Raw genomic sequence first — 57,671 nt, forward strand, 5'->3', positions numbered from 1 at the left:
CCGGAGCACCTGACCCGTCCCGAGGTCGAGGCCGTAGAGCGTGCCGTCCGGGCCGCTCGCGATCGAGACCAGCTGCTCCGTGTCGGCGAGGGGGACGGGCTCGGCCAGGCCCTCTGGCGTGACCCGGTAGAGCACCTTCCGCGCCGCGGCACCGCCGTGGGGTTCCAGGTGGACCAGGACGTAGACGGAGCCGTCCGGCCCCGCCGCCAGGTCGTGCACGCCGGTGCCGAGGTCGAGGCTGAGCGCAGGGACCGCCTCCCGGGGCTCCCGCAGCGGCCCGCCGCCGGCCACCAGCACGTCACGACCGTCCGGCAGGACCCGGCTCACCGTGCGTCCGTCGGAGACGTACATCGCGTCGCCGGAGGTGAGGCGGCTCCCGGCGAACGAGCCGAACCGGCTGACCGACTCACCGACCGCCCACGTCCCCGCCGGACCGGTGACCAGCGGTGTCCCGTCCGGCCCGAGGGCCAGGTCCTGCAACCCCAGCAGCGCCGCGTCCGTGGCCGGACCCTGTCCGCCAGGGACGTCGTCCGGGGCGGTCTCGACGACCAGCTCCAGTGCCCCCTCTCCGGTCAGCCGGTAGACCCGCTCCGGCACCGTCGTGGCGATGACCAGCTGACCGTCCGGGTCGAGCGCCAGCGAGAGCGGCTCGCCGATCGGCGTCTCCACCGCAGGGCCGCCGGTGGCCTGCTCGTCGGGGAGCCGGCCGTTGCCGGCGACCGTCGTGACGGTGCCGTCCGGAGCGAGCCGCCGGACCCGCGCGTTGTAGGTGTCGGCGACGTAGAGCTCGTCGTCGGGGCCCACGAGCAACCCGACCGGCGTGTTCAGCTCGGCCTCGGCACCGGGGCCGCCGTCCCCGCCGAACCCGCCCTCGTCCAGCCCGTGATAGCTGTCACCCAGCACGGTCGTCAGGGTGCCGTCCGGAGCGATCCGCCGCACGTGCGGCATACCGCTCTCGGTCAGATAGACGTTGCCCCTGCTGTCCACCGCCACGTCCGCCGGCTCCGACAGGCTCGCCTCGGTCGCCGGGTGCCCGTCGGCCTCGTCGGCCCAGCGCTCGCCGCCCCCGGCGATCGTCTCCAGGGAGCCGTCCGGCGCGACGCGGTGCACCAGGACCCCGTCGGCGACATAGACCGTCCCCTCCCGGTCGGTGGCGATCCCACGGATCAGCTCGAACGACTCGGCCGGTGTCTGGCCCCCGCCGGCGACCCGGGTCATCGTCCCGTCGTCGTGCAGCTCCCAGAGGCGGTCCGGCTCGGCGATCAGCAGCGTCCCGTCCGGGGTGGTCGCAAGATCCTGTATGCCGTCCAGCACGTACTCGTCGGCGCTCACCGTGTCGGGGGTCGGGGTGTCCTCTGCCGCGCCGTCCGGCCTCGGCCAGACCCCGGCGAGGACCGACGTGGTGCCGTCGGCCTCCACCCGGCGCACGGTCGCCGTGGCCGGGTCCCCGAACACGACGGCACCGTCGCCCTGCACCGCCACACCGGACTGGACCGGGTAGAAGTACTGCTGCGCGAGCGGGCGCTCGGCGGGCTCGGTGTCGGCGCCGGCCAGGTGCCGGACCTCCCCGGCCGCTGCCGCCGCGAACGGGTCGGCCGTGGTCGGGGCCTCCCCGGAGACCTCGGTCGCCGGGCGGCCGGTCAGCGAGAGCCGCAGCACCAGCTCGCCGCGGGTGAACACGGCGTCGCCACCGGGCAGGACGTCGAGGCTGCTCACCTGACCGACGAAGCCCCGCACGGTGGAGATGCGCCCGTCCCCGTCGACGCGGCGGATCGCCGCGTTCGTGGCGTCACCGACGAGGACGTCACCGCCGGGGGTGACCGCCAGTCCCTGGAGCCGGTCGCCCAGCAGGGCGCCTCCTGCCGCACCACCGTCCCCGCTGTAGCCCACCTCGCCCGTGCCGGCGAGCACGTCGAGCGTCCCGTCTGGCAGGACGGCCATGACCCGGGCGTGCTGCTCCGCGGTGAAGAACAGCGTCCCGGCATAGGGCCCGCTGTCGGCCACGGCGAGCGTGCCGGGCCAGCCGATCGCGTAGTCGGTCGCGGGCCGGGTGCCGTCGGCGTCGTTGCGCTGCAGGTCGCCGCCACCGGCGACCACCCGCACGCGGCCGTCCGGGTCGACCGCGATGATCCGGGCGTCCCCACGCAGGTAGGCGTACACGGTGCCGTCCGCGGCGACCGCCACGTCGACGGCCTTGCTGACGGCGACGGACTCCCCGGGCACGCTCTCGCCGGGCGCGGGCAGCTCGCCGTCCCCGCCCCCGGCCAGGACCGTCGTCCCGCCGTCCGGGCTCACGCGCGTGATGTCCTCGTTCGCCCCGACGACGAGCGTGCCGTCGTCGGCGACGTCCGCGGAGAGCGGGGTGTTGCTGGGGCTGTAGGACCACCCCTCGACGTCCAGGTCGATGTCGTTCTCGGGCGAGCGCATCGCCCGCGCGACGGTGGTGATCGTGCCGTCGGGGTCCACGGCCCGGAGCCGCCGGTTGCCCCGGTCGGCGATGTAGACGGTGCCGTCCGGGGCCGCCGCGACCTGGAGCCGGTCGTTCAGCAGGGCGTCGGTCGCCGGGCCGCCGTCGCCGGAGTAGCCCGGGCCGCTGGGGCCGACCCGGCCCGCGAGCCGGGTCACCTCCCCGACGACCGGCTCGGTCGCCGCGGTGGTGTCCTCCGCAGTGGCAGTGGCACCGGGGGCGGTCTCCTCCGCCGTGGTGCCCTCCGAGGTGGCCTCCGCCGTGGTGTCCGCCGTCACCGGAGCGGTGGTCAGTCCGGCGAGGGACACCACCACTGCCGCTGCGGCGGACAGGAGCAGGGCGTGGCGCGGGCGCGGTCGGTCGGTGTCAGTTGTCAGCACGCTGCGAGGTTAGGAAGCCCCGCTTTCATTCCACTGTCAGAGCGCCCGACCGCCCGGGCGCGGGTTCACGGTGCCAGGGGAGGGTGCGAGTTGAGGCGGACCAGGTCGGGTGTCAGGTCGCCCACGGTGGAGCAGCCGAGCAGCGACATCGTGCGCCGGAGCTCGTCCCGGAAGATCTGGATGGTCTTCTCGACCCCGGCCTGCCCGCCGGCCATGAGGCCGTAGAGGTAGGGCCGGCCGACGAGGCACGCCCGGGCCCCGAGCGCGACGGCGGCGGCCACGTCGGCGCCGCTGCGGACGCCGGAGTCCAAGAGGATGTCGAGCCGGTCCCCGACCGCCTCGGTCACCTGCGGCAGCAGCTCGAGCGGGACGGGGGAGCGGTCCAGCTGGCGGCCGCCGTGGGCCGACAGCACGATGCCGTCGGCACCGGCGTCGGCGGCCCGGACCGCGTCGTCGACCCGCTGCACGCCCTTGATGATCAACGGGCCGTCCCACATCTCCCGCAGCGTCTCCAGGTCGCGGTAGGAGATCGTCGGGTCGAAGGCGTTGTCGATGAAGGCCCCGTGCGCCTCGGGCTGGCCGGCCGGGATGGTGGCGAAGCCGAGCGGAGCAGTCGTCAGCAGGTTGGCCCACCAGGCCGGCCGGGCCGCGATGTCCACCAGGGCCCTCGGCGTGAGCCGCGGCGGGATCGAGAAGCCGTTGCGCACGTCCCGCAGCCGCTGACCGATGACCGCGGTGTCGACCGTGACGACGAGGGCACCGTAGCCGGCTGCCTTCGCACGCTGCACGAGCTCGCGGGTCAGTCCGCGGTCGCGCAGCACGTACAGCTGGAACCAGTGGTTGCCGCCCGCGCCACCGGCCGCGGCGACGTCCTCGATCGACACGGTGCCCATGGTGGTCAGCGCGAACGGGATGCCGGCGGCCCCCGCAGCCCGGGCCACGGCGGTCTCGCCCTCGTGCTGCACCAGCCGGCAGAAGCCGGTGGGGCCGAGCACCAGGGGCAGGGAGAGCTGCTGACCGAACAGCGAGGTGGAGGTGTCCACCCCGTCGACCCCGCCGAGCATCCGCGGGCGGAACTCCAGCCCCTCGAACGCGGCCCTGGCCCGGCGCTGGGTGATCTCGGCCTCCGCCCCGCCGTCCACGAACTCGAAGACGGGCCGGGGCACCCGGCGTGCGGCCGCCTCCCGCAGGTCCGTCACCGTGGCGGCGCGCTGCAGCCGGCGCCGTCCGGGGCGCACGTCGACCGGCTCGAGCTGCACCAGCGGCTTCAGCTCCGACCAGCGCGGCAGTCGTCGCCGCGGGCGGGCCGGGGCGCTGGCCGGGTGCTCTGCCGTCGGGTCGGCGTCGGGTCGGTCGAGGGACCGGGAGGCCGTCGTGGTCCTGAGGGCGCACATGGTGGTGGGGACTCCTCTGCGTGATCGAAGGGTCTGGGCATCCTCGCCCCTGCAGGTGGGGTCCCACAAGGCCGGTGTCCCACTCAGTGGACACCCGCCGGGTTACGGCTGGCGCAGGCGCCACGCGGTCAGCGCGATGACGACCGCGCCGCCCAGGATGGCGGCGCCGAGCCCCATCAACAGACCGGCGGCGGTGGTCGCGAGCGCCAGGGTGACGGCCAGGGTGATCGAGATCAGCAGGGCGTCGGCCTGCCACGCGAGGACCATCAGACCCGACAGGTCGCCGGCCGGCGAGGGCGCGGGCGTCAGCAGGATCAGGGGCAGCATCCCCTTGGCACTGTCATAGGCACGGACGACCACCAGGAGTATGCCGAGCAGCCCGGCCTCGAGGAGACCGGCGGCCTCCCAGCCGGCTCGCTGGGCGACGACGGCGCCGGCAACGGTCCCCGCCACCGCGAGGAGGACGGGGGTCAGCGCGTGCAGCCCGAACAGCTCCGCCGTGCCGTAACCGTAGAGCGCCGGCGCGGACCGGGTGTCGGCGGCGTGTCGGAAACCGTCCGTGACCGTGCCCAGCCCCGCGTAGGTCGCGACCGCGCCGACACCGGCCAGCAGCCACGCAGGCAGGGCCGTGCCGGCCACGGCCAGACCGGTCAGGAACCCGCCGACGCCGAGGAAGAACAGGCCGGTCAGCCCGCGCACGGGGGTCCGGAGGGCGCCGACCAGGTCGCGTACGGCATACCGGATCGGGGCCGGTGCCGTGGGGACGGCCCACCAGGCCCGGCCCAGACGGGGCCGGGCGCGGAACATCGCCAGGGCGGCGGCGAAGTCCCCGGTGTAGGCGGCCGTGCCGACGATCTCCCACCGGCCCGCCTGGTCCAGCAGGAGCGGGCCGCGGAGCCGGTTGAGCAGCCGGGGCACGGCGTCGAGGCAGACCAGGGTCACCAGGGCCAGGGGGAGCAGCGCCCACGGGGAGCCCTGCGCCGTCGGCGGCCACAGGTCGGCCACCCACCCCCAGGGGGTGACCACGGCCAGGGCCGGCGCCACGGCGGTCAGCGCCGTCGCGGCGAGCAGCGCGACGGGCAGCACCCAGCCGTGGCGCGGACCGATCCGCTGCCCGGCCAGCCAGGCGGTCGCGGTGACGGCCCCCAGGCAGGCGGAGCCCGCGACGAAGGCGACCGCACCGGCGACACCTGTCCCGCCCGCGCGCAGGAGCACGACGGCGGGCAGGGCCGCCGCGGCGGTGACGACGAGGGTCAGGCCGGCCGCGGAGGTGACGAAGGGGCGCGCCAGGGTGCGGGCGCGCGGCAGGTCGTTGCCCGCGAGGACGGTCACGAGGAACGGGGGCAGGTGCGCCGGTCCGCGGTGGGCGCCGAGCACGGCCGCGGCGGCGAGCAGGCAGCCGGCCGCGGCGGCCACCACGGAGTCGGAGCGGTCCGACCGCAGCGCCGCCAGGACCTCCGGCTCGGCCAGGACGGAGGCGATCCCGAGGACCAGCGGGACGACCACCATGGCCAGCAGGAGGACGACGACATAGGCCCAGAAGGCGGTGTCGGCCTGGGTGCGCCCCTCGGTGCGGTCGCGGTGGAGGCGGCGGACCGTGCCGATCCGGTCACTCGCGCTCAGCGGGACCGACACCGCCCACCTCCAGCACCTGGTTGGCGAGGCGCGTGACCAGCTCACCGCTGTGGCTGGCGAAGACGAGGGTGGTGCCGGCGCGGACGTGCTCCTCCAGCGCGCGGCCGACCAGCTCGAGGCGGTGCGGGTCCAGCCGCTGCTCGGGCTCGTCGACGAGCAGCAGGTTGAACGGACGGGCCAGGGTGAGGGCGAGGCAGAACAGCTGCACCTGCCCGGAGGACAGCTCGTGCGGGAACCGGCGCGCCAGCCGGGTCAGGTCGAAGCTGTCCAGCAGCGCCTCGGCCTGCTGCGCCGCGTGGTCCGAGGGGGTGCCCCAGGACGTCGCCACCAGGACCAGGTGCTCCCGGACGGTCAGGTCCCGGGCGAGTGGCGGCATACCGATCAGGGCCGCGACGCGGCGGCGGAACACCGGGTTGCGCTCCTCGATGCTCGCCCCGGCCACCGTCACCAGGCCGGCCGTCGGCCGGACGAGGCCGGCCAGGACCCGCAGGAGGGTGGTCTTGCCGGCGCCGTTGGGGCCGACGACGGCGAGGGCGGAGCCGGTCTCGAGCTGGAAGCTCACGGGGGGCAGGAGGATCTCGCCGCGCGCGATGGCGACGGTGACATCCTCGGCGACGATCACCGGACCCATGGTGCCAGAGGCCTCCAGGGCCGGGGTGCGGGGGAAATCACGGGACTACTGAAACACACGTCACACTGGTCACGGCTCAGGGGACCCGGTCCGGGTGTGGCACGGCGTGGCAGGTCGTCGGTCGTCACCGCCCGCGCAGCACGCGAAAGGCGCTCTCCCGGTCCGTGACCCGCAGTTTGCGCAGCACCGCGGACACGTGCACCCGCACCGTGGTGGTCGACAGGAACAGCTCGGTGGCCACCTCGTTGGTGGACCGTCCCGACGCGAGCAGCTCCATCACCTGGAGCTCGCGGTTGGTCAGCAGCGAGGCCGCCGCGCTGCGCCGGGGACGCGACGTGCGGAACTCCTGGACCACGCGGCTCACCAGCGCCGGCGCCAGGGCCGCCTCGCCGCGCAGCACGCCCTCCAGTGCCCCCGGCAGGTCGGCGGGGTCGGTGTCCTTGAGTAGGTAGCCGCTCGCCCCCGCCCGCAGCGAGTCGAACAGGTCCTCGTCCTCCTCGGACTGGGTGAGCATAACCACTGCCGTGTCCGGGTGGTCCGTGCTGATCCGGCGGGCGGCGGCGAGGCCATCACCGGGCATGTTGATGTCGAGCAGCGCCACCCGGGGGCCGTGCTGGGCGACCAGCTGCACCGCCTGCTCGGCGGTTGCCGCCTCGCCGAGCACCGTGCAGCCCCCTGCCTCCAGGGCCTCCCTCACCCGGGCGCGCAGGCGGGCGTGGTCGTCGGCGATGACCACCGTCAGCGGCTCTGCCGTCACCACGTCACCGTCACCACGTCACCCGTCACCACGTCACCCGTCACCACGTCACCCGTCACCACGTCACCGTCACCACACTGCCCTGTCCCGGCTGGGAGTCGACCTCCAGCGTGCCCGGGAGCGACTCGGCGCGCTCCCGCATCGTGAGCAGACCGTAGCCCCCGCCCCGGGTCTCCGGCCGCGCACTCGCGAAACCGCCCCCGTCGTCGCGCACCGACAGCACCCGTGCGTCCCCGTCCCGCCGCAGCGTGAGGTGCACGGTGCTCGCCGCGCCGTGGCGGGCCGCGTTGGTCAGCGCCTCCCGCGCGATGCGGGTCAGCGCGTGCACGTGGTCCGGCTCGGTCTCCACGGCCGGGTCCAGGTCGGCCTCGAGGGTCAGCCCGTGCCGGTCGGCCACCTCCCGGGCGGCGTGCTGGAGCACCTGTGCCAGCGGCTCGCTCTCCAGCCGGCGCAGGGCGTGCACGGCCGCCCGCGCCTCGTCCATGGCGCGGGTCGCGGCCTCCCTGATCTGGTCCGCAGCGGCGTGGTGTCCGCGGAGGTCGTGGGCGACCGAGCGGATATAGCTCAGCTCCTGCATCACGCCGTCGTGGATCTCCCTGGCCAGGCGGCGCCGGTCCTGCAGCACGGCCTCCGTGGCCAGGCCCGACCAGTACTGGCGCACCTCGCGCAGCGCCCCGATGAGCAGCACCCCGTGGAAGGCGGTGCGCAGCACGTCCCCGGCATAGAGCCAGTCGGTGTAGAGCGTCGGGTTCAGCGCGTAGTTGACCCGGGCGAAGGCCCCCAGGGCGCAGGCGGGCCCGAGCCAGCGCATCAGCTCGTCCCGGTCCCGTGCCGCCCGGGCGGTGAACCCCACGGACGCCAGCAGCAGGAGCACGGCCGTGACCAGGTGCAGCGCCGCCAGCAGCGGGTGCCCGGGGACCGGCTCGGTCTGTGAGCCCACCAGGGGAGGCAGGGTGTCGACGGCGGGCGGCAGTATGTCGCGGGCCAGCCAGAGCGTCGCGCTCACCAGGGCGGCGGTCACCCACGGCGCGACGGTCCAGGCGCGGGCGACGGGGTGTGTCGGGACGCGGGTCGCGCGGGGGAGGGCGGCCAGCGCCAGCAGGCAGGTGCCCATCACCCGCAGGGCAAGCGGCACCCAGGCGTCCAGCGTGCCGCGGGGGGCGTCCAGCAGGAGGGCGGTCACGGTGGACAGACCCAGGCCGGCGACCGCGAGCAGGACCAGCCCCTGCACCAGCAGCAGGTCCGAGAGCCGTCCGGCCCGCAGGTAGCGGCCCCAGAGCAGGTAGGCCGCCAGCAGCGCGATGCATGCGTCCGCGGTGTGCAGCACCAGGTGGGCCGTCCGGCTGGGCACGGCGACCACCACCCAGGGGACCGCGACGACCAGCAGGGTGAGGAGGAGCCCGAGCGCCCAACCGGCGGCGGTCAGGGCCACGTCGGTGCGAGCGTCGTGGGCCGCTCCGCCGGCCGCGCGCTGTCTGACGCTGCTGCCCATGGTCGGCGACCCTAGTCCAGCCGGACCGGAGGGACGCGGCCAGCCGGTGGCCCCTGATCTGAACGGTGCGTTCAGAAAGTTGAACGGTCCAGATCCTTACCTTTTCTTTACTTTGTCTTTACGTTAGGCAGGACTCGGATCACCGTGGACCCGAGCACCGACGGAAGGTCACGAGCAAGCGATGAATACTCCCTCCACGGGTCGCCGGGCGGCCCTTGTCTCCCTGATGGTGGTCGGCCTGCTGGGATCGGCCGGCCAGGTCGCCAGCGCTTCCGACAACGGACGCACTCCCGGCATCTGCAACGGCGTCGTGAACCAGCTCGCCCACCGCGGCAACGCCCAGACCAACCTGCTCAAGGCAGCGACCAAGCGCAACGCGGAGGTGATCGCCGACCTGCAGGCACAGCGGGCGGCCCTGGAGGCTCAGGCCGACACCCTGACCGGCGAGATCGCCGCGGCGGACGCCGCGATCGCGGACCTCGACGCGGAGTTCGCGGCGCTGCAGGAGCAGGAGGCCCAGCTCCTGGAGCAGCAGGCCCAGCTGGAGGCCGACCTCACCGCGGCCCAGGGAGAGGCAGCCGCCGCCGAGGAGACGCTCGCGGGTCTCGGGGCGGAGCGCGCGCTCGTGGCCGCGGACCTCGAGATCGCCCAGGGTGACCTGGCCACGGCACAGGGTGCCCGGGACGTCCTCGTGGGCGAGCGCGACGAGGCCCGGGCTGCCCTGCAGGCCACGGAGGCCGAGCTGCAGCAGGCCGGCGCCCTGCTGGTGCAGCTGCAGGACGAGGCCCAGCGGGCGGCCGACGCCCTCGCCGAGGGGGAGCGTGCGCTCGCCACCGCGCGGACCGAGCTCGTGGGTCTGCAGGACGCCGAGGTCGCTGCCCAGGACGCGGTGACCGGCGCCGAGGCGGCCGTCGCCGAGGCCGAGACCCATCTGGCTGCGCTCGTGGCCGACCAGGGCGCGGCGCAGGAGAAGGTCGATGCCGCACAGGCAGTCCTCGAGGGTGCGGTCGCGGAGCTGACCGCCGCACAGGAGGCCGCCACGGCGGCTGCCGACGCGGTGGTCGCGGCCCAGGCCGCGGTCGGTGACGCCCAGGCAGCGCTGGAGAGCCTGCAGGGGGAGGCGGCGCGGGCCGAGCAGGCCGTCCGGGACCAGGCCGCAGCGATCGCGGTCGCCGAGGGCGAGCTGGCCGGGCTGCAGTCCGACGCGGCCGACGCGCAGGCCCTGGTCGACGCGAACGCGCAGGCGGTCGCCGACCTGGAGTCGGAGATCGCGGACCTCGTCACAGCTCAGGACGAGGTGGACGCCCAGATCGACACGACGGCGGCCGACCTCGCCGCGGCCGAGCGGAGCCTGGCCGGGCTCCAGCAGCAGAAGGCGACGCTGGAGAGCCAGATCGCCGCCCTGACCACCCGCATCAACACCGAGTTCCCGCCGAACAGCAACAGCGCAGCGAAGCGTGCGCTGCAGGCCGAGCGCGACGCGAAGCAGGCGGAGCTCAACGCCGTGAACGGCTCGATCGCGGACAAGGACGCCGAGATCAGCGGGCTCCAGGGCGACCTCGCCGCGCTGCAGGGACAGGCGGACGCGCTCAGCGGGCAGCTGGCCGCGAAGCAGGCCGAGAGCAGCGGGCTGCAGCGTGCTGGCGTGGTGCTGCAGGACGAGCTCGTTGCTGCCCAGACGGCGGCGCAGGCCAAGGCCGCCGAGGTCGCCGGCCTGCGGGATCAGGTGCCGGTCCTCGAGGCCGCCCGGGACGCAGCAACGTCGGCCGTGACCGACCAGCAGCAGGTCCTGGGCGGGCTCGAGGGTGACCTGGCGACCGCCGAGACCGCCGCCGCGGAGGCGAGCGCCCGCGTCACCGCCCAGGAGGGCGTGGTCGCAGGAGCCGAGGCCGACCTGCAGAGCGCCACCGGTGACCTGACCGCTGCCACCGAGGCGGTGCGGGACCAGCAGCTCGTGCTCGACGGGCTGCGCGCCGACCTCGTCACCGCGGAGGCCGCCCTGGAGTCAGCCCAGCAGGCTGTGACGGACAAGCAGGCCGAGGTCACCGACCTGCAGGACCAGCTCCCCGGGCTGCAGCTGGCCGTGGCCACCGCGCAGGCAGCCGTGAACACGCAGCAGGCCGAGGTCATCACGCTGGAGGGTGAGGTGACCCGGCTCAGCGACGGGCTCTCGGTGCTGAACGACCAGATCGCGGCCAAGGAGGCCGAGATCCTGGCCCTGCAGCAGCGGGTGACCCCGTTGCTGGAGCGTCTCGCCCAGCTCGACGCCGAGGCCGCGGCCGAGCAGGCACGGCTCACCGAGCTGCAGCTGACCATCCAGTCCCTGGACGGCCAGCTGACCCAGGCGCAGAACACGCTGCGCGACCTAGAGGCGCAGAAGAAGCGCAACCAGGCGGCCATCAGGGCGCAGCAGGCGGTCGTGCTGGACCTGCAGACCCGGCTCGGTGACGTGCAGGCCCAGATCGCCACGATCGACGGCACGATCGCCCTCGGCGGTTGCGCCGTCAGCTGACCCCAGGCCACTCCCTCCAGGAGTGGCAGCCCCCTGAGGGTTCCGCGCACGGCACCCCCCACCGCCTTCCCCGGCGGCCGTGCGCGGAACCCTCCTCCCAGCACACGACAAGCCCGATTCCGGTCTTATCCACCCGAGGAGCACCTGACATGAAGCGTGAGATCGTGAGCGGCATCCTGAGCCTGTCGCTGGTCGCCGGCGGGGCGCTGGCCGGCGTGGCCGTGGCCGGCTCCACCGGCGCCGCGAAGGACGGCGGCAGTGAGCGAGAGAGCACCCGGTCGGCCCTCAAGACCGCGGGCTCCTCGCCCCACGAGGTCGTCTCCGAGGACGGCGTCAACCGGGTCTTCGGAGGCAACCGCTATGAGACCGCTGCTGCGGTCGCGCAGGCCTACGGCTGGGACGGCACCAACACGATTGCCGTGTACATCGCGAGCGGCGAGACCTACCCGGATGCCCTCGGGATCGGCCTGAGCCACTGGGGCGACGGGCCGTTGCTGTTCGTGACGAGGTCTACGATCCCCTCTGCGACGCAGAAGGAGCTGGCGAGGCTCCAACCGTGCTTCATCGACGTGCAGGGTGGCGTCGGCGCGATCAGTGACACCGTCTTCGACCAGCTGAAGGAGTTCGCCGACCCCTCGCTCTGCGAGGCGCTCCCCGAACAGCCCTGACGGCACACCACCAGCGCCCAGCTCGAGACGGCGGTCACGAGCAGCCGGGACGGGACAGACCGTCCTGACGACGACCTCCTGTGCCCGGAACCCTCGTCCGGGCGGAGACGTTGGAACCGCATGGGATTCCTCGACAGACTTCTCGGACGTGACAAGGGCGGGCAGCAGCCCACCGGCCAGTGGGGGCAGCAGCCGCCTGCACAGCCGGAGCCGTATCCGCAGGAACCGAGCCAGCCGACCGCCTACCCGGGGTCGCCGACTCCCCAGGAGCGGGCCCGGCCTGCCAGCGAGGACGAGCGGGCCATCGCGCGCTACCGCTACCTGCTGCGCACCGCGCCGCCGGAGCAGGTCGAGCAGATGCATGCGGAGGCCTTCGCGCGGTTGACCCCGGAGCAGCGCCAGCAGGTCCTGCAGACCCTCAGCACCGACCTCCCGCCCGAGGAGCGTCCGCAGGGTGACGACCCACAGGCGATGGCACGCGCGGCGACCCGGGCGGAGATGCGGCAGCCGGGGACGCTCCAGCGCTCCTTCGCCGGGCCAGGGTTCGGATCGGTGCTCGGTGGCTCGCTGCTGGGCACGATCGCCGGCGTCGTGGTCGGCTCCGTCATCGCCCAGAGCCTGCTCGGCGGCTACGAGCAGTCGCCCGAGGCGGCCGAGGCGGGTGAGGCCGGCGCCGAGGACGCCGGGGCCGAGAGTGGTGACGCGGCAGGCGGCGAGGCCGGAACCGGTGAGGCCGCAGCCGGTGACCCTGGAGCCGCAGACGCCGGTGCCGGCGGCGCCGACCAGGGAGGTGACCCGGGCGCGGACTTCGGCGGTGACCTGGGCGGCGACTTCGGTGGCGACTTCGGCGGGTTCGGCGACTTCTGATCCTGTCCGGTGCCTGGCTCGGCTCAGGACAGCCGCAGCCAGCGCCGCACGATCGAGCGGATGTAGTGGACACCACTGCGCGGGAAGAGCTTTGCGCTGAGGCGGATGTTCCACGGCAGCTTCGCCGACACCGCGTCGAGCACCCGCATGATGTCGGTGTGCATCGTGGAGTCGTCGGTGTCCGCGGTGCGCACGGTCGGCGCGTAGCGGGCGCGCTCCAGCGTCGCGGTGGCCCGGCCGAGGGCCTCGCCGGCCGGACGGTCCAGGCGCGCCTGCGTCTCGTAGTGGCTGCCCATCTCGCGCGGGCTCTTGTCCGGCGGCGGGTTGATGCCGTAGTCCTCCAGGGAGCGTTTGAGCAGCTCCCACTGTCCCTCGATCCGCTCCTGCGGCGTGGCGGCATGGCGCAGCACCGCCTCCCGGTGGCGGCGCCCGGCAACGGCGACGGCTGCCATGATGAGGGCGATCCCGATGACCACCAGCAGCGCGCGCACCAGGATCGGCCCGGCGTCGCGGAGCGCGTCGACGGTGGTGTCCCACCAGCCGTCCTCCTCGGCGGAGCCGGTCGGCTCCTGCGTCGGCACGCCCGTCGGGGTCGCCGACTCACCCAGGGTGGGGTCCGCCTCCGCGGTCGACGTGTCCAGCTGGGTGTAGGACGGCGGGGGACCGGTGCGCACACCGGGGGTCGGCTCGAAGCGGACCCAGCCCATCCCGTCGATCCACAGCTCCGGCCACGTGTGGGCCAGGGAGGCAATGATGGTATACGACCCGTTGGGCTGGCGCTCCCCGGGAAGGAAACCGAGCGCCATACGGGCCGGGATGCCCTGGTGACGGGCCATCATCACCATCGCCGTGGCGAACTGCACGCAGTAGCCCTGCTGCGTCACGAGGAAGTGCTCGATCGGCTGGCTGTCGCTGGGGCCGGGGGCCAGCTCCAGGGAGTAGGTGTAGAGCCCGCTGCGGAAGTGCTGCTGCAGCAGGGAGGCGACCTCCAGGTCGTTCGTCGCCTCGCCCACGATCTGGTCGCTGAGCTGGCCGTAGGTCTCCCGCCCGTTCGGTGAGGGCTGGAGGTACTGCTCGAACTGCTGCGGGTCGGCCTCGACGTCGCCGATGCCCTCGGGGAGGTCGGCGGCACCGTCCGGCGCGACGCGCACATAGGTCACGTCGTAGGTGTCCACGGGGTCGTTCACCCGCACGGCGGCGGTGGCCGGGTCCCAGCGCATCTCCGTGTCGGCGGTGACCTCGGCGACGGGACTCGGCACGGCCAGGCTGGGTGCACGCACGTTGTTGCTCAGCACCGACAGCTCGGCGCGCTCCCGGACCACGGCCTCGTCGACACCGGGCAGGGCGGTGCCCGGGTTGGGCGCCAGGCGCCCCTGCACGGCCTCGGTCGGGTCGTACTCGGGGGAGAGCCAGCGCTCGCCGTCGAAGACGTGGGACGCGGTGACCCGCAACGGCTCCTGCGGCATGGTCTGGGTGCGGTAGCGCAGCACCGGCTCGGTGGACTGGTTGTTGAGGTCGGCCGTGACATCCATCGTCTCGGTGAAGCTCACCTGCCCACCGGTGTCACCGACGGAGCGGCCGTCGGCGTTGCGCGCGAGCCCCTCGGCGAAGAAGGTCGGCGGCAGGTGCGGCAGCACGGAGGCGGCCACGAGCGCGCCCAGCACGGTGACGACGGCCAGGACCCGGGCCGTGCGCCGGTGCCCGGTCGGCCCGAACGATACGTCGTGCGAGCCCAGTGACTCCCGCCGGTCCGCCGAGCTCCAGCCGCTGACCAGGCGGTTGCCCTGCTGGGCGACCATGAGCAGCCAGGCCAGCCCGGCGGCGGCGAAGAACCACGGCTGCATCGCTTCGCCGCTGTTGGACACCGAGACCAGGAAGGCGGCGGCCAGCGGTATGCCGGCAGTCGCCGGAGCGCGGCCGGTCACCGCGATCGAGTCGACCGAGATCGCGGTGAGGGTCAGGACCGCGACGATGAGGAACTCGACGCCCTCGTTGGTCGGTGCCGGAGCGGCATACGTCTGCAGGGTGCGCCCGGCCAGCCGCAGCAGCTCGGTCATCCGGTCCAGCGTGTCGGACCAGGGCAGGATGCCGTAGGCGAGCGTGTCCCCGAGGTAGCGCCAGAGCAGCACGGCGCCGGCCAGGAAGGCCTGCCCGAGCACGACCACCGTCGGGTCGAGGTCCAGGCTGCGCAGCACCGACCCGACCCCCGCGACGAGCAGCACCATCAGGATGGCTGGGCCGATCCAGCCGCCGCCCTCGAGCAGCTTGCTCAGCGGCCACGCCACCGCCAGGGTGGCCACGGCCGCCAGTGCCGCCTCGGGCCACATGCCGCGATCCAGGTTGAAGCTCATGCGAGCACCCCCGTGCGGCGGGTGGCGCGCAGCTGCTCCCAGGCGCCGGGGACCGAGTGCTCGGGGCCGACCAGCACGGTCTGCCAGCCGGCCTGGGTGAGCAGCGCGGTGTGGGCGCCGGCGGTGGCGCGGTCCCGGTCATTGGAGCCCCCGCCGGTGAAGGCCGCCGGGTCGAGCACCATCGCCATCGCGGCCGACCCCGGCTCGCGCACGGCGGCCAGGTTGCGCAGCTCGGCCTCGTCGTGGGCGACGACGACCGAGATGAGCAGCACGCCGCCGGAGGTGAAGCTGTGGGCGGCGGCCGCGAGCGGCTCCATGCTCGAGTCCTGGTCGGGGTGGGCCCGGGCCAGGACGGCCAGTGCCTCGTCGAGGCCGATCTGCACGCTCGCGGACCCGTCCTCGACGGTGCGGTGGGTCAGCAGGTGGATGACGAACCCGTCCTTGATCAGGTGGCGGGCGAGCGAGGCGACGGCGCTGACCGCCCACTCGAAGGAGGCCTGGTAGCCGGAGCCGGGATAGGCCCGGGACCGGCAGTCCAGCAGCAGCACCGCCCGGCGCCGGGCGGGCCGGTCCTCCTGGCGGACCATGATCTCGCCGCGGTGCGCGGTGGCCGGCCAGTGCACGCGGCGCAGCTCGTCACCGTCGCGGTACTGGCGGATCGACACGTCGTCCTCGCCGTGCAGGGAGACCATCTGCGGCAGCTCGCCCTCGGTGCCACGGCCCTGCCCGGCCACGCGGCGCTGGCCCAGGTCCCAGACGTGCGGCAGGACCAGCAGTTCCACGGTCGCGGGCAGCTGCAGCGCGACGTGGGTCAGGCCGAACGGGTCGCGCCGGCGCAGCGTGATCGGCCCCACCGGGAACGCGCCGCGGTGGCGGCTGCGCACCGTGTAGTGCAGCCGCCGCCCCTCGCCCGACACCATCCGGGGGAGGAGGAAGCGTGGGCGGTCCCCGAGCGCGTAGTCGAACTGCTCCTCGGCGAGGAACAGCGGGGTGGGGCGCCGGCCGACGTTGGTGAACTCGACCTCCACCGTGCCCTGCTGGTCGGGGCTGAGCCGGGCGGGGGTGACCGTGCGGGTGACCCGCAGGGCCGGCAGGTTGGGCCGCACCAGCAGCAGAGCGAGCAGCGGCAGTATCACCAGCAGCAGCCCGATGCGGGTCACGTCGCGGTAGCCCAGCACGATCCCGGCCACGGCCACGACGGCCCCCAGACCCAGGAACATCTGTCCCCGACTCGTCAGCACCCCCGGGGCACGCACGGCACGCTCCTCAGCGGCGCCCGGACGGCACGGGGGTGCGCTGCAGGATGTCGTCGACCACGTCGCCCGTCGTCCGTCCCGTCAGCTGGGCCTCACCGGTGAGCATGAGGCGGTGGGTGAACACGGCCGGCGCGAGCGCCTGGACGTCCTCGGGCAGCACGTGGTCGCGGCCCGCCAGGGCCGCGTTGGCCCGGGCCGCCCCCAGCAGGTGCAGGCCCGCGCGGGGCGAGGCACCCAGCCGGAGCGACCCGTGACGCCGGGACGCCGTGACCAGAGCCACGACATACTCCCGGAGTGCCGGAGCCGTGTGCAGCCGGCGGACCGCCTGGATCTGTCGCTGCACGGTCTCGCCGTCGGTGACGGCCTGCAGGGCGCCGAGCGGGTCGTGGTCCCCGTGGCTCTCCAGCATGGCCAGCTCGGCGGCACCGGAGGGGTAGCCCATCGAGATGCGCGCCATGAACCGGTCGCGCTGTGCCTCGGGGAGGGGATAGGTGCCCTCCATCTCGATCGGGTTCTGGGTGGCCATCACCAGGAACGGGCCGGGCAGCGGATAGGTGGTGCCGTCGACGGTCACCTGCCGCTCGGCCATGCACTCCAGGAGCGCGGACTGCGTCTTGGGGGAGGCCCGGTTGATCTCGTCGCCCACGACGATGTTGGCGAAGATCGCGCCCTTGCGGAACTCGAAGGAGTGCGAGTTCTGGTTGAAGACGTTGACCCCGGTGATGTCGCTGGGCAGCAGGTCCGGGGTGAACTGGACGCGGCTCACGTCGCAGTCGATCGACTTGGCCAGCGCCTTGGCGAGCATCGTCTTGCCGACGCCCGGCACGTCCTCGACCAGCAGGTGCCCCTCGGCTAGCAGCACCGTGACCGCGGTGCGCACCACCTCGTCCTTGCCCTCGATCACCGTGCTGATCGCCCGGTGGATCTCGCTGGCGACCGACTGCACGGTGGCAAGGTCGGGTGCTGCGTCTGCGTTGACGGTCATATCCGGATCCTGCCTGAGTATCGAGGTGCGTTCACGGGTCTTCGGCAAGAGTACGTGGTCGGGGCCCCAGAAGGTTGCGCTGCCGACGCCGCCCCTCCCGACCGAGCGCATGGTGACGTGGCCTTTTCCCCGACCGAGCGCATGGAGACATGGCTCCTTGCTCGACCGAGCGCATGGTGACGTGGCCCTTTCCCCGACCGAGCGCATGGTGACGTGGCCCTTTCCCCGACCGAGCGCATGGAGACATGGCTCCTTGCTCGACCGAGCGCATGGTCCGGTGAGGCATGGGTTCTGGTCGGTGTGCCAGGCTCCTGTGGCCGATGAGTTCGGGACACCCGAGTGGTCTGCCCGGCGACAGTGATCACCAGGTCCGCGATGTGGGCGGGGGAGGAGACCGACGTGAACGACCGAGCTGCCACCTGGGAGGCCGTGCACCTGGAGCGTCGCCGGCTCGTCGAGGACCTGGAGGAAATCACCGAGGAGCAGTGGCGCACACCGTCGTTGTGCCCCGGCTGGTCGGTGCACGACGTCCTCGCCCACCTCATCGACTCGGCCACGACCTCGCGGTTGGGTTTCGTGCGCCAGATGGTGACGGCGCGCTTCGACTTCGATCGTGCGAACGCGCACGGAGTGGCTCGTCACCGGGCCGTCGACCCACGGACAACGCTGGCCGCCTTCTGCGCCGTCACCGACAGCACCCACACGCCGCCGGGTCCCCTGGAGACGCGCCTCGTCGAGGCCTACGTCCACGGCGAGGACATCCGCCGACCGCTGGGCATCCCGGCCGCCTACCCTCCCGAGCACGTGGCGGCCGCGCTGGCCTACACGGCGCGCACCGGCGCGGGTCTGGGAGGCGGCAGGGAGCGGGTCGCCGGTCTCCGGCTGAGCCCCTCGGACCTCGAGCAGGACCTCGGCGAAGGGCCGGTCGTCCGGGGCAGCGCGATCGCCCTGCTCCTGGCGGCCTCCGGGCGCCCCCTCGAGCCGGTGGAGCTCGCCGGCCCCGGCGCGAGCATCCTCGCTGCGCGGGGCTGACTGCCCGGTGCCCACGCCGCGCCACTCGTCGCCGAGCTGAGAGAGGGCGACCTCCACGGGGACGGGTGACTGAGTCGTGGGGTGACTCATTCACCCGTCTTTCACCCTCGACCGCCTGCGGGGCGTTCGTGGCTCCACCGGCGCCATTTCCCCACTTTCCCCCCACGGCGCTGACCTGCAAAGACGTGTGCGCGAAGTCACAAATCGCCCTTGTTTGGCGTTGACAGTGGAGCAAAGTGGAGTAGTGTGGGGCGCACAGGAGCGTCAGGGAGCCACAGCGGCACGGAAGGGGTGGTCACGGTGTTGCTACTCGGCACCTACTCGCCCCGGCTGGACGACAAGGGTCGGATGTTCCTGCCGGCCAAGTTCCGCGACAAGCTCGCTGGTGGCCTGGTGATGACCCGGGGGCAGGAGCGCTGCCTCTACGTCTACCCGATGGCCGAGTTCGAGAAGGTCGCCGAGCAGTGGCAGAACGGCCCCACCACCAACGCCGGAGTGCGCGCCTACCAGCGACTTCTCCTGTCCGGGGCCTCTGACGAGATCCCCGACAAGCAGGGGCGGGTGACCGTGCCGGCGATCCTGCGGGAGTACGCCGGGCTCACCCACGAGTGCACCGTCATCGGCTCCGGCAACCGGATCGAGATCTGGGACGCGCAGGCCTGGGAGGCCTACGTCGCCGAGCACGAGGACGGCTTCGCCAACCAGAGCGAGGAGGTGGTCCCGGGCCTGTGACGGCCCCTCCACTTCGCTCCACTCCACCTCACCCCACCCAGCCGCTCCACTCCGCACCACCGCACCGACCAACAGACCACCACCGACCGACAGACCACCGGGCCCACGCCCTGACACCTGGTCTCCAGCCGCACCGCCTGCACCCGACTCGACTTCCCCCGAGCCGGGCGCACCACGAGAAGGATCCCGACTCCACTTCCCCGGAGCCGGGCAGACCACTCGGGCGGCGCGGAGGGGGACCAGGTCCCAGGGCCAGCAGGAAACGGCGCCGAACCGGCGCTGGGACCACCACCCCACCACTTCACATCGCACCACCGACCACCGACCACCGACAGACCGCACCGCCACGACAGACCGGCACCACGGCATACGACAGGAAAGGAGCAAACGATGCAGCAGCGGCCCACCGCCGAGCGGCACACCCCCGTGCTGCGCGACCGCATCGTCGAGCTCCTCACCCCCGCGCTGCAGCGCGAGGGCTCGGTCTATGTCGACGGCACCCTCGGCATGGGCGGTCACACGGAGGCGATCCTCACCGCCTGCCCGCAGGCCACGGCGATCGGCATCGACCGGGACACCGAGGCGCTGACCCTGGCGGGCGAGCGCCTCGCCGGTTTCGGGGAGCGGTTCGTGCCGGTGCACGCGGTCTACGACGAGATCCCGGAGGCGCTGGCCGCCCGCGGGATCCGCGAGGCGCACGCGATCCTGTTCGACCTGGGCGTCTCCTCGCTGCAGCTCGACGAACCCGAGCGCGGCTTCGCCTACCGGATGGACGCGCCGCTGGACATGCGGATGGACCAGTCGACCGGACAGACGGCCGCGGACGTCCTCAACACCTACGACGTCCGCGAGCTCGAGGTCATCCTGCGCGACTTCGGCGAGGAGCGGTTCGCCCGCAAGATCGCCCGCGCCGTCGTCGCCGAGCGCGACAAGGAGCCGTTCACCACCTCCGGTCGCCTGGTCCAGCTGCTCCACGATGTCGTGCCGGCCGCCTCGCAGCGCTCGGGCGGGCACCCGGCCAAGCGGACCTTCCAGGCGCTGCGGATCGAGGTCAACGCCGAGCTGTCCGTCTGGGCCGACGCGCTGCCGGCCGCGCTCGACCTGCTGCCGGTCGGCGGCCGGATCGCGGTCCTGTCCTACCACTCCCTCGAGGACCGGATCACCAAGCGCGGCCTGGCGCTGGGCGCGACCAGCTCCGCCCCGCCGGACCTGCCCGTCGAGCTCCCCGAGCACCAGCCCTGGCTCAAGCTGCTCACCCGCGGCGCCGAGGTCGCGGGGGAGCAGGAGCGAGCCGACAACCCGCGGGCCGCCTCCGTGCGGCTGCGGGCAGCCGAACGCACGCGTTCCAATCCTCCCCAAAAACGCGGGAAACCCGATCCAAACCTCCCCAAAAAATGGGGGAAGACGACCCAGACCGCTCCGAAGAAGGGGGAAACCCGATGAGCCAGATGACCATCGCCCGCGCAACGCGGCCGGCACGGGCGCGCACCGCGCCGCAGCGGCCCACGCTGCGGGTCGTCGACGCCTCGCCCAAGGTGCAGAGCCACACAGGGTTCGTCGTCCTGTGTCTCGCCCTGGTCGTCGGCGGGCTGCTCAGCGCGCTGCTGCTCAACACGGCGCGGGCGGAGAGCTCCTTCACCCTCTCGGACCTGCGCGCCGAGCAGACGCGCCTGCACGACACCCGGATCACCCTGGAGGCCGAGCTGTCCCAGGCGCGCTCCCCGGAGACCCTCGCCACGGCCGCGACGGACCTGGGCCTGGTGCCCTCGCCGTCCACGGCCGTCCTGCGCCTGTCCGACAACCAGGTCCTCGGCGTGGCGGCCCAGGTGGACCCCACCGACAGCTTTACCGTGGTCACGCCGTTCGTGTCGCAGCTCGAGAGTGACGCCGAGCGCGTCGAGTCCGCCATCGCAGGAGCCGTCCAGGGAGGTTGAGGAGCGTGGCATCAGCCCGACGTCCCAGCACACCGGGTGTGGTGCACCCCCAGCGCCGGATGCGCTTCATGCTGTTCGGCATCCTGATCGTCTTCAGCCTGTTCGCCGCCCAGCTGGTCAAGCTGCAGGGCCTGGACGCTGCCAGCGTCTCGGCGGCCGCGATCGACCGGCGCCTGCACGAGGTCACGATCCCGGCCTCGCGCGGCGTGATCTATGACGCCAAGGGCGTGGCCCTGGCCGAGTCCGTGGAGCGCCGCAACATCACCGCCGACCCCACGGCCGTGGCGACCTACACCAAGCGGATCGACGGCGAGCGGGTCGAGGTGGGCTACGCCGGCGCGGCCGAGGACATCGCCGCCGTCACCGGCGCCGACCCCTCCCAGCTGGAGCAGACCCTGCAGGCCAGCCACGGCAAGCGCTGGACCTGGCTGCAGAAGGACGTCTCCCCACAGACCTGGCAGCAGGTCAAGGCCCTGGCCATCCCCGGGATCTACTCCGAGCCGTTCGTCAAGCGCGCCTACCCCCTCGGCGCCTCGATGGCCCCGCTCGTCGGCTGGGTCGGCTCCAGCGGCATGGCCGCCAACGGCGTGGAGCTCATGTTCGAGGAGATGCTGACCGGCGAGCCGGGGTCCACGACCTACGAGCTGGGCGGCCGCGGCGAGATCATCACCACCGGCACCAGCAGCAGCGTCCCGGCCGTGCCCGGCGAGGACGTGCACCTGACCATCGACAGCGACCTGCAGTGGTTCACCTACGACCGGGTCGCCGCCATGGTCCAGCAGGCCGGTGCGCTCTCCGGCTACGCCGTGGTGATGGACCCCAGGACCGGCGACATCCTTGCCGCCGCCAGCTACCCCTCGTTCGACCCCGCGGACGACCAGCAGACCTCCAAGTCCCTGCGCAACCCGCTCTTCGAGGACGTCTACGAGCCCGGCTCGACCTCTAAGGTGATCACGGCCGCGGCCGCGCTGGAGGAGGACATCGTCGACCTGGAGACGCCGTTCGTGCTGCCCAACCGGCTGCCGCGCGGCGGCACCCGGTTCAAGGACGCCCACGACCCGGACAACCCCTACGTCACCTTCGCGGGCGTGCTGGCCACCTCCTCCAACATGGGCACGATCATGTACGGCGAGAAGCTCCCCGACGAGGTGCTCTACGACTACATCAAGGACTTCGGGATGGGCCGCGAGGCGACCCTGGGCTTCCCCGGCCAGTCGGCCGGCCTCGTGCCGCACCCGGACACCTGGAGCGCGACGAGCAAGTACACGATGACCTTCGGTCAGGGCCTGTCCAGCACGATGCTGCAGCAGCTCGGCGTCTTCCAGACCGTCGCCAACGACGGCGTCTACGTCGAGCCGCGGCTGGTCAAGGGCACCGACGACGAGGACGGCACGTTCGTCGAGGAGCCCGAGGACACGGGGGAGCGGGTGATCTCCTCCGAGACGGCCCGGGAGCTCACCTCGATCCTGGAGTACGTCCCCAGCGCCGAGGGCACCGCGCCGCTGGCCGCCGTGGAGGGCTACCGCGTCGCCGGCAAGACCTCGACGGCCGACCGCTACGACCCGCAGCTGAAGAAGTACTCCGGCGTCACGGCCGGGTTCATCGGCTACGCGCCGGCCGACGACCCCGAGCTGGTCATCGCCGTGGCGATCCAGAAGCCGACCCGAGGCAAGTGGGGCGGCTCGCTGGCCGGCCCGGTCTTCTCCGAGGTGATGCGCTACGCCCTCACCACGCGCGGGGTGCAGCCGAGCACGACCACGCCGCCCGAGGTCCCCCTGGAGTACGACCCCGACGCACCGGCACCGGGCGAAGGTCCCGGTGTCACACTGGGCGACATCGCTGTCAAGGACGAAGGGACCCCCGAAAAGTGATCGAGCTGTCCCTCGGCGAGATCGCCGAGGCAACCGGCGGGCAGGTGCACCCGGCCGGGGCCGCGGACACGCGGGTGACCGCGACCGTCGTCACCGACTCCCGTGAGGTCGACCCCGGCAGCCTGTATGTCGCACGGCTGGGGGAGCACGCCGACGGTCACGCCTACGTCGGCGCGGCTGCGGAGCGGGGTGCCGTGGGCGCCCTGACCGACCGGGTCGTCACCGAGCTGCCCTGCGTCGTCGTGCCCGACACCACCAACGGCTTCGCCCGGCTCGGGCGCGAGGTCGTCGACCGCTGCACCGCCGCCGGCGGCCTGCAGATCGTGGGCATCACCGGCTCCTCGGGCAAGACCTCCACCAAGGACCTGGCCGCCCAGGTGATCAGCCGGCTCGGCCCGACGATCGCGCCGATCGCGTCCTACAACTCCGAGGTCGGCGTGCCGCTGACCGTGTGCCGGCTCACCGAGGAGACCGAGTTCCTGGTGGCCGAGATGGGCGCCTCCGGCGTCGGGCACATCGACTTCCTCACCGCCGTCGCCCCGCCGCGGATCGGCGTGGTGCTCAACGTCGGCACCGCGCACCTGGGCGAGTTCGGCAGCCGCGAGGCAATCGCGCACACCAAGGCCGAGCTGGTCCGGGCCCTGCCCGAGGACGGGCTGGCGGTCCTCAACGCCGACGACCCGGTCGTGCTGGCGATGGCCGAGCAGACCAGCGCCCGCGTGCTCTCGGTCGGGCTGTCCCCGGACGCCGACGTGCGGGCCGAGGACGTCGAGATCAACGTGCGCGGCCAGGCCTCCTTCCAGCTGTGCCTGCCCGGCGAGGCGCCGGTGCCGGTGGCCCTGCGCCTGCACGGCCCGCACCACGTCGGCAACGCCCTGGCCGTGGCCGCCGTCGCCCGGGAGCTGGGGATGCCGGCCGACCAGGTCGCCGAGGCCCTCGGTCAGGCCGGTGCGGTCAGCCGCTGGCGCATGGAGGTCCACGAGCGCCCCGACGGCGTGACGATCGTCAACGACGCCTACAACGCCAACCCCGACTCGATGCGCGCCGCCCTGCGCTCCCTGGCCGTCATGCGCGACGCCGGTGCGGCCGTCGCGGTGGTGGGGGAGATGCGCGAGCTGGGCGAGGACTCGGTGGCCGAGCACCGCGCGATCGGTGAGCTCGCCGCGGGCCTGGGCATCGACACCGTGGTCGCCGTCGGGGAGGGGGCCCGCCCCGTGGCCGACGGTTTCCGCGAGGCCGGCGGTCGGCATACCCATGAGTGTGCGGACACCGACGCCGCCCGGGAGCTGCTCGAGCAGATCCTGGCCCCCGGCGACGTCGCGCTGCTGAAGTCCAGCCGCGACTCCGGGCTGCGCTTCCTCGGCGACGCCCTCGTCGACCAGCCCGGCGAGGACCAGCGCCCGTGGTGACCATCGTCCTGGCGGCGGGCTACGCCATGGTGGTGGCCCTGCTCGGGACCCCGCTCTACATCAAGTTCCTGGTGCGCCGCGGCTACGGCCAGTTCATCCGCGACGACGGCCCGACCAGCCACCACACCAAGCGCGGCACCCCCACCATGGGCGGCGCGGTGATCCTGCTGGCGACGCTCATCGGCTACCTCGGCGCGCACGCCACCATGTGGTTGATCGACGCCACGGGACTGCGCGACTTCGGCGGCAGCTCGATGAGCATCAGCGGGCTGCTCGTGCTCTTCCTGATGGCCGGGCTGGGCCTGGTCGGGTTCGCCGACGACTACCTCAAGATCTCCAAGCAGCGCAGCCTGGGCCTGCGCTCCCACGAGAAGCTCATCGGGCAGACGCTCGTCGCGGTGGTCTTCGCCGTGCTGGCGCTGCAGTTCCCCGGCGACGCGTTCCGCACCCCGGCCAGCACCGCCATCAGCTTCGTGCGCGACCTGGACCTGGACTTCGCGGTGTTCGGCACCGTCGGCGGGCTGATCGCCTTCGTGCTCTGGGCCAACCTGATGATCGCCGGTGCCTCCAACGGGGTGAACCTCACCGACGGGCTGGACGGCCTGGCCACGGGTGCCTCGGTGATGGTGTTCGGCGGCTACGTGCTGATCGGCATCTGGCAGTTCAACCAGAACTGCCAGATCACCCCCGGCCCCAACTGCTACGACGTGCGTGACGCCCACGACCTGGCCGTCGTCGCCGCCTGCGTGGCCGGCTCCTGCTTCGGGTTCCTGTGGTGGAACGCCTCACCGGCCAAGATCTTCATGGGTGACACCGGCTCCCTGGCGCTGGGTGGGGCGCTGGCCGGGCTGGCGATCACCACGCACACCCAGCTGCTCATGGTCATCCTCGGCGGCCTGTTCGTCATCATCACGATGTCGGTGATCATCCAGGTCACCTCGTTCAAGCTGACCCGCAAACGGGTGTTCCGGATGGCGCCGCTGCAGCACCACTTCGAGCTGCTCGGGTGGCACGAGGTCACCATCGTGATCCGCTTCTGGATCGTGCAGGGCCTGTGCGTGGCGGCCGGCCTGGGCATCTTCTACGCCGAGTGGGTGGTGTCGCTGTGAGTGAGCGGGTGGCGGGGCTGACCTCCCGGGAGTCCGACTGGGCCGGGCTGCGCACGGTGGTGACCGGCCTGGGCGTCAGCGGCTTCGCCGCGGCCGACGCGCTGCTCGAGCGCGGGGCGCAGGTGATCGTGGTCGACGCGGGCAACGGCTCCCAGGACCAGGCCGAGCGGGCCCGCATCCTGGAGATCCTGGACGCGGACGTGCGCCTGGGTCCCGAGCACACCACCGCACTGCCGGAGTATGCCGAGGGGCCGGTCGACCTGGTCGTCACCTCGCCCGGCTGGCGCCCCGACCAACCGGTGCTGGCCGCGGCGGCGAGTGCCGGCATACCGGTCTGGGGGGAGGTCGAGCTGGCCTGGCGGATGCGGCCGGCGGCCGGGGCGGCGCCCTGGCTGACCGTCACCGGCACCAACGGCAAGACGACCACGGTGCAGATGCTCGCCTCGATCCTGCGGGCCGCGGGGCTGCGGACGATCGCCGCCGGCAACGTGGGCACGCCGATCCTCGAGGCGATCATGGACCCCGAGCCCTACGACGTGATCGCGGTCGAGCTGTCCAGCTTCCAGCTGCACTGGTCGGAGTCGGTCTCGGCGCTGGCCTCCTGCGTGCTCAATGTCGCGCCCGACCACCTGGACTGGCACGGCGGGCAGGACGCCTACGCCGCGGCCAAGGCCAGGATCTACGAGCACACCCAGGTGGCCTGCGTCTACAACCACGACGACCCGGCGACCGAGGCGATGGTGGCCGAGGCCGACGTCATCGAGGGCTGCCGGGCGATCGGCTTCACGCTGGGCACGCCGGGCCTGTCGATGCTCGGCGTCGTCGAGGACGTGCTGGCCGACCGGGCCTTCGTGGAGGAGCGCAAGACCTCCGCGGCCGAGCTGGCCACGCTGCGCGACCTGGCCGGTGGGGACCCGGCACACGCACCCGCGCCGCACCTGGTGGCCGACGCTCTCGCGGCGGCGGCACTGGCCAGGGCCTACGGCGTGCCGCCGGCGGCGGTGCACCAGGGGCTGCGCGCGTTCCGGCCCGACGTGCACCGGATCACCGACGTCGGCGAGATCGGCGGCGTCCGCTTCGTCAACGACTCCAAGGCGACCAACCCGCACGCCGCGCAGGCCTCGCTGCGGGCCTACGAGCACATCGTGTGGGTCGCCGGGGGACAGCTGAAGGGCGCCGACGTCGACGAGCTGGTCGCCGGGGCCGCCGGCCGGCTGCGCGGCGCGGTGCTGCTCGGGCAGGACCGGGCGCAGATCGCGGCGGCACTGACCCGACACGCGCCGGAGATCCCCGTCGTGGAGGTCCCCACCGCCGACACTGGTGATGTGACTGCTGTGATGGATGAGGCGATCGAGGCCGCCCTGAGCCTGGCGGAGCCGGGCGACGTGGTCCTGCTCGCCCCCGCCGCGGCGTCCCTGGACATGTTCGACAACTACGGGGCCCGGGGCGACGCCTTCACGCAGGCGGTGCGGCGGAGGGCCGGCGGGGAGGACCGATGACCACCTGGCCGGTCCGCCGCGAGGAGGGCGGCCGGGAGTCGGTGGTCGCCGGCATCGGCGAGCGGCTGAAGTCGCCCGTGGCGCCCTACTACCTGCTGCTCGGCGCGACCACGCTGCTGGTCTCGATCGGCCTGGTCATGGTGCTCTCGGCCAGCAGCGTCAGCTCCTACCAGAAGGACGGCAGCTCCTACACCGTCTTCCTCAACCAGCTGATGTTCGCCAGCATGGGCATCGTGCTGTGCTACGTCGCCAGCCGGGTGCCGATCAAGGCGTGGAAGTGGCTGGCGCCCTGGGGGATGCTGCTGGCCATCGGCCTGCAGGCGCTGGTGTTCAGCCCGCTGGGCACCGACTTCCAGGGCAACCGCAACTGGATCCGCGTCCTCGGCTTCTCGATCCAGCCCTCGGAGTTCGGCAAGGTCGCCCTCGTCGTCTTCGGCGCCGCCGTGCTCACCAGGAAGCGCCGGGTGCTGGGCCGGATCAGCCACGTGCTGGTGCCGTTCGTGATCCCCGGGGCCGCCGTGCTCATCGGCCTGGTGCTGGCCGGGCACGACCTGGGCACCGTGCTGATCCTGGTGGCGATCACCGGCGGCATGATGTTCGGCGCGGGGGTGCAGGCCCGCTACTTCGTGGTGGTCGCCGCGCTGGCCGCCGCCGGGGCGGGCTACATGGCCGTCGGCAGCGCCAACCGGATGGAGCGCATCCAGGCCTGGATCGGCGACATCTGCGTCAACCCCGACGTGCAGGGCTGCTTCCAGAAGGTCCACGCCGAGTATGCGCTGGCCGACGGCGGCTGGTGGGGTCTGGGCCTGGGCGGCTCCCGCGAGAAGTGGGGCCTGCTGCCCGAGCCGCACAACGACTTCATCCTGGCGATCATCGGCGAGGAGCTCGGGCTGCCGGGCACGCTCACCGTGATGCTGCTGTTCGTGGTGATCGCCTACGCCTGCTACCGCATCGTGGTGACCAGCAAGGACTTCTTCGTGCGGATCGCCGCCTGCGGCATCATGGTCTGGCTCGTCGCCCAGGCGATGCTCAACATCGGCTCGGTCATCGGGATGCTCCCGATCATCGGCGTGCCGCTGCCCCTGGTCTCCTCCGGCGGCTCGGCCCTGGTGGCGGCGCTGATCGGCATGGGGATCCTGCTCGCCCTGGCCCGCTCGCTGCCCGGCGCGAGCGCCGCGCTGCGGGGCCGGCCCTCCCTGCTGCGGCGTACCCTGGCAGTGGTGCCGGCCCCCCGGCTCCGGCGACGCTGATCGGAGCTGCCCATGAACACCCCATCCAGCTCGGGCACTCCGCCCGAGCCTGCTGAGACCCCGCTGTCGGTCGTCCTCGCCGGCGGCGGTTCCGCGGGGCACGTCAACCCGCTGCTGGCGACCGCTGACGCGCTGCGCGAGCTGGTGCCGGGCGTGCGGATCGTGGCGATCGGCACCGCCGAGGGCCTGGAGTCCCGGCTGGTCCCCGAACGCGGCTACGACCTGCAGACGGTGCCCCGGACGCCCTTCCCGCGGCGCCCGGACGCGGCCGCGCTGCGCTTCCCGCTGTCGATGCGGCGCGCGACCACCCGCGCCGCGAAGATCATCCGCGACGCGGGCGCCGACGTGGTCGTCGGCTTCGGTGGTTACGTCGCCACCCCGGCCTACCTGGCCGCCCGCCGCACCCACACGCCGATCGTCATCCACGAGCAGAACGCCCGTCCCGGGCTCGCCAACCGGCTCGGGGCCCGGTTCACCGAGCACGTCACTACGACGTTCGCCAGCACCCCGCTGCGCGGCGCGGAGGTGATCGGGATGCCGATGCGGGCCGAGATCGCCGACCTGGACCGAGCGGCATACCGGGCCGAGGGGCTGGCCCACTTCGGGCTGCGCGAGGACCGCACCACCCTGCTGGTCTTCGGGGGGTCCCTGGGCGCCCAGCGGCTCAACCAGGCGTTCGGCGAGGCGGCGGGCGACCTGCACGCGGCCGGGGTGCAGGTGCTGCACCTGACCGGCGGCGGCAAGTCCGTGGACCTGGAGCGGGCGGGCGACCCGGAGTGCCCCTACGTCGCGGTCGAGTACACCGACCGGATGGACCTGGCCTACTCGGTCGCCGACCTGGCCGTATGCCGTGCTGGCGCCGGCACGGTCTGTGAGCTCACCGCGGTGGGTCTGCCGGCGATCTATGTCCCGCTGCCGATCGGCAACGGGGAGCAGCGGCTCAACGCCCAGGACGTGGTGGCCGCCGGGGGCGGGCTGCTGGTCGACGACGCAAGCGTCAGTGCCCCGTGGGTGCGCGAGACCGTGCTGCCGCTGCTGGCCGACCGGGACCGGCTGGCCCTGATGGCCGACGAGGCCGCCGTCGTGGGCAACCGGGACGCGGCCGAGGTGCTGGCCCGGATGGTCGTCGCGGCGGCCTGGAGAGCACCGGCATGACGGCGGGGGTCAACGACCGCTTCGACTTCACCGCCCCGGTGCCCCCGGTGGCCGACCTCGGACCGGTCCACTTCATCGCGATCGGCGGCTCGGGCATGTCCGGGGTCGCGCGGATGTTCCTGGCGGCCGGCGTGCCCGTGTCGGGCTCGGACGCCCGCGACAGCGCGACGCTGCGGGCCCTTGAGGCCGAGGGCGCCAGGGTGTTCGTCGGGCAGGACGCCGCCAACGTGGGGCCCGAGGTGGAGACCGTGGTGATCTCCTCGGCTATCCGGGAGAGCAACCCGGAGCTGGCCGCCGCCCGGGAGCGGGGCCTGAGGGTGCTGCACCGCGCCCAGGGCATCGCCGCGCTGCTGCCCGGCCGCTCCGCGGTGGCCGTGGCCGGGGCGAACGGCAAGACGACGACCAGCGGCATGCTGACCGTCGCGCTGCAGCACTCCGGCGCCGACCCGTCCTACGTCCTCGGCTCGCCGCTGACGACGCCGGACGGCCACGGCACGAACGCCGCGCCGGGCACCGGGCCGTTCGTCATCGAGGCCGACGAGAGCGACGGCTCGTTCCTGACCTACCACCCCGACGTGGCGGTCGTGACCAACATCAAGCCCGACCACCTGGACTTCTACGGCGACCTGGCGACCATCGAGGCGACGTTCACCCGGTTCGCCGCCACCATCGCCGAGGGCGGCCTCCTGGTGGCCGCGGCGGACGACCGCGGTGCGGCGACCCTGGCCGCGGCCCACCACGAGGCCGGGGGAGCGGTCGCGACCTTCGGCACCGACGAGAGCGCCGACGTGTGGCTGACCGAGCTGCGGCCCGACGCGATGACCGCGACCGCCCACCTCACCTGGCAGCGCGACCTCGCCGAGATCCCTGCCGGCACGACGCGGACGCTGTCGGTGCCGTTGCCGGGGGCGCACAACCTGGCCAACGCGGCGGCGGCGCTGGTGGCCGCGACGGCCGGGCTGGGGCAGGATCTGGACGCCGTCCTGGCGGGCCTGGCGGCCTACCCGGGCACCCACCGCCGGTTCGAGCGGGTGGGGGAGGCGGCCGGCGTGCTGGTCGTCGACGACTACGCCCACAACCCCGACAAGGTGGCCGCCGTGGTGCGGGCCGGGCGGGGTCTGGTGGACAGCGACGGTGGCCGTCTGGTCGTGGTCTTCCAGCCGCACCTGTACTCCCGCACCCGGGACTTCGCGAGCGACTTCGCCGCCGGGCTGTCCGCGGCCGACGTCGTGGTGCTGCTGGACGTCTACGCGGCCCGGGAGGACCCGCTCGAGGGGGTCTCCGGCGCGACGATCGCCGACCTGGTGAACGGCCCGCAGGTGCACTACGTGTCCGACCGGGACGCCGTGGTCCCGACCGTCGCGGACCTGGTGGAGCAGGGTGACCTGGTGCTGACCGTGGGCGCCGGTGACGTCACCGAGCTGGGAGGCCCGCTGCTGGAGCAGCTGGCGGAGAGGGAGCGCGCGTGAGGCTGGGCAGGAAGCAGAACCTCAACCAGACATCGAGGTCTGCGAACAGCTGGACGAGCACGCAGCAGCAGGAGGAGAGCAGGTCGCGGCGCCAGTCCGGCACCTATCGCTGGGGGCGCCGCAAGGGGCAGCCCAAGCCGCACCCGAGGCTGCGCCAGCGGGCGGCTGAGATCCGGCGCCGTCCGTGGCGCGTCGTGGGCGTGCTGGCTCTCGTGCTCGCTCTGGTCGCGGGCGTGGTCTATCTGTTCGGCTTCTCCAGCGCGTTCGAGGTCGAGAAGGTCACGGTCGCCGGTGCCAAGGGGCACATCGCCGAGGTGGCGCAGGAGACGGCGGAGGTGAACCTGGGACGACCGCTGGCGCGGGTGAACGCTTCCACGTTGGAGCAGCGGATCCTGGAGGACCTGCGGGTGGCGAGCGTCGAGATCCACCGTGACTGGCCGTCCGGTCTCACCCTCGACCTGACGTTGCGCAAGACGGCCCTGGCGGTGAAGCAGAGCGGCACCTCCGGGGTCCTGCTGGTCGATGACCAGGGCGTGGTCTTCAACAACATCGCCAAGGCACCCAAGGGCGCCCCGACCGCGCAGGTGATGATCCGCGGCGACGAGCTGGACCCCGCCGACCTCGTGGCCCTGCAGACCCTGCCCGACTCACTGCCGAAGGCTGTGGCCAAGCAGGCCGGTGACCTCACGCTCACCCGGCAGGGGGACATCAAGTTCACCATCGGCAACATCGAGGTCGTCTGGGGTGACGGGAGCAACGCCGCGCTCAAGGGCAGGGTGCTGGAGGCGCTGCTCGCGCAGGAGGGGCTGGACCCGAAGGCCGACGTGCCGGCCACCGGGCCGATGATGATCGACGTGGCGACACCGACCACCCCCGTGGTGACCGGCCTCGTCACCGAGGAGCCCACGAGCTGAGTCGACTCGCCACTTCCCGGGCCTCCCCAGAGGGTGTTCAGCGGGGTCAACCTCAACTTCAGGTGCAGCGGGCTGCGCGTGCTCGGGGCGACAACGTATGCTCGCTCGGAAGCACCGCGTGTATGTACACCATCACTACATGGCGTGCTCGCTCGGAACGCCGTCCGCCTGTGTGCGGTGGCCGTCCCGGGCTAGGCCGTAGCAGGACTCCTTAAGGAAGGTTCCACCCGTGTCCTCAGCGCAGAACTACCTGGCCGTCATCAAGGTCGTCGGCATCGGCGGCGGTGGTGTCAACGCCATCAACCGGATGATCGAGGTCGGCCTCAAGGGGGTCGAGTTCATCGCCATCAACACCGACGCCCAGGCGCTGCTGATGAGTGATGCCGACGTCAAGCTCGACGTGGGCCGCGAGCTCACCCGCGGCCTCGGCGCCGGGGCTGATCCGGAGGTGGGCCGCAAGGCCGCCGAGGACCACGCGGAGGAGATCGAGGAGGCCCTACGCGGCGCCGACATGGTGTTCGTGACCGCCGGCGAGGGTGGTGGCACCGGCACCGGTGGCGCCCCGGTCGTGGCCAAGATCGCCAAGTCCCTCGGCGCGCTGACCATTGGTGTGGTCACCCGCCCGTTCACCTTCGAGGGCCGCCGTCGCGCCAACCAGGCCGAGACCGGCATCGGCAGCCTCCGCGAGGAGGTCGACACCCTGATCGTCATCCCCAACGACCGGCTGCTGTCCATCTCCGACCGCCAGGTCTCCATGCTGGACGCGTTCCGCAGCGCCGACCAGGTGCTGCTCTCCGGTGTCCAGGGCATCACCGACCTGATCACCACCCCGGGTCTGATCAACCTCGACTTCGCCGACGTGAAGTCGGTCATGCAGGGCGCCGGCTCCGCGCTCATGGGCATCGGCTCGGCGCGTGGTGAGGACCGCGCGGTCCAGGCCGCCGAGCTGGCGATCTCGAGCCCGCTGCTGGAGGCGTCCATCGAGGGCGCTCACGGTGTGCTGCTGTCGGTGCAGGGTGGCTCCGACCTCGGTCTGTTCGAGATCAACGAGGCGGCCCGCCTGGTGCAGGAGGCCGCGCACCCGGAGGCCAACATCATCTTCGGTGCTGTCATCGACGACTCCCTGGGTGACGAGGTCCGCGTGACCGTCATCGCGGCCGGCTTCGATGGGGGAGCGCCCATCCAGCGCAGCGACGACCGTGCCCTCGGGCAGGTGCAGGCCGGTGGCACGAATCGTCCTCCTGCGCAGCAGGTCCAGCACCAGCAGGCCCAGCCGCAGCAGCGTCAGCCGATGTCCCCGCAGCAGGGTCAGCCGGCCCGCGCACCGCAGCAGGCGCCGGTCCAGGGCCAGCCGCAGCAGCGCCCCGCGCAGGCGCCTCAGGGGCAGCCCCAGCAGGCTCCGGCCCCGCAGGGCCAGCCGCGTCCGCAGGGCCAGCCCGTGCCGCACGCGCAGCAGCCTCCGCGCCAGCCCCAGCCGGTCACCTTCGACGACTCCGACGACCTGGACGTGCCCGACTTCCTGAAGTGACTTCAGCCACCTCTAGGACTCGGAAAGTACGGGTATAGTCGAGGTAAAGCGCCAGCAACAAGCCTGAGCCCCAGCCAGATTGGCTGGGGCTCTTGCTTTGTGAGGTTTCTGGTGTCAGGATCCTCCCAGGCCCCACACCCCTAGGAGTCAGCATGGCCACTCAGTCGAGCCCAGATCACCCCTGCTTTGAGTCTGACCGCGGAGCCGTCGCTTCGGAGTATGCCCTGCTCGCAGGCCTGATCGCGGTCGTCATCGCCGGCGCCGTCGGGGTGTTCGGCCTGCAGGTTCTTGACCTCTTCCAGGTGGCTGTCGACCGCTGGCCGTGACCTCGCAGTGTCCGCGCGGTGAAGTAAAGGCAAAGTAAAGGACCGTTATCCAAATGTTATAGAAGCCACTTGCGCATCGGCCCAAAGCCTGTCACAGTCTTCTCAGGTTCCAGTGAGTCACCCGGGACCAACACCCCGGTCGGGAACCTCCCGACTACCCCACTCAGGCGTCACTCACGACGCACATCCTTCTGAAAGAGGAGTAATCCCATGGCTGCTCTGGCCTACTTCGTCACCACCCTCCGCGCCAAGTTCGAGGACAGCGAGAAGGGTGCCACCGCCGTCGAGTACGGCCTGATGGTCGCCCTCATCGCCGTTGCCATCATCGGCACCGTTACGGCGCTGGGTGGCCAGCTCAACGCGCTCTTCACGGAGATCACGGCGGCACTCTGACCGCACGTTTGTCGAGGTGGCGTGGTGGTCGTTTGGCCGCCACGCCACCTCAGCGGTGGTCGACGAAGTGTTCGCGATCGCGTGAATGGCTCAACTACGAATTTGAGGCGGTGTGATGGGCATCCAGGGTCAGAGTGACCGAGGTGCAGCTGCAGTGGAATTTGCACTGGTGGCCATGCTGCTCCTCACGATTCTCTTCGGCATCTTCGAGGGTGGCCGGCTCTGGATGATCCAGGGGGCACTCTCCCAGGCGGCCCGCGAGGGGGCCCGCGAGATGGCCATCCACGACGATCAAGCGGCGGCGAACGGCGTGATCACGTCCCGTGCCGCCGACCTCGGCGTCACCATCACACCGAATGTAACGCCCAGCTCGTGCACCCCGGGTGTCACGGTCCGGGCCGAAGCCAGTGCCGACGTCGGCAGCCTGACCGGGTTTATCGACCCGCTGTTCGGGGCTGACGGAACGATCACCCTGATGGGGAAGGCAGAAATGCGATGCGGCGGTTAACAAAGGATCTGCGCGGTAGTGGCGCCGAACGCGGGGCAACAGCAATCCTGGCTGCGCTCCTGATGACTGCGCTCCTGGGTGCCGCGGGGCTCGCGATCGACCTTGGAGCGTCCTATGCCAAGCATTCGGAACTCCAGAACGGAGCGGATGCCGCTGCTCTAGCGTTGGCACAGGAGTACGCGATGGACGGCTGCACGCCCAACAGTGGCATGGCCACATCGTGGGTACAACAAAACGTCAACAACGACATTGCCGGGGCGTCCGCAATCGCCACTTGTCCTGCCGCGAACCAGGTCAAGGTCGTCGCCGACGGCCAGCAGGAACACTGGTTCATGCCTGTACTAGGCAAGGACAGCAGTGACATCACAGCGGATGCCACCGTCGAGTGGGGCGTGCCCTCGGTGCTACTCACGACACCCCTCACGATCTCAAACTGCGCGTTCATCGGGCCGGATGGAGGCGAGCCCACTCTCGGCGACCAGCTCGTCATCTGGTTCCCGAATCCCGCCGGCACCAGTGACGGAACGGACGCACCGGGAGACTGCACCTGGCACGGGGACTACCCCCCTGGTGGGTTCGGCGTCCTGGCACATGACGACTGCGCAGTGACAGTAATCGAGCCCAGTGAAGTTGCTTCAGGCCCGGGGTCGTCGCAGCTGGATCCCTGCTTTGAGGACCTGATTGGCACCACCCAGCTTGTCCCGCTGTTCACCGAGTCAACGTGTTGTGGCTCTGGCTCTACCTACACCATCACGCGCTTCGCGGCGATTGAACTTGACCTCATTAGTTTCACGAGTAAGCAATATGGTTCCGGCATCTGCACAGGAACCGTGCCGCCGTGGACTCACAACAATGGGAAGAACTGTCTCGTCGGGGAGTTCGTGGAGTTCGTTTCGCTGGAAGATGCCTATGCCGAGGGAGATCTCGCTCTCCCCGGTTCCGATGACACCGTAATCATCATCCGACTGATTGACTGAGAGTCACCATGATTCGTCGAATTATCGCCGCCTTCGCGGCCCTCATCCTCGCCGCTGTCGGCATCTTCCTCGTGATGTCTTATGCAAGTACCGCCGACGAGCGTGCGATGGCCGACCTCGAGACCGTGGACACCCTGGTGGCGACTGCACCGATCCCTGAGGGGACTCCGTCAGATCAGCTCGGGGATCTCGTGAAACTACAGCCGGTGCCGGCCAAGTTCCTCGTCGATGACGCCGTTGACGATGTGGACGACCTCGAAGGTGAGCTCCTCACCACGTCCCTCGTTGCCGGCGAGCAGTTGACGAATGCACGGTTTGCGACCGCTGAGGAGATCCGCGCTCGCGCGGACTTCGAGTTGCCTGACGAGGCCAAGGACCTGCACCAGGTCACGATTCCGTTAGAGACACCGAGGGCCCTCGGGGGCAACATCGCACCGGGGGACACAGTGGGCGTCTTCATCTCGGTCGAGCCGAAGGATGACCCATCGGACGAAGAGGAGTCGTCAAAGGACGAGTTGTCCGATGAACAACCCAGCGACAAGCCGGAAGACCAGCAGGACGGCTCTCTGCTAGAGGGGGGCATCATCGGCGGTGCTCCCAGCATGACCCACCTCGAGCTGCACAAGGTGCTGGTCGTCGATGTGACTGGAAGCCGTGTGGAGATGCCTGAGGCCCCTCCGAGCGCCGACTCGGGCAGTGAGGGTCTGGACGGCGCAACAGGCGGACAGGAGCAGACAGACTCCACTCAGGTTGCACGCGAGGTTCTCCTCGTGACGCTTGCACTCGAGGCGCCACAGGCCGAGAAGCTGGTCTATGGGATGGAGTTCGGCACGATCTGGCTCTCCATGGAGCCTGAGGGGGCTAGCGAGGAGAACACCAGGATCGTGGTCACAACAGTGCCGCGCTTGGCCAGTGAGATCCGGGACATCTACGAAGAGATCCAGGAAGCAGCCGAATGAGTTCCGTGATCCTCGCCAGTGCCTCGACCGATCTGGCTCGGCGGGTCCGTCTGGCCTCTGGCGACAATCTCTTCGTGCTGACCCCTGAGCAGGTGCCGACAGGCCCCGCCCAACTGCTGGGGCTGAGTAACGGCACTGGACCAGTCCAGGCAGTCATGCTCGACGTCACTGGAGACGGTTCACAGGACAGTTCCCTCGGCCTCGCCGAGCGGTTCAAGGAGCAGTTTCCACACGTGGCAGTGCTCTTGGTCACTGACAAGCCGGCTGAGCTTGGACTCCCTGCACTCCGTGCTGGTGTCCGCGATCTCATCGAGCCAGAACTGCCGATCAACGAGTTGCGTTGGGTCATCCGCCGCGCGATCGAAACCAGTGCGGCGGGGATGGGTGGTAGTGCAGCGAACGATCCAGATCCCGTCGGACGCGTCATCACGGTCGCATCCCCCAAAGGCGGAGTCGGCAAGACGACGCTGGCCACAAACCTGGCTGTCGGGCTGGCGCACCAGTCGCCACAAGGCACCGTGCTCGTGGATCTCGATATTCAGTTCGGTGATGTGGCAGCGGCCCTGGATCTTGACCCTGCATACACGCTGGCAGACGTGGTCCACGGCTCCGGGCTGCGAGATGTCACTGCATTGAAAACCTTGCTGACGAAACACCGCACGGGCCTACATGTGCTGAGCGGGGTGAAGTCGCCTGTCGAGGCGGACGACATCACGGCGCAGCATGTGGCAACGATCATCGGTCTGCTCAAGTCCGAGTTCCGCTACGTCGTCATCGATACAGCCCCAGGCATGGGCTCACACACTCTCGCTGCACTGGACCACACGACCGATCTCGTGCTCGTCGCGAGTCTGGACGTGCCCAGCGTGCGGGGTCTTCGCAAGGAGCTGCAACTGCTCGACGAACTCGAGCTGCCACCTGCGACGCGACACATTGCCGTCAATATGGTGGACCGCTCCGGGGGTCTGTCCCTCGCTGATGTCGAGGCCACGATCGAGCGCAAGGTGGATTTCGCGATCCCCAGGTCGCCCAAAGTGATTGCCTCGACCAACCGAGGGCGCCCCCTCCTGGAGGATCAGGCACGCGACAAGATCAGCAGGGACCTGGAGCAGTTGGTCGGCAGATTCAGCCCAATCGCAGTACGCAAGTCAACGCTGTCCTGGACCTCTCGACACAGGGGAGCGGCATCGTGAACCTCTCCCAAAGGCTCGCTAGTGCCAAGCACCGCGAGGGCATCAGCGGCACGCACGAAGCGGTAGGGATGACTGTCTCGCACATTGAGTCGCCGGTCTCTGGGATCGCGAGCGACCATGTTGCGCTGGCGGATGTGTCGGGCTCACCCGAGCCCGCTGACTCCCTGAGGGCGGCCGCGAGCGAGACACTGGTCACCGAGCCAACTGTGCGGTCTACCGACTCGCTGGCCCGGCTCAAAGCCGAGGCCCGAGAGCAACTCTTCGCGCGGCTGGGCAACAGGCTCAGTGACACGTCACTGGACGAGACCCAATTGCATGAATTGGTCCGCAAGGAGCTCATTCAGCTCGTCCAGGTGACCGAGACTCCGCTGAAGTCGGAGGAACGACGTCGTTTGATCCGCGAGGTGACTGACGATGTGCTGGGCTATGGCCCGCTTCAGGCGCTGCTCGATGACGACTCCATCACAGAAATCATGGTGAACGGCCCCGACAACGTCTTTGTGGAGCGAACCGGTCGCCTTACAAGATCGGAGGTGCATTTCGCCTCGGAGGAGCACCTCCGCCGGGTGATCGAGCGCATCGTCAGTCGGGTCGGTCGCCGGATCGACGAGTCCTCGCCGCTGGTCGATGCCCGACTCGAGGACGGCTCCCGCGTCAATGCCATTATCCCTCCGCTCGCGTTCAGCGGCTCGAGCCTGACCATCCGCAAGTTCGGCAAGGTGCCGCTCCGGGTGGAGGACCTCGTCGCGAGGGACAGCCTGACACCCGCCATGGTGGAGCTGCTCCGCGCCTGTGTGCAGGCGAAACTCAACATTCTGGTCTCCGGCGGAACGGGCACCGGTAAGACGACCATGCTCAACGTGCTCTCCTCCTTCATCCCCAGTGATGAGCGCATCGTCACGATCGAGGATGCCGTTGAACTCCAGCTCCAACAGGACCACCTCGTCCGGCTGGAGGCCCGCCCCCGCAACATCGAGGGCCGCGGAGAGATCACGATCCGGGATCTGGTCCGCAACTCCCTCCGCATGCGCCCCGACCGAATCATCGTTGGGGAGGTCCGCGGCGGCGAGAGTCTGGACATGCTGCAGGCGATGAACACGGGCCACGACGGGTCCCTGTCCACCCTGCACGCCAACACTCCTCGTGATGCGATCTCACGACTGGAGACGATGGTCCTGATGGCGGGCATGGACCTGCCTCTGAGGGCGATCCGTGAGCAGATCGCCTCGGCAGTCGACGTGATCGTGCACCTCACCCGACTGCGGGACGGCACCAGGCGGGTCACGAATGTGACGGAGGTGCAGGGGATGGAGGGCGATATCGTCACGCTCCAGGATGCCTTTGCCTTTGACTACCACGCAGGGGTTGATCACACAGGCCGATTCCTCGGGACGACAAAGTCCACGGGCGTGCGCCCACAGTTTACTGAGCGGATCCTGGACCAGGGCATCGCGTTGCCCCACGAGGTGTTCGGGATTCCCGACCCCAGGGCAGTCCGGCGATGACTCCCATAGGCACGTTGGTGGCTGACCCCCACGTTGTGTTGTGGGCATCCGGTCTCTTGGTACTCGCGGTGATTGTCGCCGCCGCGGTCTTCCTGGTCCCTTCCAAGGCGATCCCGATCGAACGTCGCCGTCAGGGCGTGACGGCTGTGCCATCAGCGTTGACCAGGGCGACCGATGCGAGCACCGGTCTCATCGATCGGTTGCTTCGGAGCCGCGGACGCCTGGATTCAATGACCCATGCTCTGGACCTTGCGGGCATCAAGAGGTCGGTCCCGGAGTACATCGTCCTGGTTGGGGCAGTGGCCCTGGCCGCAGTGGCGGCGGGGTTCGTCCTCGGTGGACCTGTCATCGCCATCATGCTCGGCGGCCTGTCCGTCGGCGGGGCCGTCATGTTCGTGAGGTTCCGCGCTGACCGGCGTCGTTCCGGCTTCGCCGACCAGCTGGATGACCTGGTGCAGTTGCTGGGCAGCAACTTGCGGGCGGGACACAGCGTCCTGCAGGCGATGGACTCGGTCTCTCGTGAGTTGGAGGAGCCGGGCGGCAGCGAGATATCTCGGGTCGTCAATGAGGTGCGCGTTGGTCGGGACTTCGGCGAGGCTCTCGAGGCTACGGCGGAACGCATGTCGAGCGACGACTTTCGGTGGATCGCGCAAGCGATCGCCATCCAGCGCCAGGTGGGTGGCAACCTCGCTGAGGTGATGGACACGGTGGGTGACACCATCCGGGAACGCAACCAGATCCGCCGACAGGTGAAATCCCTATCGGCGGAAGGGAAACTCTCCGCGTATATCCTCCTTGGGTTGCCGTTCGTTGTGGTCCTAGCCCTCATGTTTCTGAATCCCACCTATCTGAGCGGACTCACGAGCGGACCCATCGGTTACATGATGATTTTGACCGCTCTTGTTCTCCTCGGTATCGGGGCGTTCTGGCTGAGTAAAGTCGTGAAGATCAAGTTCTGAGGATCTCGTGGACAATCTGAACACTCTCATTCTCATTGCAGCCGGTTGTGTCGCCATTGCTCTGCCGCTTCTGGCGTTCGCGTTTACCGCTCGACCAGGTGTTGCGCGTCAGCAGACGTTGCGCAACCTCAACCGCGGCATCCGCGCATCAGCCGCCGTTGATGGTCCCGAACTCACCGGGGGCGGGCTCATCGCTCTTGCCCGTTCGCTGACACCCATAGCTGCCATTCGATGGCTCGACACGTTACTCAGCAGGGCAGGACGACCGGCCGCCTGGCCGCTGGAACGTGTCATCGTCGCGAAACTTGTCCTGACAGCGAGCGGTATTGGCGCGGGTTTCCTCCTTGCTGCGACGAGTCCAGGTCCTCGTATGTTCGTGCTCGCGATCGCGTCAGCGACGATCGCGTGGGCGACTCCAGAGCTGCTCCTCTACAGCAGGGGACAAGAGCGCCGCCAGAAGATCCAGGAACAATTGCCTGACTCCATGGACCAACTGACAATCGCTGTTGAGGCAGGCCTGGGTTTCGAAGCCGCGCTTGCGCACGTCGCCAGGCAAACGACCGGCCCCCTTTCGGAGGAGCTGATCCGCACCCTCCAGGACATCCAGGTCGGCCGACCGCGCCAAGTCGCCTACGCAGACCTCGCGGAGCGCACCCAGGTCCAGGACCTTGGCCGGTTCGTCCGGGCGATCAATCAGGCCGAGACGAACGGCATCTCGATCGCTCGGGTGCTGAGCACACAGTCGCGGGAGATGCGAATTAAGCGTCGTCAGCGAGCAGAGGAAAAGGCCATGCAGATCCCGGTTAAGGTCATCTTCCCGCTGATCCTTTTCATCCTCCCCGTGCTATTCATTGTTGTCTTGGGTCCGGCAGTCATCAATATGATCGCCGCCTTCAGCTAAACCATCGATTCCGCAAGTACCGATCGAGAGAGCCGCTATGCAACTCGGACCCGAAGATGTTGTCCGCAAGACCTTCAACTCCCCCCGTTTTCGGGGTGGATATGTCGTCGAGGAGGTGGATGGGTTCCTGGAGGAGGTCGCCACGTCCCTGAAGCGCCTCACGACTCTGGTTGACGAGCAGCAGGCCGAGATCAATACGCTCAAGTCAGGCGGCGGCACGTTGACGCACGACCTGGAAGTCGAGCAGATCCAGCTGGAGCAAGTGAGGCTAGAGCGGGAAGCGATCGTGACCGAGCTTGCTGACGCAGACAGCCGCGTAGCCGCCGCCCGGGAAGCCGCCGTCCTTGCCGAGGCGTCACGAAACTCGAGCCTGGAGGAGCTCCGCCAGCGGTTCGACGATGACCTACTCGTGCTGGAACAGCAGGTCAGTGACGCACGAGCCGAAGCCGAGGCAGCCGAGCGATACAGCGCGGAGCGCATCGAAAAGGCCGAGGAGCAGGCAGCAGCCGCGCAGCAGCAGGCCACGCTGCTGCGTGAACGACTGGCCGCCATGTGCGCTGAAGTACGAGCGGCGGCTAGCGAGCACCTCGGTTCTGAAGCCGTTAACGAACTCGTTCCGTTTGCTGTCGGCCAGGACGATCCGGTGGCACAGGCGTCAGCGATGGCCATGCTCGCCGAGCGCATCCGGCAGGACCACATTGCTGCAGGGCAGGTTGAGGCGGATCGGCTCCTGGGTGAGGGGAGACTCGAGCGTGACGCTCTGATCGCCGAGGGGAGGGACGCTGTGGAGACCGCTCGCAAGCAGGCTGCGGGTCTTCTTGCGGTCGCGAGGACCGAGGGAGAGCAGGCTAAGGACATTGCCCGTTCTGCCGCGGAGAAGCTCCTCGCTGAAGCCCAGCGCCAGCACGACGAGAGGCTGGTGGCTGCTGAGAGCCGGGGTGCCCGCATGATCGAAGATGCCCGACTGGAGCGCGACGCCGTAGTCGCCGATCTGCTGACCCGCCGTGAGACTCTTGAGGCGAAGATCGCTGAGCTGGAGGACTCGCAGAAGGAGTACCGGCAGCGTCTCCGTAGGCTCGTCAGTGAGCAACTGGCCGCGGTCGACACCGATGACTGGGTCCGGGAGATCCGGGCTCTCCAAAGTTAGCCTGATCTCGTGTTCAGATGGCGCGAGCGAGAGCCCGGGGTCGGGCCGACCTTCGGGGTGGACTGGGCGATCACCGACCGCATGGGTGGTCTGAGCACGGGGTCGTTCGCCTCTCTCAACCTCGGCGCCCACGTCGATGACGATGTTGAGGCGGTGTCGGGCAACCGCGCCGGCGTGGCGCACGCGTTCGACCTCGAGGCTGACGATCTGCGTTTCATGCGTCAGGTGCACGGTATTGAGATTGCGGTTGTCGACCGTGAGGAGGATGACCCGTCCCATGAGGCGGACATCATGATCACCGATGATCCTGAGGTCGCGCTCGTGGTGCTGGTTGCCGACTGCACGCCGATCCTGCTGCTCGACCGCGACGAGGGGCTGGCAGCCGCCGTGCACGCGGGCCGGGTGGGGTTCACCAACGGTGTCGTCGGTGTCGCGGTGGCGGCGCTGCGCGAACGGGGAGCGGCCAAGCTCGAGGCCGTCGTCGGTCCCTCGGTCTGCCCACGGTGCTACGAGGTGCCCGCCGACCTGCGGGACCAGGCTGCACAAGCCAGCCCCGCGGCATACGCGGTGTCCTGGACCGGCACCCCCGCGATCGATGTGGCTGCCGGCGTGGTCCACCAGCTGCGGTCCGCCGGTGTCTCGGTGACCTGGCTTCCCGGTTGCACCCGGGAGGACGAGTCCCTGTTCTCGCACCGCCGGGACGGCGTCACCGGTAGGTTCGCCGGGGTGATCCGGTTGCTGCCGCCAGAGGACGCCGCGTGACCGGGCCGAGCGGTGTGCCCGAACAATAGTGACCGGGTGGAGCAGCACCTTGTGCACCTCGACCAGCTCAGCGGCGTGACCCGACTTCCTTGTGCCAGTAGGTGGCGTCGGCACTCAATGTGCGAAGAATGGCGTCCGGTCTCGGCGCCGCGAGCCACAACTCGATCAGGTACCAGTCAACGGCTCATCGGCAAACTCACCGTCCCGGCCAGCATCTCGCCCCCGTGCATTGACACGCACCCGGTAAGTGCCGTGCGGGATCGAGAGAAGGCCGCTCGCCTCGCCCGCCCACGTGCTCCACTTGGGTTGTGCGCCCATAGGGACAGAGATGGAGACCTCCACCATGTCCTCCCAGTCATCTGTGAGCGGCGGCTCGGTATCGTGCCGCACGATCTGGACCGGGGAACCTCCCGACCTACGAGCCAGATGGAGGTACAGACCCTCATCGGCGGCGGCACCTGCGAGCCCGTTGAGCTGGCCTGCGAAGAACCGCTCAAAGTTCCCGTCGAAGCCGTAGCCGTCGCCCCACAGCAGGTCGAACTGACCGTAGTCGGTCTCCACCAGACCATCGAAGATCACTTCTGTCACGACCAAGAGTGTTGCACGCATCAGTGCCCCGACACGTGGGTCGTTGTATGTGCGGTGAAGCACGTGCACCGTGCGGAGGTTCACCGGCGGCTCACGTCGCACAGGTGAGCGGGAGGTTGCCATCTCGCCAGCGTGGGCCATGAGGAGTAACTTCGAATCTGAGGAAGGGCGCACCGGGTCGGTGCTCTTGCCGTAGGTGAGGAGGTCGTCGCCATGGGTCGCGAGGACTGGCTTGAGTTGGCCTACTGGACGTGCGTGGCTGGGGCGCTCCTGACCTACGTCGTCCTCGCCCACGTGCTGGGCATCGTTGCAGTCGGGCTGTTCTTCGGATAGCGCTCCGCGCCGTGGGGGCGTTCCGGGTGGGCTGACGAGCCTGGCCAAGGAACCGTCTCACACCTCGTCCGCCAACTGCTGGAGGAGGAGAGACATCCGGCGGGGGATGACTTCGGTGGTCGCGAGAGAGGTGCTGCTGCGTTGCACGCCGGGCGTCATCTGGATGCTCTGTGTGACGCGGTGCAGGTCAACGGTGTCGCGGGCAACCACTCTGAGCATGAGGTCTGCATCGCCCGTCGTGGTGTGCGCCTCGATGACCTCGGGGATGGCGCCAAGCGCTGCGTAGACAGAGTCGACGTCCTGTTGGGAGACCGACAGCGTCACAAAGGCGAGCAGGGGTCGTCCGGCGGCAGAGGGGACGAGAGTTGCGCTCGGAGGTCCCAGGGCGTCGCCGTCGCGAAGCCTCTTCAGGCGGGCGTGCACGGTGTTCCGGGAGATTCCCAGGCGGCCGCCGATCTCGATCAGCGACGCGTCCTGCGATTGGTCGCGGGCGAGCAGGATCCGAGCATCGACCGCGTCAAGGCTGTACATCTGACCGAAGATACACCTCCGGAACGGGCTCGTGCTGTGCATCTGCACAAGAGAATGATGGGTACTTGTGCAGCCTGAGATCGTTACCTAGATTTCCTGGCCATGAGCACAGGACATGCCTACATCGACCTACCGCGTCTTGACCTGCGGCGGTTCACCTCGCCGGTGCAGTTCCTGCCTCGGATGAGTGAGGGGCTCGGCGTGGAGGTCTGGGCCAAGCGCGACGACCTGGGCTCGGTGGGGCTCGCGGGCAACAAGGTGCGCAAGCTGGAGATGGAGCTCGCCCACGCACAGGCGCAGGGCGCGACGCACATCGTGACCGAAGGATCACGACACTCCAACGCGACCCGTGCGGCTGCCGCTGCGGCAGCGGCGATCGGGATGAAGTGCAGTCTCGTGCTCTGCCACGACGAGCCGAAGGAGCCGGTGGGCAACCTGCTCCTCGACGCGCTCTTCGGGGCTGACCTCCATCTCGTTGGGGACATCTCGTGGGTCGAGCTCGCTGAGGTGACCGCCGAGATCGTCCGTGAGCTGGAGGCTGCCGGCGAGCGGGTCCACCGCCTGCCCATCGGATCTGCGACCGGCCGGGGAGCAACGAGCTTCGCCCGGGCCTACATCGAGGCTGACGAGCAGATCCGGGCGCAGGGCGCAACCTTCACCACGATCGTGCACGCCAGCTCGGCGGGAAGCACACACGCGGGACTGGTCCTGGGGCGAGCGCTCCGTCAGCACTCGACGCGCATCCTCGGCGTCGTTGTCGCCGACCACGTGTATGACGATGTGCCCGGCAGCTACCTGCGCCTCGCGAACGAGGCCGCTGACCTCATCGCGCCGACGGTCCGCATCGAGGCCTCCGACCTTGAACTGACCGAGGACTACCTCGGCGAGGGATACGGCAAGCCAGCAGCGGGTGTCATGGAGGCGATCGACCTCATGGCACGGCTCGAGGGAATCGTGGTGGACCCGGTCTACACAGCGAAGGCGGTCGCAGCGGTCATCGACATGGCCCGCAAGGGGACGGTCGAAGGGCCCGTGCTCTTCTGGCACACCGGCGGCTACCACGCGATGTTCGATCCGAGCTACACGGCCGAGGTGTGGTCGGCCCTTCCTCGACTGCGGCGTATCCAGCTCTGACGGGGTCTAAGAGTCTGCCTCGCCCTGCTGCTGGCGGACTGCGGCGCGGAAGCCGGCCTGGAAGCGCGTGCGACTGTCGAGCTGGTCGAACAGGGTCTGCAGGCGGCGCTGCAGGGTGCGGGCGCTGACCCCGAGCTGGCGGGCCACGGCCTCGTCCTGCATGCCGCTGGCCAACAGGGAGACGATGTCCTGCTCCAGGACGTCGGGGCGTGCGGCCACCGGCGTCGCCCGGGACAGGTCCAGGGGAGCGGCGGTCCGCCACAGGGCCTCGAACAGGGAGACGAGCGCGTCCAGCAGAGCGCTGGAGTGGACGACCAGGGCGCTCTCCACGGACACCTCGTGCGAGGTCAGGGGGAGCAGGGCGAACTTGGCATCGACCACCGTCAGCTTGGTGGGGACCTCGGCGATCCGGACGACCTCCCCCTTGGCCGTCGCACGCTGCACGTTGGCCAGCATGCTCGGCAGGTCGAAGGCGCTGGGGGTGTAGATGCAACGCACCGTGACGCCCCGGCGCATCGCGGCCTCCTGGGCCACGTTGGGCTGCGAGATGTCGATGGCGAACGGCGGCTTCACCAGCCCGAGCACCTCGTGCTGGGCGGCCTCGTGCAGCTGATAGAAGCGTCGCGCGATCGCCTCGCCACCGGTCACCACCTCGAGGAGCTCCTCCGGACGCTCGGTCGTGTGGATCGCCGCCTCCGCCATCAGGACGCTGGCTGCTGCGCGGCTGGAGGCCACCTCGTCCTGCCGCCGGGCGGCGAGCGCGTCGATCGCCACACCCGGAGGCGTCGCGGTGAGACGCAGCGGGCGGCCGGGCAGTCTGCTGACCAGACCCAGCTCCTCCAGGCTCGGCACCATCCGGCGCAGCGCCTCCGTCGACACCTGGGCGTGCTCGGCCACCCGCGCCAGGGTGGTGGGGCCGGTCCTGAGGAGCGCGCGGTAGGTCGCCTCCTCGGTCCTGGACACCCCGAGGCCTGCGAGCAGGGAGCCCTGGTGCTCTGCGATGCGGTCTCTCCTTGTGGTGGCTAATTGTCGACATGTCAACGTTACGCCACGGCAGAGCGTTGACAGGGCTCACGCGCCCGGGCTACCAATGAGCATCCCCATTCCGATCGAGGAGCCCCCATGCACGATCAGCCTGCCCGCGCGGCGCGGCTACGCCTGCCCAGATCACGACTCGCCTACGGCGTCCTGGCGGTGCCGCTGGCGCTGTCGCCGCTGGCCACCGCGGCGCAGGAGACCGACGACCAGCAGCCGTCCCTGGCCGCGATGACCGACTGGACCGTCGGAGACTCGTCCGCCGCTGGCGCCGCCCCGGAGGGGGAGGACGTCACTCTGATCACCGGCGACACAGTCCACGTCATGACGGGACCTGACGGTCGGCATACCGCCACCGTCACACCGGCCACCGATGGGGGAGAGGCCGGCTTCTGGACCCACGAGCAGGGTGACGACCTCTTTGTCGTGCCGATGAGCGTGTCGGCACTGATCCCCGAGCGCCTCGACCCCGCCCTGTTCAACGTCAGCGACCTCGTGGAGGCCGGCTACACCGACGAGAAGATGGACTCCGTGCCGGTTATCCTCACCTACGAGGAGGAGGCGCCGGTGCCGGCGGCCCGGTCCGTCGCCTCCACGGCCCGGGAGCTGGAGAGCATCAACGGGCTCGCGGTCGCCGTCGACAAGGACACGGACACCGTTGACCTGGCCACCGGGCTCGAGAAGCTCGCGCGAGGCCAGAACGCCCGGTCCGCCGGGCCGGCCGCGCTCGCCGGTCTGGACAAGATCTGGCTGGACGCCCCCGTCGCGGCGACTCTGGAGCACAGCGTCCCGCAGATCGGTGCCCCGACCGCGTGGGACCTGGGGTTTGACGGGACGGGCGTCACCGTCGCGGTGCTCGACAGCGGCATCGATGCCGAGCACCCCGACCTGGCAGGCCAGGTCGTGGCCAGCGAGAACTTCTCCGACGCGGACACCACGGACGACCGCGCCGGTCACGGCACGCACGTCGCGTCCACCATCGCGGGCACCGGTGCCGCCTCGGACGGCCGGTTCGTCGGGGTCGCGCCGGGCGCCAGCCTGATCAACGCCAAGGTGCTCAACGACTACGGCAACGGCTCGACCAGCGGCGTGATCGACGGCATGGAGTGGGCGGCCCAGCAGGGCGCCGACATCGTGAACATGAGCCTGGGGGTCCGTGGCTTCTACACGGACGGGACCGACCCGGGCAGCCTGGCCGTCAACACGATCACCGAGGAGTACGGCACGCTGTTCGTGATCGCGGCCGGGAACGAGGGACCTAGGGACGGGACCGTCACCTCGCCCGGCGCGGCGGACCTCGCCCTGACAGTCGGCGCCGTCGACCGCAACGACGACATCGCCTACTTCTCCAGCCGCGGGCCCCGCTTCGGCGACTCGGCGGTCAAGCCGGAGATCACCGGCCCCGGGGTGGACATCGTGGCCGCCCGGGCGGGCGGCACCAACCCGATGTTCCCGTTCGACGACCACTACACCTACATGTCCGGCACCTCCATGGCCACCCCGCACGTGGTGGGGGCGGCCGCCCTGCTGGCGCAGGCGCGACCCGAGCTGACGGGGCAGGAGCTCAAGGCCGTGCTCGTGGGCACGGCCGTCCCCAACGAGGACCTCCGGGTCCTCGACCAGGGCGCCGGCCGGGTGAACGTGCCGACCGCGCTGACCGGTGAGGCCATCGCCGAGCCGGTGGCCCTGCACCTCGGCAGCTACACCTACCCGCAGGAGCCGGTGCAGGAGGAGCGCACCGTGACCTACCGCAACCTGGGGGAGGAGCCGCTGACCCTGGACCTCGTCGCCTCGGCCCGGAACGTCGAGGGCGAGCCGGCGGGCGGAGCGGTGTCAGTGAGCCCGGCGACCCTGACCGTGCCGGCCGGTGGGACCGCCACGGCGGCCGTGACGCTCGACGTCACCGTGCCCGGCGCGGGCCAGTTCAGCGGCTCGGTCGTGGCGACCTCGGGGTCGGGACAGACCCTCTCCACGCCGATCAGCTACTACAAGGAGCCCGAGCGCTACGACGTGCACATCGAGGGCATCGCCCGCGACGGGCGCCCGGCGCAGGGAGCCTTCCGCGTGCTGGACGTCATCGACGGCAGCGTGTCGGCCTTCCGCAACTGGGGGCAGGACGACACCTCGTGCACCACCGACCCCTGGGACGGCAGCAACTGCATCCGGGTGGAGCCCGGGACCTACTCGGTCTCCGGCGTGGTGCTCACCATGCCCGAGGACCTGCCCTCCACGGCCTACCCCCGACCCAGCGAGGACTTCCTCAACACCTCGCTCGTGGTCGAGCCCGAGGTCACGATCGACGGGCCGACCACGCTGACCCTGGACGCCCGCGACGCCGTCGAGGTGCAGATCGAGACGCCCGGCAACGAGACGCGACCGGTCAACGGCTCCGCCGTGCAGGTGACCTACCACCGGGTGCCGGAGGAGGGCGAGGCCCTGACCCACGGCCTCTTCGTCGGTCCGCGCACCCAGCTGGAGCACACACTGTTCATGCAGCCCACTGAGGCTGTCCAGCACGGCCAGCTGTCGGCATACACCCAGTGGACCCTCGAGGCTCCCGACGTGACCCTCCAGGTGGAGGGGGACGACGCCCTCGCTCTGGAGCCGCACTACTACGACCGCTACTGGTTCAGCGACAACAGCTGGCAGTTCCCGCAGCTCGAGGGGGAGCACTCGCTGCCCGTCGTGGACGTGGGGACCGGGACGGTCGAGGAGGTCGCCGCGGCCGACGTGAGCGGTGCGCTCGCCCTGGTCCGCCGCTCGGACGCCCTCCCGGTGGCCGAGCAGGCCAACAACGCCGCCGAGGCCGGCGCGACGATGGTCGCGGTCTATCACGACGCCCCCGGGTCGGACGCCTACCCGGGTGCCTCCGGCATACGGCTGGACGTGCCCACGGTGCGCCTGTCGCACGCCGAGGGGACCGGTCTGCTGGGCCTGCTGGGCCAGGGTCCGGTCACGGTGACCGCCGCCGGTCAGCCCGCCAGCCCCTACCGCTACAACCTCCGGCTGACCGAGGAGGGCAGCATCCCGGCCGAGCTGGACTACGTCCTGGAGACCGAGGACCTGGCGGCGGTGACCAACGCGTTCCACAGCCAGCTGAGCACCGAGCTCACTTTCACCGAGTCCTGGTTCGCCCAGGCTCCGTGGGAGACCTTCGGCATCACCTTCCCGACGCCGACGGTCGGCGGGCCGCGGGAGCGGGTGGACTACTACATGCCCGAGCCGGGCCTGGCGTACACCCAGCACCTGACGACCCCGGAGGACCGGTACAACTACAACTGGCCGGCCGACCAGCAGGCGAAGGTCCGGCTAGCGACCCAGTCCCGCACCTATGAGGCGGGGGAGCGGGTCGAGCGGTCGTGGCTGGAGGCGCCGCTGCGTCCCGGTGTGTGGCCCGAGGAGTCGATGGTGCGCACCGGTGACGTCCTGGACATCCGCCTGGCGGCCTTCAAGGACGGCCAGGGGAACACCGCCAACGCGACGGGCTCGAACTTCGAGAACGGGTTCGACATCGCGATGAGGGTGTTCGCCGATGGTGAGCAGGTGATCGAGAGCAACTACGCCTACGGTCGCCTCGACATCCCGGCCGACGCCGAGGACTACCGGGTCGAGTACGAGGTGGACAACCTCTCGCCGTGGGCGCAGCTGGCCACGCACACGAAGTCGGCGTGGACCTATCAGTCCGAGCGTCCGGAGGAGGGTGAGGTGCGGGTCGAGCCGCTGCTGACCGTGGACTACGACCTGGACGTGGACCTGCAGAACCGGTTGCTGCCGGCGTCGGAGCGCTCCGGGCCGCTGACCGTGGAGTTCACCGTGGGGCACCAGACCGGTGCGCCCTCGCTGCCGATCCGTTCGGACGCCTCGCTGGAGGTCTCCTATGACGGCGGTGGGTCCTGGCGCGCGGTCGACAACCTGCGCGAGGTGTCCGAGGGGCACTTCGTCGGGGTGCTGCGGGCCGGCGTGCCGAAGAACAACGACGGGACGCTGTCGCTGCGGATGAGTGCCTCGGACTCTGCTGGGAGCACGGTCGAGCAGGAGGTGCTGCGGGCAGCCGGCCTGCCTGAGTGATGTTGTATGCCGCGGGGCTGGGGTTGCAGGTCGACCCCAGCCCCGCGGCTGTGTCTGTCTATAGGAGGTGGCTCGTTAGGCCGAGGCTTCCTCGGTCCCTTCCTGGCTGTGCTGAGAGAAGAACTTCATCGTCAGAGCTGCATGTGCGCCCGCGCCGCCCGACCTGAGCGCGGCCGAGAGCAGGGCCGCTTCTGCGACCTCGGCCCTGGAGGCACCTGCCTTGACCGCGGCAGCCGTGTGGACATCGAGGCAGTAGACACACTGTGTGCTGTGGGCGACCGCCAGGGCGATCAGCTCGCGATACTTGAGCGGAATCGCACCATCCTCGATTCCTACGGTTCCGTCCAGCCGTGCCCAAGCCGCGAACTCGCGAGGTGCTGCCGCTTTGACGTCCGCCAGGTACTGCAGGTCGGTGCTGTCGTGATAGTGGGACATGTAGAAACTCCTCATTCAGGGGCGTGATGTGAAGGTGATCTAGTGAGGAATCCTCGGACAGGAATCCAGGGGTGACGGTCTATCGCACGAGCAACACGACCCTTCCGATGACATCCCTGGAGGCCATCTTCTTGAGTGCTGCCGCGGCATCCTGCAGCTCGAAGCGGTCGCTCACCAGAGGAGAGAGGCGCCCGTCCGTGAAGAAGGGTTCGAGCTTCTCGTGGATCGAGGCGTTCACGCCCTGTCGCCCGAAGGTCAGGTCGCCCCACGCCACGCCGACAGCAGTCAGATTGCGGAGCAGAAGGCGATTGGCGGGGATCTGGGATATCTCTCCGCTCGTGAACCCTAGGACGACGTACCGACCTCCTTGCGCCAGGACACGGAGAGAGTCAACGGAGCGTGCCGAGCCGCCCACAGGATCCAGAACCATCTGGACTCCCTCGGGGAAGGACTCTTTGATCTGGCGACGCCACTCATCGCCGACCCTGAACACGGCGCGGGCTCCGCACGCGCGGGCATATTCGGCCTTGGCCGACGAGGACACGACAGCCAATACTTCGGCGCCGAGCGCACTGGCGAGCTGGACGATTGCCGAACCCAGGCCACCCGCGGCTCCGTGCACCAGGACCCGCTCGCCGGCCGTCAGCCCGCCACGAAGAACGAGGGCGGCGTAGGCGGTGTGGTAGTTGGAGACCATCGCTGCCCCAGCATCATGATCCATGCCGGCCGGCAATGTGTATGTCAAACTCGCGGGGGCGAGAACCTCTTCAGCCCATCCGCCGTGATGACAGTAGGCGGCTACCGCGTCACCCGGCGCCAGGCCGCTCTCCGAGGGGGCAGCTATGACGGTCCCTGAGACCTCGGCCCCAGGGACGAAGGGCAGCTCCGGCTGCTCCTGATATTTCCCCTCGGTATGCAAGAGGTCCGGGTAGGTGACCCCTGCGGCGTGGACTGCGATCCGCACCGGCATCTCGTCTGAGAAGAGTGGAGCCAGTTGAGGAGGACGAGCGGTGTCCACCAGACGCAAAGCCGTCTCCGGCCCTGAATGGTCGACGACATGGATGGCTCTCATATGACTTCCTATGCAACCTGATCAGACGCGCACGGATCGAAGGATGAGTCCAGCGAACCGGTCCACGAGTTCGACCCGCTTGATGGGACCCTCCCTGACCCAGGACCCCACGTGAACGAGCATGCCGAGGAGAGCCTTGAGCTCGATGTGGTCGACACTCCGAAAGTGACCCTCTTTCACTGCGCGGCCAAAGAGATCTGCCCACACTGTTTCGTATTCATCGCGCATCGACCTGATCGTGAGTCGACGTTCCTGCGTCAACGACTCCAACTCCCGTTGAATCACCAACACGCTATCGCGATGGGTGAAGATCTCGCCAAGGACTGAATCCACCAGGAGTGCGACCGTGTCTTCCGCAGAGTCCCCGCGCGCCGCAATCTCCTTTGCCTCCCGAAGTTGCCGCTCGGTGCTCGACAGGCAGATCTCGAACAGGATTTCATCTTTCGAGGAGAAGTGGTAATAGAGGGTTCCCCGGCTACAACCAACGGCTGCCTGAACGTCTGTCATGGACGCCGCGTGGTACCCGCGAGCGGCGAATATATGAGCAGCCGCCATGAGGATGCTTCTTCGGGTGCGGGCTGCCACGTTGTTCCTACCAGCCGAGATGGTTTCCTGATCTGGTGCTGAACTCACATGGTCTCCCTGTCGTTGGCCCGGCCGCTTGGCCCCTGCGGGCCGAAGGACCGAACGAGGTTCTTGTCGACCTTCTCATTGGCGGTCTTTGGTAGTTTCGCCACGAAATCGATATAGCGCGGCACCATGAACGATGGTAACTGCTCCTCGAGGAACCGCCACAGATCGAGAGGAGAGGGTCTTGCCTCAGTGGACGAGACTACGACCGCCATGACGTCGTCCTCACCGACAGGCGACGGGACGGCAACAACGGCGCACTCCTCGATCGACTCGTGCTTATTCAGAACCGACTCAACCTCATAAGAGCTGATGTTCTCGCCGCGTCGTCGGATGGCGTCACCCTTGCGGTCCATGAAATAGAGCGCACCTTCGGGATCCATCTTGCCGAAGTCGCCGCTGTGGTACCAGAGGTTCCGCCATGCTGCGGCCGTGGCGTCATCGCGGTTCCAGTATCCGCGTGACATAACGTTCGGAAGTTTCGGTCGAATGAGGATCTCGCCAACCTCGCCGTATGGCACTTCGTTATCGTTCTCGTCCGCAATGAGCACGTCGAACAGTGAGTCGTTCACGAAGCCACATGATCCCGGGCGGCGCTCACGTCCGAGCGTGAAGGCGACCATTCCATTCTCGGTCGCTCCGTATGCCTCAAAGACCTCGACTCCAAACCTCTTTTCGAACTCAGGGCTCCGGTCTTGGTTGCCGTTGTAGAAGGCGCGACCTGTGTGATCCTTGTCGTTCTCAGACGGTTCCCGGGCGAGGAGGATTTGCAGGATGCTGTGGATGCCGAGGCACACCGTGGCTTTGAATCGTCGGACATCATCCCAGTACGCCGATGCACTGAACCTGTCACGCACCACGATCGGGATACCCATCACAGCGGCCGGAACGATGCCCAGGGAGTGGCCGATCGTGTGAAACAGCGGCAGCGGACAGTAGATGACGTCGTCGGCAGACAACCCCACACACCGCATCCATTCGTGCGCGTATGCAAGCGTTTGTGAATGCGGGACCATCACTCCCTTACTCGGCCCCGTCGTCCCTGACGTGTACATGATGGCCTGCAGGTCAGTTTCCTTGATCTCCACTGGCGACACGTCTGACGGCTGCTCGCTGCGCTCGGCATGATGGAAGCTCACAGTGCTCAGAGTGTGGTGAGCAGAGAGTTCGTCATCGGTGGTCAGGACCATTCCGAGTCCTAGGGCGTGGTGGTGCGTGGCCATTTCTGCCGCTAGGGGACCGCCGGTCACCATCAACGAGACAGTCGCATCTTCGACCTGTCGTCTCAACAGGTCGCCCTTGAGTTCCGTGTTGAAGGGCACCAGGACGGCACCGATTCGGGCACACGCGAAGATGGTCACCACGAACTCACGGGAGTTGCGCAGATAGAGCCCCACCCGGTCACCGTGGCCCAGCCCTCGCTGCAGCATGTAGGTGCTGAGTCCCACGGCCGCAGCATGGATGTCTCCGAACGTGTGCGTTCCCTCATCGCTCACGACGAACGGGGCGCCTGGGTCTCGGTCCACGCTCTCGGTGAACGCGTCGAAGAGAGTCGTGCGGCTGCCCGGCGGTGTCCGACGCAGCGCACCTTCGGACGGGCCCGGCAGAGTCACAGCCTGGCCCCTCGCATGGCCGCAACGACTTCAGATCCTCGGTAGGGGTGCCCGTCAGCGGCCAACTTGTTCCGACCCAGCGTGAAGTCGCGCTTCATCATTCCCACCACCTGCGGGTCCAGCTGCACAAACGACTCGAGCTGTTGGGCGGTGGACTCATCCAGGGTGTCGGGCTGGACGAGCCGGTGAGCCATCCCCGTGCGCAGCGCCCACTGTGCGTCAAGTTGGGCACCGGTGAGGCCCAACTGGCGTGCAGCGCTCAGGCCGATCTCAGTGATCAGGGCTGTCATGCCACCCCAGAGGACGGGGACCCCGAGGCGCACCTCAGGCAGGCAGAAGACCGAGTCGGTGGTCGCGATTCGGTAATCGCACGCTGCTGCCAGGAAGACGCCTCCACCGAACGCAGCCCCCTGGACGCTGGCCACGGTGAACTTAGGGCTCGCCTGCATGGCCTCGACCAGAGCCGAGCCCTTCTCGTCCACCGCGAGGATGTCCTCCGCCGACTCCACGGTCTGCTTGCGGTCCCAACCAGCGCAGAACACTCGACCTTCACCCCTGAGCAGGATGACCCGAACCTCCTTCGAGGCGCTGGCCGATGCGTATGTCTCCGTGAGGGCGTCGATCATGTCCCAGCTCAATGCGTTACGCACGTCTGGCCTGTTGAGGGTGATGGTCAAGAGCCCGTTGTCCTGCATGGTCTTGATCACTGCGTTGCTCATTGACTTTCCTTCTCTCCAAGGGCCTCTTGCGGGTGAGTGAAGAGAAAGCCCCTTTCGGTGTAGTCGTTGACGGTGTGCGTGTCGTAGGAGAGCTCCGCCAAGATCTCGCGGGTGTTCTCCCCGACGAAGGGGGCCGGTTGCACCTGCGGCCTGGCAGCGAAGCGGAACCGGGGGGCCGCCTCGGGGGCAACGGCTTGCCCCACCTTCCCGAAGAGCTTGCGGTGCAACGAGTGGGCGCTCGTTGGGACTTCTGCCAGGGACAGCACCGGTGTCACGCACACATCCGCGTCACCGAGTAGCGTCATCCAGTCTGCCCTTGAGCGTTGGCGGAACAACTCGGCCAGATCCTGACATGCCTCAGTCCATTCAGCCTGGCGCTGCAACGTTGGGGCCAGGTGGGTCATGCCCAGGAGGCCGAGCAGGGGGAGGGCGAACTTCTCCTCGATCGCCCCGACTGCTAGCCACTGGCCGTCGGCGCACTCGTAGACGTTGTACAGCGGATAGCCACCGTCCAAGAGGTTGGTCGCCCGCTCCTCCCGCCACTGCCCGCGAGATGACTCGTCGTGCTGTTGCGTCGCGAGATACCCAATCCCATCCAGCATGGCGGCGTCAATGAACTCGCCCTGGCCGGTCTCCCTCGCTCGGTAGAGCGCCGCGACCACCCCTAACGCCGTGGTGAGGCCACCCCCCGCGTAGTCTCCGAGCAGGTTGAGGGGCACGGTCGGCTCGTCCCTGCCGATCGCGTCAAGGACTCCGGCGGCCGCGATGAAGTTGATGTCATGACCTGCTTTGGACGACTCGGGGCCGGTCTGGCCCCAACCGGTGATGCTCGCGTAGACCAGTCGTGCGTTGCTCTCCCAACAGATCTCGGGGGACAGCCCCAGCCGCTGCATCGTGCCTGGCCGGTAGCCCTCCATGACCACGTCGGCCTGGCGGATGAGGTCCAGGGCCAGCCGCACTCCATCCGGGTGCTTCAGGTCGACGGCGATGGATCGACGTCCACGGTCCATGGCCTGGACCGGCGGCACATGGCCATCAGTAGGAGGTCTGTCGATGCGAATGATGTCGGCGCCGAGGTCGGCGAGCGCCATCCCCGCGAACTGGATCGGACCGATTCCTGAGAACTCGACGACCTTGACGCCGCAGAGAGGTGCCCGACCGTGCGGGGACTTTTCCATTCTCATGCTCCATTCATCCGTACATCGCATAGGGCAACCAGGTCACCAGGAATGGGCAGAGGATCAGCACTGCGATCACGACAGCGTCCATCAGCCCCAGTCTCCACACCGTTCGGAAGACGCCCTCGGGTGTAAGCCCTTCATGGGTGCCTGCCACGACGAAGACGTTGAGCCCGACCGGTGGGGTGATGAGCCCGATCTCGATCGCCTTGACCACCAGGATCGCGAACCAGATTCCGTCCACACCCAGTTCCATCAGCATGGGGTACGTCAGGGGGATGGTGATGACAAGGATGGACAAGGAGTCAAGGAAGCAGCCGAGAACGATCATGAACAGGAGCACGAGGACCACAACGAGGATCGGGTGCATCCCAGCATTAGCCACCTGGGCGGCGACCTTGATCGGGATGCCGCTCGAGACGAGGAAGTAGGCGAAAACGCTGCCTCCGACAAGGAGCAGGAAGATCATGCTGCTGAGAGAAGCCGTCTCGCTGAGCGCTTCTCGGAAGGAGGCGAACATCTGACGGGGGCGACGCCTCAACCTCACGGCCATCACCAGGACTGCCACAAACGCCGCGATCGCACCAGACTCGGTTGCCGTGAACAACCCGGTGTAGAGACCGACAATGATGATTCCCAACAGGGCGAGCACATACAGAGTGCCGACATAGTTCTCCCTGCGGACTGGCATGCCGACGGCAGGGCGACCGGTGCCCTCTCGTGGTGACCCAGCCGTCGCTGGTGTCGAACCGACCGCAGCCGGTGTCGCCTGCGCAGAAACTGATGTCGCGGCGCCGGGACCACCGCTGTGCTGAACAACCTTCTGCGGGACCGGCGACGAGGTTCCTTCTGTCTCCATCAGGTGGCCGCCACGGTGCATGAGCAGGATGCCGATGGAGTAGAAGACGATGGAGACGATGCCTGGAATGACGCCGGCCATCAGGAGCTGGCCGATGGACTCGCCCGTCAGGATGCCGTACACCACCAAGATCACGCTCGGTGGGATCAGGACTCCCAGGGTTCCCCCGACGGCGACGATGGAGGCTGCAGCGTTGGGCTTGTAGCCGTGGTCTGTCATCTCCTTGATCGCAATGCGACCGATCGTCGCGACGGTCGCGACACTGGAGCCTGTCACCGCAGCGAAACCACCACAGGCGAGAATGGTCGCGATTCCCAACCCGCCAGGCAGCTTCTTGGTGGCTTGCTGGGCAACGGCGTACACATCGCCTGCTAGGCCGGCCTTGCTGGCCACGATTCCCATGAGGACGAACATGGGGATGATGAAAAGGCTGTAAGACGCCGTGGCGGAGTAGGGGAGCGACCCGAGGGAAGAGAGAGATATATCCGACCCGCGCAGCAGGTACACACCCACGGCCCCGGCCGCGAGGAGCGCTAGCCAGATGGGTCT

At 69.7% G+C, this 57,671-nt stretch carries 48 protein-coding genes (2 of these 48 cut by a window edge); 29 read left to right on the forward strand and 19 right to left on the reverse strand.

Features of this window, described 5'->3' with window-relative positions; all coding sequences use genetic code 11:
* The 6 genes from DA085_RS17840 to DA085_RS17865 all read right to left on the reverse strand — a co-directional run.
* Positions 1 to 2,847: the 5' portion of an NHL repeat-containing protein gene (locus tag DA085_RS17840; RefSeq protein ID WP_109474348.1), read on the reverse strand. It extends 444 nt beyond the left edge of the window; 2,847 of the gene's 3,291 nt are visible here — the first part of the coding sequence; its start codon is at positions 2,845 to 2,847; its stop codon lies off the left edge, out of view.
* A gap of 65 nt (positions 2,848 to 2,912) precedes the next feature.
* On the reverse strand, positions 2,913 to 4,241 hold the full coding sequence (locus DA085_RS17845; protein WP_109474349.1) for an alpha-hydroxy acid oxidase: 1,329 nt from the start codon (positions 4,239 to 4,241) through the stop codon (positions 2,913 to 2,915).
* Positions 4,242 to 4,343: 102 nt separating this feature from the next.
* A complete protein-coding gene (locus DA085_RS17850) occupies positions 4,344 to 5,876 on the reverse strand; it encodes a hypothetical protein (protein WP_109474350.1) in 1,533 nt (510 codons plus the stop codon).
* Entirely contained in the window at positions 5,851 to 6,507 is a 657-nt protein-coding gene (locus tag DA085_RS17855; protein ID WP_109474351.1) for an ABC transporter ATP-binding protein, read from the reverse strand. The genes DA085_RS17850 and DA085_RS17855 overlap by 26 nt, the downstream gene beginning before the upstream one ends.
* Before the next feature lie 124 nt (positions 6,508 to 6,631).
* Entirely contained in the window at positions 6,632 to 7,264 is a 633-nt protein-coding gene (locus DA085_RS17860; RefSeq protein ID WP_237565594.1) for a response regulator, read from the reverse strand.
* Positions 7,265 to 7,319: 55 nt separating this feature from the next.
* A complete protein-coding gene (locus DA085_RS17865; RefSeq protein ID WP_109474353.1) occupies positions 7,320 to 8,756 on the reverse strand; it encodes a sensor histidine kinase in 1,437 nt (478 codons plus the stop codon).
* A gap of 181 nt (positions 8,757 to 8,937) precedes the next feature.
* Between DA085_RS17865 and DA085_RS17870 the strand changes: the two genes are divergently transcribed.
* The 3 genes from DA085_RS17870 to DA085_RS17880 all read left to right on the forward strand — a co-directional run bounded on the left by DA085_RS17870 (position 8,938) and on the right by DA085_RS17880 (position 12,803).
* The gene (locus DA085_RS17870; protein ID WP_154402247.1) at positions 8,938 to 11,268 is read left to right on the forward strand and encodes a coiled-coil domain-containing protein; all 2,331 of its coding nucleotides are present in this window, start codon (positions 8,938 to 8,940) and stop codon (positions 11,266 to 11,268) included.
* A gap of 149 nt (positions 11,269 to 11,417) precedes the next feature.
* Positions 11,418 to 11,936 (forward strand): cell wall-binding repeat-containing protein, encoded by a 519-nt coding sequence (locus tag DA085_RS17875; protein ID WP_109474355.1) that lies wholly within the window; start codon positions 11,418 to 11,420, stop codon positions 11,934 to 11,936.
* A 120-nt stretch (positions 11,937 to 12,056) separates the two neighbouring features.
* Positions 12,057 to 12,803 (forward strand): hypothetical protein, encoded by a 747-nt coding sequence (locus tag DA085_RS17880; protein ID WP_109474356.1) that lies wholly within the window; start codon positions 12,057 to 12,059, stop codon positions 12,801 to 12,803.
* Positions 12,804 to 12,826: 23 nt separating this feature from the next.
* On the opposite strand, the gene DA085_RS17885 is transcribed toward DA085_RS17880, so the two are convergent.
* Genes DA085_RS17885 through DA085_RS17895 form a run of 3 tightly spaced genes read right to left on the reverse strand, consistent with a single transcriptional unit; the run spans position 12,827 to position 17,395 of the window.
* A complete protein-coding gene (locus DA085_RS17885) occupies positions 12,827 to 15,154 on the reverse strand; it encodes a transglutaminase TgpA family protein (protein ID WP_109474357.1) in 2,328 nt (775 codons plus the stop codon).
* Positions 15,151 to 16,410: a DUF58 domain-containing protein gene (locus DA085_RS17890; RefSeq protein ID WP_109474358.1), complete on the reverse strand. Its 1,260-nt coding sequence runs from the start codon at positions 16,408 to 16,410 to the stop codon at positions 15,151 to 15,153. Before DA085_RS17890 ends, DA085_RS17885 begins: the two co-directional genes overlap by 4 nt.
* 10 nt (positions 16,411 to 16,420) lie before the next feature.
* On the reverse strand, positions 16,421 to 17,395 hold the full coding sequence (locus DA085_RS17895; RefSeq protein ID WP_109474359.1) for an AAA family ATPase: 975 nt from the start codon (positions 17,393 to 17,395) through the stop codon (positions 16,421 to 16,423).
* A gap of 399 nt (positions 17,396 to 17,794) precedes the next feature.
* Here DA085_RS17895 and DA085_RS17900 point away from each other — a divergent pair, with 399 nt between their 5' ends.
* The 24 genes from DA085_RS17900 to pgeF all read left to right on the forward strand — a co-directional run bounded on the left by DA085_RS17900 (position 17,795) and on the right by pgeF (position 42,927).
* A complete protein-coding gene (locus tag DA085_RS17900; protein WP_109474404.1) occupies positions 17,795 to 18,427 on the forward strand; it encodes a maleylpyruvate isomerase family mycothiol-dependent enzyme in 633 nt (210 codons plus the stop codon).
* A 303-nt stretch (positions 18,428 to 18,730) separates the two neighbouring features.
* Positions 18,731 to 19,159 carry a division/cell wall cluster transcriptional repressor MraZ gene (gene mraZ, locus DA085_RS17905; RefSeq protein ID WP_109474405.1) on the forward strand — a complete coding sequence of 143 codons (429 nt, stop codon included), beginning with the start codon at positions 18,731 to 18,733 and terminating at the stop codon, positions 19,157 to 19,159.
* Between the two features lie 390 nt (positions 19,160 to 19,549).
* Positions 19,550 to 20,602 (forward strand): 16S rRNA (cytosine(1402)-N(4))-methyltransferase RsmH, encoded by a 1,053-nt coding sequence (gene rsmH / locus DA085_RS17910; protein WP_109474360.1) that lies wholly within the window; start codon positions 19,550 to 19,552, stop codon positions 20,600 to 20,602.
* Positions 20,599 to 21,093 carry a cell division protein FtsL gene (ftsL, locus tag DA085_RS17915; RefSeq protein WP_154402248.1) on the forward strand — a complete coding sequence of 165 codons (495 nt, stop codon included), beginning with the start codon at positions 20,599 to 20,601 and terminating at the stop codon, positions 21,091 to 21,093. Before rsmH ends, ftsL begins: the two co-directional genes overlap by 4 nt.
* A gap of 5 nt (positions 21,094 to 21,098) precedes the next feature.
* The gene (locus DA085_RS17920; protein WP_154402249.1) at positions 21,099 to 22,964 is read left to right on the forward strand and encodes a peptidoglycan D,D-transpeptidase FtsI family protein; all 1,866 of its coding nucleotides are present in this window, start codon (positions 21,099 to 21,101) and stop codon (positions 22,962 to 22,964) included.
* Positions 22,961 to 24,373 (forward strand): UDP-N-acetylmuramoyl-tripeptide--D-alanyl-D-alanine ligase, encoded by a 1,413-nt coding sequence (locus DA085_RS17925; protein ID WP_109474363.1) that lies wholly within the window; start codon positions 22,961 to 22,963, stop codon positions 24,371 to 24,373. Before DA085_RS17920 ends, DA085_RS17925 begins: the two co-directional genes overlap by 4 nt.
* Positions 24,367 to 25,482 (forward strand): phospho-N-acetylmuramoyl-pentapeptide-transferase, encoded by a 1,116-nt coding sequence (gene mraY, locus DA085_RS17930; RefSeq protein WP_109474364.1) that lies wholly within the window; start codon positions 24,367 to 24,369, stop codon positions 25,480 to 25,482. The genes DA085_RS17925 and mraY overlap by 7 nt, the downstream gene beginning before the upstream one ends.
* On the forward strand, positions 25,479 to 26,981 hold the full coding sequence (gene murD / locus DA085_RS17935; RefSeq protein WP_109474365.1) for a UDP-N-acetylmuramoyl-L-alanine--D-glutamate ligase: 1,503 nt from the start codon (positions 25,479 to 25,481) through the stop codon (positions 26,979 to 26,981). The genes mraY and murD overlap by 4 nt, the downstream gene beginning before the upstream one ends.
* Positions 26,978 to 28,231: a putative lipid II flippase FtsW gene (gene ftsW / locus DA085_RS17940; RefSeq protein WP_109474366.1), complete on the forward strand. Its 1,254-nt coding sequence runs from the start codon at positions 26,978 to 26,980 to the stop codon at positions 28,229 to 28,231. The genes murD and ftsW overlap by 4 nt, the downstream gene beginning before the upstream one ends.
* 12 nt (positions 28,232 to 28,243) lie before the next feature.
* Positions 28,244 to 29,386 (forward strand): undecaprenyldiphospho-muramoylpentapeptide beta-N-acetylglucosaminyltransferase, encoded by a 1,143-nt coding sequence (gene murG / locus DA085_RS17945; protein ID WP_109474367.1) that lies wholly within the window; start codon positions 28,244 to 28,246, stop codon positions 29,384 to 29,386.
* The gene (gene murC / locus DA085_RS17950; protein WP_109474368.1) at positions 29,383 to 30,855 is read left to right on the forward strand and encodes a UDP-N-acetylmuramate--L-alanine ligase; all 1,473 of its coding nucleotides are present in this window, start codon (positions 29,383 to 29,385) and stop codon (positions 30,853 to 30,855) included. The genes murG and murC overlap by 4 nt, the downstream gene beginning before the upstream one ends.
* A complete protein-coding gene (locus DA085_RS17955; protein WP_109474369.1) occupies positions 30,852 to 31,769 on the forward strand; it encodes a cell division protein FtsQ/DivIB in 918 nt (305 codons plus the stop codon). Before murC ends, DA085_RS17955 begins: the two co-directional genes overlap by 4 nt.
* Positions 31,770 to 31,998: 229 nt before the next feature.
* Positions 31,999 to 33,297, forward strand: coding sequence for a cell division protein FtsZ (ftsZ, locus tag DA085_RS17960; RefSeq protein ID WP_109474370.1), 1,299 nt, complete (start codon positions 31,999 to 32,001; stop codon positions 33,295 to 33,297).
* 152 nt (positions 33,298 to 33,449) lie between these two features.
* Entirely contained in the window at positions 33,450 to 33,623 is a 174-nt protein-coding gene (locus DA085_RS17965) for a Flp family type IVb pilin (RefSeq protein ID WP_109474371.1), read from the forward strand.
* Between the two features lie 210 nt (positions 33,624 to 33,833).
* The gene (locus DA085_RS17970; RefSeq protein WP_109474372.1) at positions 33,834 to 34,016 is read left to right on the forward strand and encodes a Flp family type IVb pilin; all 183 of its coding nucleotides are present in this window, start codon (positions 33,834 to 33,836) and stop codon (positions 34,014 to 34,016) included.
* A gap of 115 nt (positions 34,017 to 34,131) precedes the next feature.
* Complete coding sequence (locus DA085_RS17975; RefSeq protein WP_109474406.1) at positions 34,132 to 34,524, forward strand: TadE/TadG family type IV pilus assembly protein; 393 nt, start codon at positions 34,132 to 34,134, stop codon at positions 34,522 to 34,524.
* On the forward strand, positions 34,512 to 35,501 hold the full coding sequence (locus tag DA085_RS17980) for a pilus assembly protein TadG-related protein (RefSeq protein WP_109474373.1): 990 nt from the start codon (positions 34,512 to 34,514) through the stop codon (positions 35,499 to 35,501). The genes DA085_RS17975 and DA085_RS17980 overlap by 13 nt, the downstream gene beginning before the upstream one ends.
* Before the next feature lie 8 nt (positions 35,502 to 35,509).
* On the forward strand, positions 35,510 to 36,460 hold the full coding sequence (cpaB, locus tag DA085_RS17985; protein ID WP_109474374.1) for a Flp pilus assembly protein CpaB: 951 nt from the start codon (positions 35,510 to 35,512) through the stop codon (positions 36,458 to 36,460).
* Positions 36,457 to 37,653, forward strand: coding sequence for a CpaE/TadZ family protein (locus DA085_RS17990; RefSeq protein ID WP_109474375.1), 1,197 nt, complete (start codon positions 36,457 to 36,459; stop codon positions 37,651 to 37,653). The genes cpaB and DA085_RS17990 overlap by 4 nt, the downstream gene beginning before the upstream one ends.
* On the forward strand, positions 37,650 to 39,158 hold the full coding sequence (locus tag DA085_RS17995; protein ID WP_419866521.1) for a TadA family conjugal transfer-associated ATPase: 1,509 nt from the start codon (positions 37,650 to 37,652) through the stop codon (positions 39,156 to 39,158). The genes DA085_RS17990 and DA085_RS17995 overlap by 4 nt, the downstream gene beginning before the upstream one ends.
* Positions 39,159 to 39,175: 17 nt before the next feature.
* Positions 39,176 to 40,117 carry a type II secretion system F family protein gene (locus DA085_RS18000; protein WP_161958545.1) on the forward strand — a complete coding sequence of 314 codons (942 nt, stop codon included), beginning with the start codon at positions 39,176 to 39,178 and terminating at the stop codon, positions 40,115 to 40,117.
* 7 nt (positions 40,118 to 40,124) lie between these two features.
* Positions 40,125 to 41,018: a type II secretion system F family protein gene (locus DA085_RS18005; protein WP_237565595.1), complete on the forward strand. Its 894-nt coding sequence runs from the start codon at positions 40,125 to 40,127 to the stop codon at positions 41,016 to 41,018.
* A gap of 37 nt (positions 41,019 to 41,055) precedes the next feature.
* Positions 41,056 to 42,165: a DivIVA domain-containing protein gene (locus DA085_RS18010; RefSeq protein WP_109474377.1), complete on the forward strand. Its 1,110-nt coding sequence runs from the start codon at positions 41,056 to 41,058 to the stop codon at positions 42,163 to 42,165.
* A gap of 9 nt (positions 42,166 to 42,174) precedes the next feature.
* Positions 42,175 to 42,927, forward strand: coding sequence for a peptidoglycan editing factor PgeF (gene pgeF, locus DA085_RS18015; protein WP_109474378.1), 753 nt, complete (start codon positions 42,175 to 42,177; stop codon positions 42,925 to 42,927).
* Between the two features lie 165 nt (positions 42,928 to 43,092).
* Here pgeF and DA085_RS18020 read toward each other — a convergent pair whose 3' ends face one another.
* Together DA085_RS18020 and DA085_RS18025 are read right to left on the reverse strand one after the other, a co-directional pair.
* Positions 43,093 to 43,515, reverse strand: coding sequence for a hypothetical protein (locus DA085_RS18020; RefSeq protein ID WP_154402250.1), 423 nt, complete (start codon positions 43,513 to 43,515; stop codon positions 43,093 to 43,095).
* A 390-nt stretch (positions 43,516 to 43,905) separates the two neighbouring features.
* Positions 43,906 to 44,379, reverse strand: coding sequence for an Lrp/AsnC family transcriptional regulator (locus tag DA085_RS18025; protein ID WP_109474409.1), 474 nt, complete (start codon positions 44,377 to 44,379; stop codon positions 43,906 to 43,908).
* A 102-nt stretch (positions 44,380 to 44,481) separates the two neighbouring features.
* Between DA085_RS18025 and DA085_RS18030 the strand changes: the two genes are divergently transcribed.
* The gene (locus DA085_RS18030) at positions 44,482 to 45,513 is read left to right on the forward strand and encodes a 1-aminocyclopropane-1-carboxylate deaminase/D-cysteine desulfhydrase (RefSeq protein WP_109474380.1); all 1,032 of its coding nucleotides are present in this window, start codon (positions 44,482 to 44,484) and stop codon (positions 45,511 to 45,513) included.
* 6 nt (positions 45,514 to 45,519) lie between these two features.
* Here the strand turns inward: DA085_RS18030 and DA085_RS18035 are convergent, their stop codons facing one another.
* Entirely contained in the window at positions 45,520 to 46,554 is a 1,035-nt protein-coding gene (locus DA085_RS18035; RefSeq protein ID WP_272914502.1) for a helix-turn-helix domain-containing protein, read from the reverse strand.
* An 81-nt stretch (positions 46,555 to 46,635) separates the two neighbouring features.
* On the opposite strand from DA085_RS18035, the gene DA085_RS18040 reads away from it, so the two are divergent.
* A complete protein-coding gene (locus DA085_RS18040) occupies positions 46,636 to 50,616 on the forward strand; it encodes a S8 family serine peptidase (RefSeq protein ID WP_109474381.1) in 3,981 nt (1,326 codons plus the stop codon).
* Between the two features lie 75 nt (positions 50,617 to 50,691).
* Here DA085_RS18040 and DA085_RS18045 read toward each other — a convergent pair whose 3' ends face one another.
* From DA085_RS18045 to DA085_RS18075, 7 genes are all read right to left on the reverse strand, one after another.
* A complete protein-coding gene (locus tag DA085_RS18045) occupies positions 50,692 to 51,051 on the reverse strand; it encodes a carboxymuconolactone decarboxylase family protein (RefSeq protein WP_109474411.1) in 360 nt (119 codons plus the stop codon).
* Positions 51,052 to 51,130: 79 nt separating this feature from the next.
* Positions 51,131 to 52,123 carry an NADPH:quinone oxidoreductase family protein gene (locus DA085_RS18050; RefSeq protein ID WP_109474382.1) on the reverse strand — a complete coding sequence of 331 codons (993 nt, stop codon included), beginning with the start codon at positions 52,121 to 52,123 and terminating at the stop codon, positions 51,131 to 51,133.
* A gap of 21 nt (positions 52,124 to 52,144) precedes the next feature.
* Positions 52,145 to 52,756, reverse strand: a complete 612-nt coding sequence (locus tag DA085_RS18055; RefSeq protein WP_154402251.1) for a TetR/AcrR family transcriptional regulator — start codon at positions 52,754 to 52,756, stop codon at positions 52,145 to 52,147.
* Positions 52,753 to 54,366, reverse strand: coding sequence for an AMP-binding protein (locus DA085_RS18060; protein ID WP_109474384.1), 1,614 nt, complete (start codon positions 54,364 to 54,366; stop codon positions 52,753 to 52,755). The genes DA085_RS18055 and DA085_RS18060 overlap by 4 nt, the downstream gene beginning before the upstream one ends.
* Positions 54,363 to 55,085, reverse strand: coding sequence for an enoyl-CoA hydratase/isomerase family protein (locus DA085_RS18065; RefSeq protein ID WP_109474385.1), 723 nt, complete (start codon positions 55,083 to 55,085; stop codon positions 54,363 to 54,365). Before DA085_RS18065 ends, DA085_RS18060 begins: the two co-directional genes overlap by 4 nt.
* Positions 55,082 to 56,263: a CaiB/BaiF CoA transferase family protein gene (locus DA085_RS18070; RefSeq protein WP_161958546.1), complete on the reverse strand. Its 1,182-nt coding sequence runs from the start codon at positions 56,261 to 56,263 to the stop codon at positions 55,082 to 55,084. The genes DA085_RS18065 and DA085_RS18070 overlap by 4 nt, the downstream gene beginning before the upstream one ends.
* Before the next feature lie 13 nt (positions 56,264 to 56,276).
* A protein-coding gene (locus DA085_RS18075; RefSeq protein WP_109474387.1) for a TRAP transporter large permease crosses the window boundary here: on the reverse strand, positions 56,277 to 57,671 show its 3' portion. The gene runs 72 nt beyond the window's last position; the window shows 1,395 of its 1,467 coding nt (coding positions 73-1,467); its start codon lies off the right edge, out of view; it ends in the stop codon at positions 56,277 to 56,279.

This window comes from Ornithinimicrobium cavernae (assembly GCF_003121625.1).
Taxonomy (GTDB): Bacteria; Actinomycetota; Actinomycetes; order Actinomycetales; family Dermatophilaceae; genus Ornithinicoccus; species Ornithinicoccus cavernae.

Bases quoted from the DNA above. Each gene is read 5' to 3' on its own strand.
- DA085_RS17845 (WP_109474349.1), bottom strand. From the start codon at position 4,241: ATGTGCGCCCTCAGGACCACGACGGCCTCCCGGTCCCTCGACCGACCC.
- DA085_RS17855 (WP_109474351.1), bottom strand. From the start codon at position 6,507: ATGGGTCCGGTGATCGTCGCCGAGGATGTCACCGTCGCCATCGCGCGC.
- DA085_RS17865 (WP_109474353.1), bottom strand. From the start codon at position 8,756: ATGGGCAGCAGCGTCAGACAGCGCGCGGCCGGCGGAGCGGCCCACGAC.
- DA085_RS17870 (WP_154402247.1), top strand. From the start codon at position 8,938: ATGAATACTCCCTCCACGGGTCGCCGGGCGGCCCTTGTCTCCCTGATG.
- DA085_RS17875 (WP_109474355.1), top strand. From the start codon at position 11,418: ATGAAGCGTGAGATCGTGAGCGGCATCCTGAGCCTGTCGCTGGTCGCC.
- DA085_RS17880 (WP_109474356.1), top strand. From the start codon at position 12,057: ATGGGATTCCTCGACAGACTTCTCGGACGTGACAAGGGCGGGCAGCAG.
- DA085_RS17885 (WP_109474357.1), bottom strand. From the start codon at position 15,154: ATGAGCTTCAACCTGGATCGCGGCATGTGGCCCGAGGCGGCACTGGCG.
- DA085_RS17895 (WP_109474359.1), bottom strand. From the start codon at position 17,395: ATGACCGTCAACGCAGACGCAGCACCCGACCTTGCCACCGTGCAGTCG.
- rsmH (WP_109474360.1), top strand. From the start codon at position 19,550: ATGCAGCAGCGGCCCACCGCCGAGCGGCACACCCCCGTGCTGCGCGAC.
- ftsL (WP_154402248.1), top strand. From the start codon at position 20,599: ATGAGCCAGATGACCATCGCCCGCGCAACGCGGCCGGCACGGGCGCGC.
- ftsW (WP_109474366.1), top strand. From the start codon at position 26,978: ATGACCACCTGGCCGGTCCGCCGCGAGGAGGGCGGCCGGGAGTCGGTG.
- murG (WP_109474367.1), top strand. From the start codon at position 28,244: ATGAACACCCCATCCAGCTCGGGCACTCCGCCCGAGCCTGCTGAGACC.
- murC (WP_109474368.1), top strand. From the start codon at position 29,383: ATGACGGCGGGGGTCAACGACCGCTTCGACTTCACCGCCCCGGTGCCC.
- DA085_RS17965 (WP_109474371.1), top strand. From the start codon at position 33,450: ATGGCCACTCAGTCGAGCCCAGATCACCCCTGCTTTGAGTCTGACCGC.
- DA085_RS17970 (WP_109474372.1), top strand. From the start codon at position 33,834: ATGGCTGCTCTGGCCTACTTCGTCACCACCCTCCGCGCCAAGTTCGAG.
- DA085_RS17975 (WP_109474406.1), top strand. From the start codon at position 34,132: ATGGGCATCCAGGGTCAGAGTGACCGAGGTGCAGCTGCAGTGGAATTT.
- DA085_RS17980 (WP_109474373.1), top strand. From the start codon at position 34,512: ATGCGGCGGTTAACAAAGGATCTGCGCGGTAGTGGCGCCGAACGCGGG.
- cpaB (WP_109474374.1), top strand. From the start codon at position 35,510: ATGATTCGTCGAATTATCGCCGCCTTCGCGGCCCTCATCCTCGCCGCT.
- DA085_RS17990 (WP_109474375.1), top strand. From the start codon at position 36,457: ATGAGTTCCGTGATCCTCGCCAGTGCCTCGACCGATCTGGCTCGGCGG.
- DA085_RS18010 (WP_109474377.1), top strand. From the start codon at position 41,056: ATGCAACTCGGACCCGAAGATGTTGTCCGCAAGACCTTCAACTCCCCC.
- DA085_RS18025 (WP_109474409.1), bottom strand. From the start codon at position 44,379: ATGTACAGCCTTGACGCGGTCGATGCTCGGATCCTGCTCGCCCGCGAC.
- DA085_RS18030 (WP_109474380.1), top strand. From the start codon at position 44,482: ATGAGCACAGGACATGCCTACATCGACCTACCGCGTCTTGACCTGCGG.
- DA085_RS18040 (WP_109474381.1), top strand. From the start codon at position 46,636: ATGCACGATCAGCCTGCCCGCGCGGCGCGGCTACGCCTGCCCAGATCA.
- DA085_RS18045 (WP_109474411.1), bottom strand. From the start codon at position 51,051: ATGTCCCACTATCACGACAGCACCGACCTGCAGTACCTGGCGGACGTC.
- DA085_RS18050 (WP_109474382.1), bottom strand. From the start codon at position 52,123: ATGAGAGCCATCCATGTCGTCGACCATTCAGGGCCGGAGACGGCTTTG.
- DA085_RS18065 (WP_109474385.1), bottom strand. From the start codon at position 55,085: ATGAGCAACGCAGTGATCAAGACCATGCAGGACAACGGGCTCTTGACC.
- DA085_RS18070 (WP_161958546.1), bottom strand. From the start codon at position 56,263: ATGGAAAAGTCCCCGCACGGTCGGGCACCTCTCTGCGGCGTCAAGGTC.